This is a genomic window from Paracoccus ravus (genome assembly GCF_004522175.1).
Lineage (GTDB): Bacteria > Pseudomonadota > Alphaproteobacteria > Rhodobacterales > Rhodobacteraceae > Paracoccus > Paracoccus ravus.
This window is the reverse complement of sequence record NZ_SDEB01000025.1, coordinates 1-56,145: the sequence shown is the minus strand read 5'-3', so window position 1 is coordinate 56,145 and position 56,145 is coordinate 1. Positions and strand designations below refer to the sequence as shown.

Annotated in this window: 55 protein-coding genes and 3 pseudogenes; 17 read left to right on the top strand and 41 right to left on the bottom strand. The window is 64.5% G+C overall.

Going from position 1 to position 56,145, the window contains the following annotated elements; translation table 11 throughout:
• Positions 1-256, top strand: a 256-nt coding sequence (locus ESZ60_RS16745) for a metalloregulator ArsR/SmtB family transcription factor (RefSeq protein ID WP_134681863.1), incomplete at its 5' end; no start/stop codon positions are given.
• Positions 257-431: 175 nt separating this feature from the next.
• Positions 432-761, top strand: coding sequence for a hypothetical protein (locus ESZ60_RS16740; protein ID WP_134681862.1), 330 nt, complete (start codon positions 432-434; stop codon positions 759-761).
• A 211-nt stretch (positions 762-972) separates the two neighbouring features.
• On the opposite strand, the gene ESZ60_RS16735 is transcribed toward ESZ60_RS16740, so the two are convergent.
• Complete coding sequence (locus ESZ60_RS16735; RefSeq protein ID WP_209021334.1) at positions 973-1,662, bottom strand: L,D-transpeptidase; 690 nt, start codon at positions 1,660-1,662, stop codon at positions 973-975.
• A 118-nt stretch (positions 1,663-1,780) separates the two neighbouring features.
• Between ESZ60_RS16735 and ESZ60_RS16730 the strand changes: the two genes are divergently transcribed.
• Positions 1,781-2,425 carry a DsbA family protein gene (locus tag ESZ60_RS16730; protein ID WP_134681861.1) on the top strand — a complete coding sequence of 215 codons (645 nt, stop codon included), beginning with the start codon at positions 1,781-1,783 and terminating at the stop codon, positions 2,423-2,425.
• A gap of 497 nt (positions 2,426-2,922) precedes the next feature.
• On the opposite strand, the gene ESZ60_RS16725 is transcribed toward ESZ60_RS16730, so the two are convergent.
• The 6 genes from ESZ60_RS16725 to ESZ60_RS16700 all read right to left on the bottom strand — a co-directional run bounded on the left by ESZ60_RS16725 (position 2,923) and on the right by ESZ60_RS16700 (position 8,893).
• Positions 2,923-3,648 carry a thioredoxin fold domain-containing protein gene (locus ESZ60_RS16725; protein ID WP_134681860.1) on the bottom strand — a complete coding sequence of 242 codons (726 nt, stop codon included), beginning with the start codon at positions 3,646-3,648 and terminating at the stop codon, positions 2,923-2,925.
• A 218-nt stretch (positions 3,649-3,866) separates the two neighbouring features.
• The gene (locus ESZ60_RS16720) at positions 3,867-5,504 is read right to left on the bottom strand and encodes an FAD-dependent oxidoreductase (protein WP_134681859.1); all 1,638 of its coding nucleotides are present in this window, start codon (positions 5,502-5,504) and stop codon (positions 3,867-3,869) included.
• A gap of 399 nt (positions 5,505-5,903) precedes the next feature.
• Positions 5,904-6,782 carry an alpha/beta fold hydrolase gene (locus ESZ60_RS16715; RefSeq protein WP_134681858.1) on the bottom strand — a complete coding sequence of 293 codons (879 nt, stop codon included), beginning with the start codon at positions 6,780-6,782 and terminating at the stop codon, positions 5,904-5,906.
• Between the two features lie 215 nt (positions 6,783-6,997).
• The gene (locus ESZ60_RS16710) at positions 6,998-7,291 is read right to left on the bottom strand and encodes a hypothetical protein (protein WP_134681857.1); all 294 of its coding nucleotides are present in this window, start codon (positions 7,289-7,291) and stop codon (positions 6,998-7,000) included.
• A gap of 39 nt (positions 7,292-7,330) precedes the next feature.
• On the bottom strand, positions 7,331-7,894 hold the full coding sequence (locus tag ESZ60_RS16705; protein ID WP_134681856.1) for a cysteine hydrolase family protein: 564 nt from the start codon (positions 7,892-7,894) through the stop codon (positions 7,331-7,333).
• A 24-nt stretch (positions 7,895-7,918) separates the two neighbouring features.
• The gene (locus ESZ60_RS16700) at positions 7,919-8,893 is read right to left on the bottom strand and encodes an alpha/beta fold hydrolase (RefSeq protein ID WP_134681855.1); all 975 of its coding nucleotides are present in this window, start codon (positions 8,891-8,893) and stop codon (positions 7,919-7,921) included.
• A gap of 244 nt (positions 8,894-9,137) precedes the next feature.
• On the opposite strand from ESZ60_RS16700, the gene ESZ60_RS16695 reads away from it, so the two are divergent.
• On the top strand, positions 9,138-11,924 hold the full coding sequence (locus ESZ60_RS16695; RefSeq protein WP_134681854.1) for an ATP-binding protein: 2,787 nt from the start codon (positions 9,138-9,140) through the stop codon (positions 11,922-11,924).
• Between the two features lie 102 nt (positions 11,925-12,026).
• Here ESZ60_RS16695 and ESZ60_RS21700 read toward each other — a convergent pair whose 3' ends face one another.
• The 11 genes and pseudogenes from ESZ60_RS21700 to ESZ60_RS21395 form a co-directional block, all read right to left on the bottom strand.
• The gene (locus ESZ60_RS21700) at positions 12,027-12,278 is read right to left on the bottom strand and encodes a hypothetical protein (protein ID WP_342365247.1); all 252 of its coding nucleotides are present in this window, start codon (positions 12,276-12,278) and stop codon (positions 12,027-12,029) included.
• A gap of 139 nt (positions 12,279-12,417) precedes the next feature.
• Positions 12,418-12,897 (bottom strand): annotated as a pseudogene (locus tag ESZ60_RS21885) (TonB-dependent receptor domain-containing protein); the annotation flags it as partial.
• 34 nt (positions 12,898-12,931) lie between these two features.
• On the bottom strand, positions 12,932-13,579 hold the full coding sequence (locus tag ESZ60_RS16680) for a TonB-dependent receptor plug domain-containing protein (protein ID WP_134681852.1): 648 nt from the start codon (positions 13,577-13,579) through the stop codon (positions 12,932-12,934).
• Positions 13,507-14,370, bottom strand: coding sequence for an ABC transporter ATP-binding protein (locus ESZ60_RS16675; protein ID WP_134681851.1), 864 nt, complete (start codon positions 14,368-14,370; stop codon positions 13,507-13,509). Before ESZ60_RS16675 ends, ESZ60_RS16680 begins: the two co-directional genes overlap by 73 nt.
• A complete protein-coding gene (locus ESZ60_RS16670; RefSeq protein WP_209021333.1) occupies positions 14,363-15,085 on the bottom strand; it encodes a FecCD family ABC transporter permease in 723 nt (240 codons plus the stop codon). Before ESZ60_RS16670 ends, ESZ60_RS16675 begins: the two co-directional genes overlap by 8 nt.
• Before the next feature lie 11 nt (positions 15,086-15,096).
• The gene (locus ESZ60_RS21110) at positions 15,097-15,240 is read right to left on the bottom strand and encodes a hypothetical protein (RefSeq protein WP_209021332.1); all 144 of its coding nucleotides are present in this window, start codon (positions 15,238-15,240) and stop codon (positions 15,097-15,099) included.
• Positions 15,237-15,533, bottom strand: a complete 297-nt coding sequence (locus tag ESZ60_RS20860; RefSeq protein ID WP_245155743.1) for an iron chelate uptake ABC transporter family permease subunit — start codon at positions 15,531-15,533, stop codon at positions 15,237-15,239. Before ESZ60_RS20860 ends, ESZ60_RS21110 begins: the two co-directional genes overlap by 4 nt.
• Positions 15,503-16,222, bottom strand: a complete 720-nt coding sequence (locus tag ESZ60_RS16660; protein ID WP_167620199.1) for a FecCD family ABC transporter permease — start codon at positions 16,220-16,222, stop codon at positions 15,503-15,505. Before ESZ60_RS16660 ends, ESZ60_RS20860 begins: the two co-directional genes overlap by 31 nt.
• Positions 16,219-16,371, bottom strand: a complete 153-nt coding sequence (locus tag ESZ60_RS21105; protein ID WP_209021331.1) for a hypothetical protein — start codon at positions 16,369-16,371, stop codon at positions 16,219-16,221. The genes ESZ60_RS16660 and ESZ60_RS21105 overlap by 4 nt, the downstream gene beginning before the upstream one ends.
• Positions 16,332-16,826: a TroA family protein gene (locus ESZ60_RS16655; RefSeq protein ID WP_245155742.1), complete on the bottom strand. Its 495-nt coding sequence runs from the start codon at positions 16,824-16,826 to the stop codon at positions 16,332-16,334. The genes ESZ60_RS21105 and ESZ60_RS16655 overlap by 40 nt, the downstream gene beginning before the upstream one ends.
• Positions 16,826-17,155: a hypothetical protein gene (locus ESZ60_RS21395; protein ID WP_245155745.1), complete on the bottom strand. Its 330-nt coding sequence runs from the start codon at positions 17,153-17,155 to the stop codon at positions 16,826-16,828. Before ESZ60_RS21395 ends, ESZ60_RS16655 begins: the two co-directional genes overlap by 1 nt.
• 130 nt (positions 17,156-17,285) lie before the next feature.
• Between ESZ60_RS21395 and ESZ60_RS16650 the strand changes: the two genes are divergently transcribed.
• Positions 17,286-18,353: a siderophore-interacting protein gene (locus ESZ60_RS16650; RefSeq protein WP_134681848.1), complete on the top strand. Its 1,068-nt coding sequence runs from the start codon at positions 17,286-17,288 to the stop codon at positions 18,351-18,353.
• Between the two features lie 31 nt (positions 18,354-18,384).
• On the opposite strand, the gene ESZ60_RS16645 is transcribed toward ESZ60_RS16650, so the two are convergent.
• Positions 18,385-18,651: a CBU_0592 family membrane protein gene (locus ESZ60_RS16645; protein WP_134681847.1), complete on the bottom strand. Its 267-nt coding sequence runs from the start codon at positions 18,649-18,651 to the stop codon at positions 18,385-18,387.
• Between the two features lie 210 nt (positions 18,652-18,861).
• Here ESZ60_RS16645 and ESZ60_RS16640 point away from each other — a divergent pair, with 210 nt between their 5' ends.
• From ESZ60_RS16640 to ESZ60_RS16590, 11 genes are all read left to right on the top strand, one after another.
• The gene (locus ESZ60_RS16640; protein WP_134681846.1) at positions 18,862-19,767 is read left to right on the top strand and encodes a LysR family transcriptional regulator; all 906 of its coding nucleotides are present in this window, start codon (positions 18,862-18,864) and stop codon (positions 19,765-19,767) included.
• A gap of 141 nt (positions 19,768-19,908) precedes the next feature.
• A complete protein-coding gene (locus tag ESZ60_RS16635) occupies positions 19,909-21,459 on the top strand; it encodes an ABC transporter substrate-binding protein (RefSeq protein ID WP_134681845.1) in 1,551 nt (516 codons plus the stop codon).
• Complete coding sequence (locus ESZ60_RS16630; RefSeq protein ID WP_134681844.1) at positions 21,459-22,418, top strand: ABC transporter permease; 960 nt, start codon at positions 21,459-21,461, stop codon at positions 22,416-22,418. Before ESZ60_RS16635 ends, ESZ60_RS16630 begins: the two co-directional genes overlap by 1 nt.
• A 3-nt stretch (positions 22,419-22,421) precedes the next feature.
• Entirely contained in the window at positions 22,422-23,255 is an 834-nt protein-coding gene (locus tag ESZ60_RS16625; RefSeq protein WP_134681843.1) for an ABC transporter permease, read from the top strand.
• Entirely contained in the window at positions 23,252-24,850 is a 1,599-nt protein-coding gene (locus ESZ60_RS16620; protein ID WP_134681842.1) for an ABC transporter ATP-binding protein, read from the top strand. Before ESZ60_RS16625 ends, ESZ60_RS16620 begins: the two co-directional genes overlap by 4 nt.
• A 76-nt stretch (positions 24,851-24,926) precedes the next feature.
• Entirely contained in the window at positions 24,927-26,936 is a 2,010-nt protein-coding gene (locus ESZ60_RS16615) for a CocE/NonD family hydrolase (protein ID WP_134681841.1), read from the top strand.
• Positions 26,937-27,154: 218 nt separating this feature from the next.
• Entirely contained in the window at positions 27,155-28,147 is a 993-nt protein-coding gene (locus tag ESZ60_RS16610; RefSeq protein ID WP_167620198.1) for a TRAP transporter substrate-binding protein, read from the top strand.
• Positions 28,144-28,521 carry a cupin domain-containing protein gene (locus tag ESZ60_RS16605; RefSeq protein ID WP_134681840.1) on the top strand — a complete coding sequence of 126 codons (378 nt, stop codon included), beginning with the start codon at positions 28,144-28,146 and terminating at the stop codon, positions 28,519-28,521. Before ESZ60_RS16610 ends, ESZ60_RS16605 begins: the two co-directional genes overlap by 4 nt.
• Entirely contained in the window at positions 28,518-28,973 is a 456-nt protein-coding gene (locus tag ESZ60_RS16600) for a TRAP transporter small permease (protein WP_134681839.1), read from the top strand. The genes ESZ60_RS16605 and ESZ60_RS16600 overlap by 4 nt, the downstream gene beginning before the upstream one ends.
• Positions 28,970-30,250 carry a TRAP transporter large permease gene (locus ESZ60_RS16595; protein ID WP_134681838.1) on the top strand — a complete coding sequence of 427 codons (1,281 nt, stop codon included), beginning with the start codon at positions 28,970-28,972 and terminating at the stop codon, positions 30,248-30,250. The genes ESZ60_RS16600 and ESZ60_RS16595 overlap by 4 nt, the downstream gene beginning before the upstream one ends.
• A 38-nt stretch (positions 30,251-30,288) precedes the next feature.
• Entirely contained in the window at positions 30,289-31,533 is a 1,245-nt protein-coding gene (locus ESZ60_RS16590; RefSeq protein WP_134681837.1) for a Zn-dependent hydrolase, read from the top strand.
• Positions 31,534-31,572: 39 nt separating this feature from the next.
• On the opposite strand, the gene ESZ60_RS16585 is transcribed toward ESZ60_RS16590, so the two are convergent.
• From ESZ60_RS16585 to ESZ60_RS16490, 20 genes are all read right to left on the bottom strand, one after another.
• Positions 31,573-32,508, bottom strand: coding sequence for a LysR family transcriptional regulator (locus ESZ60_RS16585; RefSeq protein ID WP_134681836.1), 936 nt, complete (start codon positions 32,506-32,508; stop codon positions 31,573-31,575).
• A 95-nt stretch (positions 32,509-32,603) separates the two neighbouring features.
• Positions 32,604-33,836, bottom strand: a complete 1,233-nt coding sequence (locus tag ESZ60_RS16580; protein WP_134681835.1) for a trypsin-like serine peptidase — start codon at positions 33,834-33,836, stop codon at positions 32,604-32,606.
• Positions 33,837-33,850: 14 nt separating this feature from the next.
• A complete protein-coding gene (locus tag ESZ60_RS16575; RefSeq protein ID WP_134681834.1) occupies positions 33,851-35,137 on the bottom strand; it encodes an SGNH/GDSL hydrolase family protein in 1,287 nt (428 codons plus the stop codon).
• 23 nt (positions 35,138-35,160) lie between these two features.
• A complete protein-coding gene (locus ESZ60_RS16570) occupies positions 35,161-35,922 on the bottom strand; it encodes a hypothetical protein (RefSeq protein WP_134681833.1) in 762 nt (253 codons plus the stop codon).
• A 39-nt stretch (positions 35,923-35,961) separates the two neighbouring features.
• Positions 35,962-37,296, bottom strand: a complete 1,335-nt coding sequence (locus tag ESZ60_RS21100; protein ID WP_209021329.1) for a hypothetical protein — start codon at positions 37,294-37,296, stop codon at positions 35,962-35,964.
• Positions 37,297-37,388: 92 nt separating this feature from the next.
• Positions 37,389-40,064 carry a S8 family serine peptidase gene (locus ESZ60_RS16560; protein WP_134681832.1) on the bottom strand — a complete coding sequence of 892 codons (2,676 nt, stop codon included), beginning with the start codon at positions 40,062-40,064 and terminating at the stop codon, positions 37,389-37,391.
• A 184-nt stretch (positions 40,065-40,248) separates the two neighbouring features.
• Complete coding sequence (locus tag ESZ60_RS16555) at positions 40,249-40,797, bottom strand: DUF2076 domain-containing protein (RefSeq protein WP_134681831.1); 549 nt, start codon at positions 40,795-40,797, stop codon at positions 40,249-40,251.
• A 22-nt stretch (positions 40,798-40,819) separates the two neighbouring features.
• A complete protein-coding gene (locus ESZ60_RS16550) occupies positions 40,820-41,536 on the bottom strand; it encodes a Bax inhibitor-1/YccA family protein (protein WP_134681830.1) in 717 nt (238 codons plus the stop codon).
• Between the two features lie 19 nt (positions 41,537-41,555).
• Positions 41,556-42,329 (bottom strand): anti-sigma factor family protein, encoded by a 774-nt coding sequence (locus ESZ60_RS16545; RefSeq protein ID WP_134681829.1) that lies wholly within the window; start codon positions 42,327-42,329, stop codon positions 41,556-41,558.
• On the bottom strand, positions 42,313-42,846 hold the full coding sequence (locus tag ESZ60_RS16540) for a sigma-70 family RNA polymerase sigma factor (RefSeq protein WP_134681828.1): 534 nt from the start codon (positions 42,844-42,846) through the stop codon (positions 42,313-42,315). Before ESZ60_RS16540 ends, ESZ60_RS16545 begins: the two co-directional genes overlap by 17 nt.
• Positions 42,847-42,901: 55 nt before the next feature.
• Positions 42,902-44,482, bottom strand: a complete 1,581-nt coding sequence (locus tag ESZ60_RS16535; RefSeq protein ID WP_134681827.1) for a ribulokinase — start codon at positions 44,480-44,482, stop codon at positions 42,902-42,904.
• A gap of 2 nt (positions 44,483-44,484) precedes the next feature.
• The gene (araD, locus tag ESZ60_RS16530; protein WP_134681826.1) at positions 44,485-45,180 is read right to left on the bottom strand and encodes an L-ribulose-5-phosphate 4-epimerase AraD; all 696 of its coding nucleotides are present in this window, start codon (positions 45,178-45,180) and stop codon (positions 44,485-44,487) included.
• Positions 45,181-45,242: 62 nt separating this feature from the next.
• On the bottom strand, positions 45,243-46,181 hold the full coding sequence (locus ESZ60_RS16525; protein WP_134681825.1) for an ABC transporter substrate-binding protein: 939 nt from the start codon (positions 46,179-46,181) through the stop codon (positions 45,243-45,245).
• Between the two features lie 38 nt (positions 46,182-46,219).
• Positions 46,220-47,203: an ABC transporter permease subunit gene (locus tag ESZ60_RS16520; protein WP_134681824.1), complete on the bottom strand. Its 984-nt coding sequence runs from the start codon at positions 47,201-47,203 to the stop codon at positions 46,220-46,222.
• A complete protein-coding gene (locus tag ESZ60_RS16515; RefSeq protein ID WP_134681823.1) occupies positions 47,200-48,735 on the bottom strand; it encodes a sugar ABC transporter ATP-binding protein in 1,536 nt (511 codons plus the stop codon). Before ESZ60_RS16515 ends, ESZ60_RS16520 begins: the two co-directional genes overlap by 4 nt.
• Complete coding sequence (locus ESZ60_RS16510; protein WP_134681822.1) at positions 48,732-49,505, bottom strand: DeoR/GlpR family DNA-binding transcription regulator; 774 nt, start codon at positions 49,503-49,505, stop codon at positions 48,732-48,734. Before ESZ60_RS16510 ends, ESZ60_RS16515 begins: the two co-directional genes overlap by 4 nt.
• 132 nt (positions 49,506-49,637) lie before the next feature.
• Positions 49,638-50,441 (bottom strand): transporter family protein, encoded by an 804-nt coding sequence (locus ESZ60_RS16505; protein WP_134681821.1) that lies wholly within the window; start codon positions 50,439-50,441, stop codon positions 49,638-49,640.
• 191 nt (positions 50,442-50,632) lie between these two features.
• On the bottom strand, positions 50,633-51,844 hold the full coding sequence (locus tag ESZ60_RS16500) for an AGE family epimerase/isomerase (protein ID WP_134681820.1): 1,212 nt from the start codon (positions 51,842-51,844) through the stop codon (positions 50,633-50,635).
• Between the two features lie 76 nt (positions 51,845-51,920).
• Entirely contained in the window at positions 51,921-53,504 is a 1,584-nt protein-coding gene (locus ESZ60_RS16495; RefSeq protein ID WP_134681819.1) for a DHA2 family efflux MFS transporter permease subunit, read from the bottom strand.
• Positions 53,505-53,506: 2 nt separating this feature from the next.
• Positions 53,507-54,709, bottom strand: a complete 1,203-nt coding sequence (locus ESZ60_RS16490) for an HlyD family secretion protein (protein ID WP_245155741.1) — start codon at positions 54,707-54,709, stop codon at positions 53,507-53,509.
• A 202-nt stretch (positions 54,710-54,911) separates the two neighbouring features.
• On the opposite strand from ESZ60_RS16490, the gene ESZ60_RS16485 reads away from it, so the two are divergent.
• Positions 54,912-55,535, top strand: a complete 624-nt coding sequence (locus ESZ60_RS16485; RefSeq protein WP_134681818.1) for a TetR/AcrR family transcriptional regulator — start codon at positions 54,912-54,914, stop codon at positions 55,533-55,535.
• A gap of 117 nt (positions 55,536-55,652) precedes the next feature.
• Here the strand turns inward: ESZ60_RS16485 and ESZ60_RS21880 are convergent.
• Positions 55,653-55,934, bottom strand: a pseudogene (locus ESZ60_RS21880) (hypothetical protein); the annotation flags it as partial.
• A 59-nt stretch (positions 55,935-55,993) separates the two neighbouring features.
• Positions 55,994-56,145, bottom strand: a pseudogene (locus ESZ60_RS16480) (IS3 family transposase); the annotation flags it as partial.

The following is a 56,145-nucleotide window of genomic DNA, read 5'->3' as shown; positions in this document are numbered from 1 at the left end:
GCGCCTGTCTCTGGTGGCAAACCCCAAGCGGCTTCTGATCCTGTGCGAGTTGGTCAAGGGCGAGATGTCGGTCGGTGCATTGCAGGCCCGGATCGGTCTGAGCCAGTCGGCGCTGAGCCAGCACCTCGCGCGGCTGCGCGACGCCGGCATGGTCGCCACCCGACGCGAGGCGCAGACGGTCCACTACCGCATCGCGGACCCAGATCTCGAAGTGCTGATGGCCGCGCTTTACGCCGCCTTTTGTCAGGAAAAGTGATTGGCCCGCCCTTTCTGCCCGCAAACCACAGAGCCAAGTCGGCTCCGGGGCGCGTTGCAGCCACCCGGCACAGGGTTGTTGCGTCCCTTGCGCCCTCACCGCTTCTCGAACAGTTCATGATGGAAGCACTCTTCTACTGCTACACCCTGCGCGGCGAAATCGGCGCGCAGGGCGGATGCGAAACCGTTCGGACCGCAAGACCGCAGGGCCGCCTCCGCCAAGCTGGCACCACTTCGCGTATATGCGCGCCGTTCAAGCGACCGTCGCGGGTATCGATCAGCAGATGCAGTCGGACATTCGCGGCGCGCGCGTCGGCGGCCAGTCGCTCCAGTTCCGCCTCGTCCACCTCATTCGTGATGTGGAAAAGATCGACCCGCGGCAATTCGGGCCCAAGTTTACCAGCCGCGCGTTCCTTCATGCGCGCGACGAAGGGCGTGATGCCGATGCCTGCGCCGATCCAGATCTGCTGATCCCGCCCGTCATCGAAGGTGAAGCAGCCGTATAAGCAACTGCTCCATCCTGTCCGATTGCGCAAACCTGGAAATTGCAATTCGCCAGGTTGATCGCCAGCATCCTGATTGCCGTCTTCATCGATGTCCCAATCCGTTCGGTTCGGATGTAACCATCGTGGCATACGAGATGCGGTTGGGTGGGAGCATCCATCGCATCGGTTCAGTTGCGCCACCCGTGGCTACATCCGCATCCACCGCCGCATCCTAAAAGATCGTGACCTGCGTGCCGACCTTCGCCACGGCGTAAAGCTGCGCGATATGCTCATTGTAAAGCCCGTAGCAACCGCTCGAGGATTTGCGACCGATCTTGCGCGTGTCGTGGGTACCGTGGATCAAGTATGCTGGCCATGACAGATAGAGCGCATAGATGCCCAAAGGATTGTCCGGGCTACCACCGGCGACGCTTTGCGGCAGGGTTGGATCGCGCTCGCGCATACTCGAGGTTGGCGTCCATGTCGGCGCCTGCGCCTTGCGCACGACCTCGGTCCTGCCGCGCTTGGTCAGTTCTTCCGAAACAGGGATGGAACAAGGAAACAGCAGATAGGTGCTTTCATCGCCCGACCAGAAATGCAGCGCGCGCGACATGATATCGGCCAGGATCACTCCCTTTCCGAGGCTGGGATAGAACTCGCTCCAATGCCGTGTCCGAAAAGAGGAAAGGTTGCGGCGCGTGTCCTGCGTCGGGTCGATCTGATAGCGCCCCAGATCCGGTGCCCGGCCGACGGGGGCCATGCCTTGCACGACCGCTCCCGTCGTCGGATCAACGGTCTGCGCCGCCGCCGACCGGGGCAGCGAAAGCCCCGTCGCCAGCAGGCCGCCCAGAAAGACGCGACGGCTGGCGCCCGTTTGGCAACCACTGGTGAAAAGAGGTGGGCGATGGACAGGTTGCGCCATGGGGAATGCTCCAATCGTTCGAGGCAAAGTGCCGATGGCGCCCTGATGGCTGACCCGGCTTAAGCCCAGCTTAAGGCGCGCAACCTAGCCCCTGCTCCGAACCATCGAAGGAGCAGTCATGGCACATCTTACCTTCCCCTCGCGCAATCGTCGGAATTTCCTGCAACTTGGCCTTGCCTCGGGCGTGGTCGCGCTGGCGGCGTCCCCCCTCTCGGCGCAAGAGAACGAGATGCCTGCCGCGCTGCGGCAGGCGCTCGAGCGCGAGCAGCTGGGCGCGGTTCTGGGCAACCCGGCGGGTGACATCACTCTGACGGAGTTCTTCGACTACAACTGTCCCTATTGCCGCAGCATGGTCGCGGACCTGCACCAGGTGATCGCGGATGACCCCGGCTTGCGTGTGGTTCTGCGGGAATGGCCGGTTTTCGGCGCGGGGTCGCTTTACTGCGCCCGTGCGTCGCTCGCGTCACTTCGGCAGGGGCGTTTTCGGCAATTCCACACGGCGCTTCTGGCCATCAAGGGCCAAGCTGACGACAAAAGCGCCATGCGCGTCGCTGCACAGGTCGGGCTGGATATTACCCGCTTGCGCGCGGACATGGAGGATGTCGCCCTCGCCCGGCAGATCGAGCACTCCTGGATCCTCGCCGAGCAGATGGGGCTGGTCGGCACCCCGAGTCTGATCGTCGGCAATCTGGGCGGCGTCGGCAAGCAGACGGCAGGGGAAATGCGCCGCATGATCCAAGAGGCGCGACGCAGCGGCACCTAGCGCAGATCCGCGATCCCGGAGGGCAGTCGCGCGCGGAAAATCTCTGCGCTTTGACCCGCGCGCAGCCTGTCATCGCGGTTGATAGACAGGGTCGCTGGCGGCCCCATCACCGCGCATGAGACAGAATCTGCATCAAGGGATCCCGCAACTCAGCAATCGTGATGCCTCATTCGCCCTGATCGACGAACTGGCCTGGCACATGAAACCTCTGCCCCGCCACCCCGGCCATCTCCGGCATCTCGCAACGGTCAGGTGGACGCCCGCTCATCTGATGACGGCCGGTGCCGTCTGCCAGTTGGGGGCGGAAACGCGGCTGCTTTCCCGCCGCGTCGGCTCCAGCGCGGAGCACAGCCCCAATACCCGCCCCTTGCCGGTTGATCGCGAAGAATACCCGACGTCCCAGCAATCTGGCCGCCATCAGCCTGACAACAGGCCAAGGGTTCAAATCGGCCGCCGATCGGAGGAAAGGAGCGGCGGCCCGAGCGACGTCCCGCCGATTAGCCGCCGCCCTTGAGGCGGGTCGCGGCGAGGATCAGTTGCGCCGGATCGACGCGGCCGATCAGTCGGCTGCCTTCGATCTCGTGACCATCAGCATCCAGAAAGATCATCGTCGGCGGACCGGCCGCGCCCATCTGGCGCATCAGCGCCTGCCTTTGGTCGTCCAGCGTGGTCACATCGGCCTTGAGCAGTCGCATGTCCTGCAATGCCGCAGCCACGGCGGGATGGGGAAGGACGCTCCGCTCGATCCCCCGGCAGGTCACGCACCAGTCGGCAGTGACATAAATCATGCTGGGTTGCGCCGACGCGCCAAGCGCCTGCTGCAACTGTTCCGGGTCCGTGATGGTGTCAAACGCCAGCGCTGCGGCGTTTTCCCTTGGGCCAGCGGCGACCGCGAGCGAGGCCTTGGCGGAAAACTCCGAGCCCTCGCCAAAGACCGGCCATTCGCGAAAAATCACGCGCAACGACTTGTCCTGCGAGATCAGGGCATGCACGCTTTTGACCGAAGCCCGGCAATGTGGGCAGTTGTAGTCGAAGAATTCGGTCATGGTGATGTTGCCGGAGCCGTTGCCAAGCACCGGCGCATTCGACTCGCGTTCCAGCGCGTTTCGCAACGCCTCAGGCATGGGATTTTCCCGGGCCGCAGCGGGCAAGGCGCCGACTGCCACGCCACCCGCCAGCACCAGCCCGCCCGTGATGAGATTGCGCCTTTCGATCTGCTGCATGTCCGACCCCTTTCGTCATCTGCACCTGCGCGCACCGGAATGTGTCCGGCACGGCGTGGTCCCTGTCGCCCGCCTGCCTTAAGCCAACCTTAAGGTCCGGGGGATACGCCTCGCCTCCCTCAGGATAACGGGAATCTTGGATGCGCGTTTTGATTGTGATGGACACCTGCGCCCCGCCATGCGGCGGGCGCGGCTGCATCAGGTTGCGAGATGCGCGGTCACGACCGCGCCCGCGCAGACGCACCCTCGGCCAGATAGCGCCAGACCTCGGAGATGACGACCGAGCCTTCTCCGACGGCCGAGGCCACGCGCTTGACCGACCCCGCGCGGATGTCTCCCACCGCGAAGATCCCTGGATGCGAAGTCTCGAAGGAGCGGTCCCGACCCACCGCCGCGCCGGTCAGGATGTAGCCCGCCGCGTCCAACTCGACGAGGCCCGACAGCCATTCGCAATTCGGCGCCGCGCCGACCATGACGAAGACGCCGCAGGTGGAAATGCGCCGGGTCTCGCCGGTCGCGGTCGCGATCTCGGCGGCGGCGAGCGCCCCTTCGCCATGCAGCGCGGAAAGGGTCGTGTTGTAATGAATGGTGATGCCGGGATGGGCGGCGAGCCGGCTCGACAGGTAATCCGACATCGAACTGGCAAGCGAGTCGCCGCGCACCAGCAGATGCACATGGCTGGCGCTGCGCGACAGGAACATCGCCGCCTGGCCCGCGGAATTGCCGCCGCCGACCACAATCGCCTCGGAATTGCGGCAGCGGCGGGCCTCGAGTTCGGTCGCGGCGTGATAGAGGCCGTGGCCGAGAAACTCCTCGAAACCGGGGATGGCAAGGCGGCGGTATTGCACCCCGGTCGCCACCACCAGCGCGCGGGCGCAGATCTCGTTCATGCAGTCGAGGGTGACGCAGAACAGCCCGTCCTCGCGCCGGGCAAGCCGGATGACGCGGCGCGGCATGGCAAAGCTGGTGCCGAACTTCATGGCCTGCACCTCGCCGCGCCAGACGAGGTCGGCACCCGAGATGCCGGTCGGGAACCCCATGTAATTCTCGATCCGGCTCGAGGTGCCGGCCTGCCCGCCGATCGCCATATCCTCGACCACCAGCGCGCGCAGCCCCTCGGCCCCGGCATAGACACCGGAGGCGACCCCGGCCGGGCCGCCGCCGACGATGATCACGTCGAAGACCTCGCCGGGTTCGGCCCGCAGGTCGAGGCCCAGCCGCTGCGCCACCTTTTGCGGCGTCGGCGCCTCGATGACATTGCTCTGGCCAAAGATCACCGCAGGCGCGCCGGGCGCAATGCCGCATTCCTCGGCGACGGCATGGGCGCCGGGGCAGTCGAGATCAAAGACCCGCACCGGCACATGGTTGCGTTCGGCGAATTCCTCGATGCGGCGGATACCTGCATCCCGGTCCGGACCGATCAGCGTCAGCCCGGTCGCGCGGCTCTCCAGAAGCAGGCGGCGGCGGGCGGCAAAGACGGTGATCACGATATCCGAAAGCTCGGGGATCTCGGACATCAGCCGCAGCATCTCGCGCCGCTCGACGGTGATGGCGCGCGTGGGCCGCATCGCTCGCAGCGGCAACTGGTGCGCGCCGCCGCCGAGAAAGGCGATCTCGCCCGCGAATTGCGTGGGTCCGATCGTCGCTTCCATCACGCGGTCGCGCGAATAGGGATGCAGGACCTCGATCTCGCCATCCTCGACATAGATGAAACGGTCCATGGGATGGCTGGTCTCGGCGACGATCTCGCCCTGGGCGAAGACCACCTCGCGCCCGATCCTGCGCAGGGCCTCGACATGCTCGGCATGAAGTGGCGTTCGTTGCATCTGCCGCAGGTCGTGGCCGATCGCTTCCATCGCATCCTCCGCGTTTGGGGGCGCAGAAATCCTAGCAGAACCCCCCGCCCCTTGTCCTGCGGCCCGTGCAGACAATGGCGGCCCGTGTTTCCACCCGTTCCCCAAGCTGGCCCTTGGCATCGCGCAGCCCGCGCGACCTCCGCGCCGCCGCGAACCGCTTCGGATGGGCCTCCTCGGCACTGCGCCCGGCTGCCCGCAAAGGATCATGCCGGGATGCATGGGACATGGCGCTGGCAGACATCGGCCAGTTCCGCTCGGGGCCAAGTGCGCAGCTTGGCCCGGCTGGGCAGGTCACCGGGCCAGTCGGGGCAAGCACATCCTGACCCGCCGCCTGATCACTGAGTTGAAATGCGCACGGGGCCGGCACGTTGAGCCCGCACTCGTGGACCTGCATGCGGCTCACTCGGCCAAGGTCTTCACGCGGTTGCGCACGAAGCTTGCGATGATCTCGGCAGCCATTTCGGGGACTTCATGCTGCGGGCCATGTCCCATCTGCGGCAGGACCAGAAGATGCAGACTTTTCCAGCGTCGGCTGAGGGCGAACCAGTTGGGCGCGGGAAAGACGATCTCATGGTCGCCGGTAATGACGAGGATCGGAATGCCGCAACGGGCCAGAAATTCGCCATATCCGGCGCGATCGGGAAAAATCTCCTCGCCCGCGCGTTCCTGCAGCAGGCGTAGATAGGTCTCGGGCGGGATTGGCGGGCTCTTGTCGCCCGCGCGCGCCGCAATCCTGTCATGCGAGCGCGCGGCGGCAGCGCGACTTTCGGGGGCGTCCGGCTCGAAGAACAGGATGGTCTCGTCGGTCAGATCGTTTTCGGGCTTCAGCGCCCTTTCCAGAAAGATCGGTTCGGAGGGTGGATCGAGCGGGCCCGGAGGCGAGGTTCCGATCAGCACGACATGGCTGACCCGCTCGGGATGCTGCGCCGCAAGAACCTGCGCGCCGATCCCGCCGAGCGACCAGCCCCCGATCACGAATGTCCCGAGGCCAAGGCTGTCGGCCAGGTCGATCGCGTCCGCGGCAAGCGCCTCGGCCTGATAGCTCGGGTTGCCGGTCGATTGGCCAAGGCCGGAATAGTCAAAGGTGATGACGCGGAAATCTCGCGCCAGCGCATCCAGAAAATCCGGGTCCCAGCTGTCGAGTATGCCGCGGAATCGCAGGCAGAGCAGCAAGGGCGGACCCGAGCCGATCTCGCGATAGGCCAGCTTTCGGCCCCGGCTCTCGACAAAGCGGGTCGGGACGGTGCGTGCAGAATTGATCTTGGCAGGAGTATTCATGGCATTCTCCTTGGATGGATGGGCGGCAGCATGAACCAAAGGCCCAAGGCGTGACATTCTTCGAACCGGTGCTGGCGCCATACCTTGGGATAGGGTCGCCCTTCGCCCGGAACCTCTGCCAGCAGCGGCGGCGGTTTCGGCGAACCGGCTTGGTTCAGACAAGGCGGGCGCGGATCGCGGGGGCGGTGGGGAGACAGGCGATCCGCGCCCTTCCCTCAGGCCGCGCGCGTCTGCTTCGCGCCGGAAAAATCGACCGGCACGTCGCGCGTGACTTGGAGGCAATCGGGGACCAGACCGAGGCCAATATGGGCGAGGTTCTCGGTCCGTTCCGCATGGTCATATCTCGCAGCGCGCCGCGCCGCCCCATCCGCCTGTCCGATCTGGCCGCGCTGCTTGGCCCGACGGATGGCAAGGCGATGGCACCGTCCGGCCTGCGGCTCGGCCGTTCCTCGGCTGTGCCGGTGTTCGGCAGTTGCTCCCGTCGCACGGGGTGGGTCGACTAGGTTCATGCGGCTCATCCCAGGTCGTTGCGTGCTGCAGGTGGCTGGTCAGACGACCTCGGCCATTAGGGCCAGGTATTCCTCGGTCGAAACCGTCTTGGCATAGGCGAAGGACAGCGCCGACATGAAGGCGGCATGGGCCATCTCGGCCGGGACATGAACGCCATCGAACTGCAGATCGCGCGAGGCGCAGGCATCATGGACCAGCGTCACCCGATAGCCGAAATCGGCCGAGGCCCGCGTCGCCGCATCCACACACATATGGCTCATATTGCCGCAGATCACGAGTTCCGAGACGCCGTTTGTGTCGAGATGCGCCTTCAGATCCGTGCCCAAATAGGAATTGATCCTATGTTTCAGCACGACATGCTCGCCCGGGACAGGCGCGACCGAGGCATGGATCGCGGCGCCCTCGCTGGCCGGGCGGAAGAACGGCGCGTCGCCACTTTCGAATTCATGCCGGATGTGAACGACCACCTCGCCCGCGTCCCTTGCCGCGGCAATCAGCCGAGCGGCATTCCCGGCGGCGCGCTCGACCCCGGCAAGTGGCCAGTCCCCTTGGGGGAAATAATCATTCTGGATGTCGATGACGATCAGGGCTTTCCGGGGCATGGCCTTTTCCTCATTCCGGGGTGATCAGCTTTGGAAAAATGCGAGCAGGTCGGCATTGATCACGTCGGGATGCGTGGTGCACATGCCATGATCGAAGCCGGGATAGGTCTTGAGTGTGCCGTTCTTCAGCAATTTCGCCGAAAGCGGTGCGGAATCGGCATAGGGCACGATCTGGTCATCATCGCCATGCATGACCAGAACCGGCACGTCGATCGCCTTAAGATCCTCGGTGAAATCGGTTTCGGAAAAGGCCTTGATGCAGTCGTAATGCGCCTTGGCCCCGCCCATCATGCCCTGCCGCCACCAGTTCTCGATCACGCCGGGGCTGGGCGTCGCGCCGGGGCGGTTATAGCCGTAGAACGGCCCCGAGGGGACATCCTTGAAAAATTGCGCGCGGTTCGCGAGAAAGGCGGCGCGGAACCCGTCAAAGACCTCGATCGGCAGGCCGCCAGGATTGGCCTCGGTCTTGACCATGATCGGCGGCACCGCGCCGATCAGCACCGCCTTGCCGACCCGGCCGGGCTTGGCGCGGGCGACATAGCGCGCAACCTCTCCGCCGCCGGTCGAGTGGCCTACATGGATCGCGGCCTTCAGGTCGAGATGGTCGGTCAAAGCCGCCACATCGGCCGCATAGGTGTCCATCTCATTGCCCGTGAAGGTCTGGGTCGAACGGCCATGCCCGCGCCGGTCATGCGCGATGACGCGAAAGCCCTTGTCCAGAAAGAACATCATCTGACTGTCCCAATCATCCGCCGAGAGCGGCCAGCCGTGATGAAAGACGATGGCCTGCGCCTCGGCCGGGCCCCAATCCTTGTAGAATATCTCGGTACCGTCGGAAGTCGTGACATAGGACATGGTGAAGTCTTCCTTTTTCAGGGTGGTGTCATCGCCGCGAGCGGAAAGAGTCGGCAGGACCGCCGCGCCGATCGCGGCGCCTCCTGCCACCAGAACATCGCGCCGCGACAGCGTGGGAAGTATCGGTTCGGTTCGCTCGCGCATCCTGTGCTCCATTTGACGCTGCTGGGAAGATGCTGCGGTCTAGCCGGGGCGCTGGCGAGTAAATCGTCGCAAAAAATTGCAAAACCGATCACCCGGCGGCCGGGCCGCGCCTGCGGCTACCGTCCGAAAAGGGCAAAGAAGTTAAGGCCGAACCCGATTCCAGTCAATTCCACAATTCGGAAGGCAGACATGGCCAAGCGCCGAACCTAAAATCACCGCGTCTTTCCATCGGCGGAGAGCGGGCATGGACAAGCAGAACGACGACAGCAACGAGATCCGGTTCGGTCACTACCGCTATTTCCCGGGGCGGGGTGTGCTGCTCCGGCAAAGCGAGACGGTCAGGATCGGCAGCCGGGCGATGGCGCTGCTGGACCGGCTGGCGCAGGAACCGGGCCAGATCGTCGGCTCCGCCGAACTGATCGCCTCGGCCTGGCCCGGCACCCATGTCGACGAGGCCAATCTACGGGTGCAGATGTCGGCACTGCGGCGTCTGCTGGACGCGGGCGCGGCGGGTCCGTCGCATATCACCAACGCGCCGGGCCGGGGCTACGCGCTGACCTGCCTGCCCGCAGCCTGTCCCCGCCCCGAGCCGGTGCCCTCCCACGGCACGGTCGGGCTGGTCTCTCCGGTGACGCCGATGATTGGCCGGGGCGAGGCCGTGGCTCTGGCCCTGGACCGGATGCAGAGACATCGCTGCCTCAGCGTCGTGGGGCCCGGCGGGATCGGCAAGACCCGGCTCGCGATCGAGCTCTGCTGGTGTCTCGCGGAAGAGGAAGCCTTGCGCATCTGCTTTGTCGACATGGCGCCGCTTGCCTCGGCAGAACTCGTGGCCGCCACGGTCGCGGCAACGCTTTGTGCGCCCGGGGTTTCCCCCGACCCGCCCGAAAGCCGCATCCTTGCGGCGGTGCAGATGCCGACGCTGCTGGTGCTCGACAATTGCGAACATGTGCTCGAAGCCACGGCAGCGCTTGCGGCCCGGCTGCTGCGTCAGGCACCGGAACTCCGTATCCTGGCCACCAGCCGCGAGCCCTTTCTCATCGAGGGCGAGGCGATCCTGCGCCTGGGCGGGCTTGCCCTGCCCTCCGAGCAGGCGATGCCCGCCACGATGGGCGCGGCGCTGGATTATCCGGGCGTCGAACTGCTGGTCGAACGAGCGATGGCGGCGCAGGCAATGGCCTTTTGCGACCAAGACGTTCCCGCGCTGGTCCGGATCGCCAGCCGGCTGGACGGCATCCCCCTTGCGATCGAACTGGCCGCCGGACGGATCGAGGCGATCGGTCTTGAACCTCTGGCCCGCGCGCTCGAAGGCCGGATCTCCCTGCTTGACGCAGGCCGCCGCGCGGCCCTGCCGCGCCATCGCACCCTGGCCGCGACCTTGCAATGGAGCTTTGATCTGCTGAGCGAGGAAGAGCGCGACCTGCTGGTCGTGCTGAGCGCCTTTCAGGGCGAATTCCAGCTCGAGGCGGCGCTGCGGGTCTCGGCGCGCGACTTCGAGACCTTGCTGCGTCTGGTCGCCTCGCTCGTCACCAAATCCTTCGTGATCGTCAGCTGCTCGGGGGAAGCTATGCGCTACCGGCTGCTCGAGACGACCCGCGCCTTTTGCACAGCGCTTCTGGCCGCGCGGCGCGATGCGCGGGACATCCAACACCGTCACGCGGCGCATCACGTCAGCGAACTCGCACAGGCCATCGGGGCCGGCGCGGGCGATCTGGGCTTGGACCGCAATGGCGAGCTGCGCCGCATCGCCGCCGACGTGCGCGCGGCGATCTGCTGGGGGCTCGGCAAGGACGGCGATGCGCGGCTTGCAGTGGAACTGATCGTGGAAAGCGGCCCGATGTGGCTGCGGCTTTCGATGCTCAAGGAATATGCGCTGATCATCGAGCGCGCGATGGATATCCTGGCCGCGCATCCCGAACTGGACGAGACGGATCTGGTCTGGCTTGCCCCGAGCATGCATAAGGCATGGTACAATTCGCTTGGCCTCTCGCCCAAGATCCAGCCCATGCTGATCAAGGCGATCGAGGTGGCGCGGCGAACCGGGAACCGAAGCTGCCTTCTCGATTGTCTCTGGACCATGTTCGGAACGCGCCTGACACAGGCAAGATATGGGGACGCGCTGACTTATGCCCGCGAGTTTCAGGCGGTCGCCGAGGCCTCGGGGGACGCGGCGCAGATCGCGATGGCACATCGCATCGTCGCGCTTGGCATGTGGCGGGACGGCAATCTGGGCGATGCCGGGCGGCATGGTCGTGCCGCGCTGCGCTCGACGGCGCAGATGACCGCGCATGTCCAGCTTGACCTGATGTACAAGCAGGGCGTGACCGCGCGCGCGAATATGTCGAACCATCTCTGGCTGACGGGTCAGGCCGACGCGGCGCTGGATCTTGCGCATGAGGCGGTCACCGTCGGGCTATCTGGCGATCTTCTGGGCCTGGCCTATGGCCTGGGCATGATGATCATTCCCCTGACCTTCTGGGTGGGCGATATCGAGCAGGCAGAGGCGCTCTCTGCGCTGCTGATGAAGGTCTCGGTCGAGAATGATTTCAGCTATTGGGCAAAATGGGGCCGGACCTATCAGGGCGCGGTTCACCGCCTGCGCCACGGCGCGCCCGCCGCCGATGATGCGATCGAGCTTTATGGCGACGAACTGGACGGCCTGCATCGTCATATCCTCGCAACCATCCTGCCCGGTCTCGCCATGGACTGGGTGACCCGGCTTGACCCGGACGCGCCGCGCGGAAGGCCGCATTGGTGCAGTGCGGAATTGCAACGCATCGCAGCGCTGCACTTGCTCGCTGACGGCGATGCCGAGGCCGCCCGCGCCCAGCTTGAATTCGCAAGCCGCACGGCACGGGCGCAGGGTGCCGTTGCATGGGAACTTCGCGCCGCGACCAATCTGGCGGAGCTGGACCGTGAGCGCGGCCAGCCGCTTTCCGCACAAAGACGGCTGGGCGATGTGCTTGGGCGCATCCCTCAGGGACAAAGAACCCGTGACGTCACGCAGGCACGGACGCTCATGCAGGCCTTGTAGCGGGACACCCGTCCCGCGCCACCAGCCACGGGCCTTGGCAAGAGCCCGCACACGTCACGCCCGGGCCGCCGCGCCTGCGAAAGCGGGCACGCGGTGGTTTCCCTAGAAACGGTCATCCAGCCGGATCCCGACCTCGCGACGGTCGCCAAGGGTCGCCATGGCGCCCGGACCGTATTCATAGAGGAAATATTCCTTGTCGAAGAGGTTCGTCGCATAGGCCGTGATCCGCGCCTCTTCCCAGGCATAGCCCGCGGCAAGGTCGACAAGGCCGTATCCCGCCAGTTCGACCGGCTGGGGCACATAGGGTTCCAGCCGCGAACTTGTGCTGCTTTGCGCAGAGAAATGGCCGTTCACGAAGCGACCAACCTCGTCGTTCCAGGCAGAGCCGAGCGAGATATTGCGTTCCGGCGCGCCGGGGAATTGCAGCCCGGTGCAGCAGCCCGACCGAGGCGGTCAGGTCCAGCATCACCGTCGCGGCACAGGCCAGTTCAAGCTCGGCCCCGTAGGATTCAGACTCGCCGACATTGGCGATGAAGCTGGTCTCCCAGTCGGCGGGATCGCGGCGCAGTTCGACCTGCTGATCCTGCCATTCCTGATAGAAGACATTGGCGGCAACGCGCAGCCGATCCTCCATGAAGTGGCCACGCCATGCCAGTTCGAGGTTTCGGGTCGTTTCCGGGTCATATTCGTATTGGGTCCCGTCCACGACATAGATCGCCGAACCGCCGGGGCGGTAGCCCTCTTGATAGATCAGCGCGACGCTCTGATCCGTGCCGAAACTGTATTCGATGCCAAGCTTGGTGATGAAGACGCTGTCGCTGAAATCGCTGTCGGCATCGGTCGTGACCGCGCCATCGCTGCGGACCCAAGCGGATTGATCCTGCTCGATATAATCGAGACGTGCGCCAGCGATTACACGCCAGTTCGGAGCGGATTCGTAGCTGGCCTCGCCGAACAGGGCATAGTTCTGGATAGACCGGCAGGGCAGTCAGCACTTGCGTGCGGTATTAATCCGGCAGAAGCGCGCCCCAGCTATCGCCGCGCCGCGCGCCGTAGCCCGGCGAGCCGGTGGACCAGAGCGGCCCGACGATATCATTCTGGGTCGGCCCGTCGAACGAACGCGAATAGCTCAGGATCACGCGGGTGTCGTCATTCTCGGTCGGCAGCCACAGGACATTGCCGCGCAGCACCCAGTAATCGTCGGTGACGTAATCGTCGTAGCGGTCATACTGCTCGTAGGACGGGTAGCTCAGATCGCTGTCCTTCTCGGACCATTCGCCGCTGAAGCGGTAGGCGACGCGGTCGTTGATTGCGTCGCCAAAAGCCAGCCCGACCTGTTTGTGATCATCCGGGCCATAGGTCAGTTGTGCCGCGCCCGAGCTCTCGAATTCCGGGTCCTTGGTGCGCAGATAGATCTCGCCAGCCAGCGCCGCGCGGCCGGTCAGGGTCAATTGCGGGCCGCGATAGACCTCGACCTGCTCGGTATCGAAGACGCCGCGCAAGCCGCGTCGCGTGCCCTCGACGGTCTGCTGCACCCCGTCGATATAGAAGGAAGCCAGCGGCGCGCCCAGCCCGCCGGGCGTCAGCCCCTCGGAATTGATGCCGCGCAGGACAAAGCCGCTTTCAGTCCAACCGCCCGACGAGACGTTCGCCATTTAGCGGAACGTGTCGGTGTAATCCTGAATGATCGGCTGCCGGTGTCGGGGTCGGTCAGGATCGCGACCTCGACGCCAAAGACCTCCGAGATGGCCGGGGCGGTCAGGACCTCGGTGGGCGTGCCCCGGGAATGGACGCGGCGCTTTTTCAGCAGGAGAAGGTGATCTGAATAGCGCGCGGCTTGATTCAGATCATGCAAGACGGCCACGACCGTGGTGCCGCGCGTCTCGATCAGATCGCGGGCCAGGTCCAAGAGTTCGATCGGATGGGCAAGGTCCAGATAGGTCGCCGGCTCATCGAGCAGGATGCCGCCCTGCTGCGCCAGCGTCATGGCGATCCATGCCCGCTGGCGCTGGCCGCCCGACAGCGTGTCCAGCTTCGCATCGCGCATATGATCGGTCGAGGTCAGATCCAGCGCCTCTTCGACCGCTGCGGTATCCGCCATGCTCCAACCGCCAAAGAGCGTGCGATGCGGGTAGCGGCCTTGCCGGACAAGATCCAGAACCGTCATCCCCTCGGGCCTGGTCGAGCTTTGCGCCCGAAAGCCGATGCGGCGGGCGACGGATTTCGTGGGCAGGCTGGCGATCGCCTTGCCGTCGAGCAGCACCGCGCCGGATTGCAGCGGATGCAGGCCCGCAAGGCTGCGCAGCACGGTTGATTTCCCCGACCCGTTCCGCCCCAGAAGCGCGGTGAAAGACCCCTGCGTGATCTCGAGGTCCAGCCCCTCGACCACCAGCTGGCGGGCATAACCGATGCTGGCCTTGCGGGCGATCAGTTCGGGATCAGGCATTGCGCCGTTTCCACAACAAGAATCCAAAGAAGGGCGCGCCCAGCAGCGCCGTGAACAGCCCGACCGGAAGCTGGACAGGAGGCATGATGCGCCGCGCGGCAAGGCCGACAAACCCGATCAGTCCCGCCGCCGCGATCGCCGCCCCCGACAGCGCCGCGCAGATCAGCACGGCCATCCCGCGCAGCAAGTTCACGCGCTGCCCGAGGCGCCGCGCGACGGTGTCTCCGAAGGCGATCAAATCCAGTTCCCGCGCCGCAATCCATGCCGCGACAAAGGGCGGGATGGACCACAGAGCCAAAATCCGGACCCGCTCCCACCGGCTGTCTTGCAGGCTGCCCGAAAGCCAGATCATCGCCCTTTGCACCGCAGGCGGATCGCCGAAGCTCGAGATGAAGCTGGCCCCTGCCCCGGCCAGCGGCCCCAGTCCGATCCCGATCAGGATGATCCGGACCGAGCTTGTCCCCTGCCGCCATGAAAAGGCATAGATCGCCGCCGACATGACCAATGCGCCCGCGAATATCAGCAGCGTCAGCAGGTCCTGCGGGATGGTGCGGAACTCGACGATGATCGCGGTCGCGGCCAAGGCCGCGCCTGAATTGATGCCCAGAAGGCCCGGCCAGGCCAGTGGATTGCGCATGATCGCCTGACGGATGGCGCCCGCGACGCCAAGGCTCGCGCCCACCACCACCGCCTTCTGCGCGCGCGGTAGGCGCAACCTGTTGACGATCATGCGCGTGGCGGGGGTGTCTCCTGCGCGCCGGGCAGTGCGCCCAGCACATGCCCAAGGCCCAGCCTCTGGTCGCCAAAGGCCAGCGCGGCAAGACAGGCAGCGAGCAGAGCTGCCAGAAGCAGGGGCCAGACGGTTCTCATGCATTGGCCTCGCTACGGGCATTGGCGAGCCAGATGAAGAAGGGCGAACCGATCTGCGCCATCGTGATGCCCAAGGAAATATCGGTCACCAGCACCGCGCGCGGCAAGGTGTCGGCCAGCAGCGCGAGACCCACGCCACCAAGCGTGGCAAAATGCAGGATCTGCCGGTCATCCGGGCGGAGAGCCCGCCGCACGACATGCGTCACGACCAGCGCGACAAAGCCCAAAGGTTCCGCGATGGCGACAGCGCCCCCGGCAAGGCCTACGACAGCGGCCCCGAGACCAGCCGCCAGAGCAGCGGGTTCTGGCCCAGACCGCGCGCGGTTTCGGCCCCAAGGCTCAGCGCGGTGAATTGCTCGCGCACGACCATGGCGGCAATCAGCGATGCGCCAAGCCAAGGCAGCACCGGCAGGACCTGCGCCATCTCGCGGTTCTTCAGACTGCCTGCCGACCACATCCGCACGACATCCAGCGTCTGCGCATCCCGCAGCAGAACCGCCGTTCCGACCGCGCCAAGCAAAGTCGAGACTACCACGCCCGCAAGGACCAGCTTCAGCGGCGTCGCGCCTCCGCGTTCTGCCGGACCCAGCAGATAGACCGCGAGCGCCGCCAGCGCCGCCCCTGCGAACGCCGCCCACACCAGCGCCCCGCCCACCGTCACTCCGGCAAGGGAAATCGCCAGAATGACCGCGAAGCCCGCGCCCGGATTGATCCCCAAAAGGCCCGGCTCGGCCAGCGGATTGCCGGTCACCGCCTGCATGATCGCGCCCGCGACCGCCAGCGCCGCCCGTGCGGCCAAGGCCGCGATGACACGCGGCAGGCGCACCGAAAGGATCACGATATCGGCCCGCTCATCCCCCGGCGCGACCACCGCCTGCCAGGCGCGCGGCAGCAAGATGTCCGAGGAACCGACCGTGACCGACCAGATCGACAGCAGCACAAGCGCGAACAGCAGGCCGAGGAACAGGGCGGAAACCCTCACGGCGACCCGTTCACGAAACAATCGATATCGTCCAGCACGCGATGGGCCGAGGCCAGCCCGCTAAATTCCATCCATGTCGCAGGCGAGATGCGATGGACATTGCCGGATTTCACTGCGGGCAGCATCTGCCAGAGCGGGTTGGCCAGCACTTCCTCGTGCCGCCCGTCCTTGTCGGAATCGTTCGTGCCGCCGAGGATGTAAAGCAGCACCTCGCCGTCAAGCTGGGAAAGCTCCTCCAATCGGGGCGCTTCATGGACAGCGAGGGGTCGTCGGTGACCTCATAGGCGCTGCGTTTGACGCCCGCCTGTTTCATGATCTCGAAAGGCGCATAGCTCTGGGGCGCATCCAGATAGACCTGAAAATCCCAAGAGGTGATCCGCAGGACCGAAACCGTGCGGACCGGCACCCGCGCCTTGATCCCGGCCAGCCGTGCATCAAAGGCGAGGAGCTGCTCGGCGATCTCGTCTTGCTTGCCGGTAATCCCGGCCAGCACCCCATAAAAGCCGCGCCAGTCGGTCGAGCCGTAAAGCAGGGTCGGGGCAAGCTGGGCCAATTGCGGATAGATCGCGCCCGCCATCGCATGGTCGCCGGTGTAGCCAAGGATCAGATCCGGTTCAAGCGCGACGATGGTTTCGAGGCTGGGCTCTGCCCAAAGGCGGTGCGGGTCACGCCCCGCTCGGTCGCGCGCGCCTTCAGGGCCGCGTCGCTCATCATATCGAGCGGAGCCCCCACGATCGGCAGGCCCACATCCATCCCGACGCTCAGCCCGAAACTCGCATCCAGCACGACGACGCGCTTTGGCGCCGCGGGCACGCAAAGCGGGCTTGCGTGGATTTCGGGCGCATCAAGCAGCCAACCCTCGCAGGCCAAAGCGGGTCCGGCCAGCCCCAGGGCCGCAAGGGCCATGGCAAGCATTTGCTTGAGTTTCGGCATTTCTCTCCCCTTCCGCCGCTTCGCCATGTGGCGCGGCTCCCTTGCCAAACGTGTGGCGGAATGCCAAGAATCCCGAGTTATTCACTCTGAAATGCCGCCAGTCGCGGCGAAACGGGACAGGCGAGGGTAAATGGCGGTCAGACATGCAGCACGGATCGGTTTGCCGCTGGACCGCGTCGGCCGGATGCTGGGCGAGGAAGCGGCCGAGATGGGGCTGGACCTGCAAACCACGCCCTCCGGCTTTCTGATGGATCTGGGGGATTCGCGTCTGTCGCTGGCCGCCGCGGCGGATGGATGCGCTCTGGTGCTGGAAGCCGAGACCGACGCGCGCCTTGCCGAATTGCGCGAGGCGGTGATGCATTTCGCGACCGAGCATCACCAGCCGCCGCTGCATCTGGATTGGGAGATCCGGCCGCAGCCTGCCAGCCCCGCCAAGCTGACGATTGCCGAGGTGATGTCGAACCGCGTCCTCTCGCCCTCGTTTCGCAGGCTCCGGCTGGCAGGAGATTTCGCGCGCTTCGGCGCGGGCGGGATGCATTTCCGTCTGATCTTTGGCCCCGAGGGCGCGGGGCTGCCTCATGCCGACGAGAATGGCGCGATGGTCTGGCCGGGCGGTGTCGATCGCTGGCACCGCCCGCCCTATACCGTGCGGTCGATCGCAGCGGATTGCCAATGGATCGATGTGGACATCTTTTTGCATGAGGGCGGCCGCGTCACCGATTGGGTCCGCGAGACACAGCCCGGGGACCGCGTCGCCCTGACCGGCCCCGGCGGCAAGACACCCCAAAGCGCCGAATGGATCGCCTATATCGGGGATGAGACGGCCTTGCCGATCATTGCGCGCGCGCTTGAGATCCTGCCTGCCGATACGCAGGGCATCGCGCGCATCGTCGTCGCGGATCTGGCCGACCGCCAGCCGATCCGCCATCCCGAGGGGGTGGATCTGCAATGGCTTCTTCGGTCCGAAACCTCGACCTTGGCCGCGCTTCAGTCCATCGCGCCACCGGAAACCGGGCGCTATGTCTTTTTCGCGGCCGAAAGGCAGGATTCTATGGCGGCGCGCGACTGGCTCGTGGCGCGGGGATTTCAGCGCAGTGAATTCACCAACGCCCATTACTGGACCCAGGGCTGGGAGCCGCCTGCCGATCAGGCCCGTCCGAGGCGGCAAGCCGGGGGCGCTGCCAGCCCGGCCCGGTGAGGCCGCGGGCCGGCAGGCCAGAGGGCCGGTCTCAGGCCATTCCGACCGGATTCGCCCGATACTTGGCGCGATAGTTCCGCACGAAGCCGATCACCGTGAAGAGCAGCCACGCGGTTTGGGAAATGAAGGCGCCGAGGTTCCAGTTCCAGGTCAGAGAGCCGATCAGCGCGGCCGCCCCCAGGATGTTCAGCGCGGCATATTGCCAGTCGCCCAGGCTTAGCTTGCCCGTCTGAAGCAATGCATAGGCACCAAGATAGAATGCTGCGCCGGCAAGGCCGACAAGATCAGGCAAGCTCATGCCCAGAACTCCGAAATGGCACGGCAGAATGGCCGGCCCGCGTTGCGTTTTCGCCCGATAAAGATGGCGGCCGGGCGCTCCGCCCTCTTATGTCAGGCGGAACAAAGCACAAGCAGCGCTTGCGCATGGAGCCATGATGAAATTTCATGCCCTTCCGGGCCGGGATTGACCGCGTCCCTTCGCCCTGACCCTTGAACTCGGAACCGCTCCATGTCCGGCCCCAGAATCCCGCCTTTTCCAGCGCTTGTCGCATTTCAGACCGTCGCGCGATGCGGCTCGATCTCGGCTGCGGCGCAGATCCTCGGCCTGACCCAAAGCGGCGTCAGCCGACAGATCGCCCGGCTCGAAGACCATGTCGGCGCGCTGCTTTTCGACCGCACAGCCTCGGGAGTGACGCTGAATGGCTTTGGGCAGGATTATGCCCTGCGCGTCGGTCAGGCGATCGACGCGCTGTCGGAACTTGGCGAAGGGCTTCAGGGAACCCGGGATCGGGACCGGGTCGTGTTGGCCTGCTCGCAGGGGGTGGCGGATCTCTGGGTGATGCCGCGGCTGGCCCAAATGCGTCTGGACCTGCCCTGGCTGGAACTGAAACTGCGCATTGACGAGAATATCTCGCAGCTTCGGCCCGACGAATATGACCTCGCGATCTATCACCGGCCGGTTCAGATGGCGGATTTCGTCATGCAGCCGCTGGGCCCCGAGGAAATGATCCCCGTCATGGCGCCGGGCCAGCCACCGCTGATCGAGCGTAAAGCCCCCCTGCTGCTGACCATGGAGGAAACCTTCAAGGAATGGACGGATTGGGGAAACTGGCTGTTCAATGCCGAGTTGCAACTGCCCGAAGCCACGACGCGCTGGAAGATGGGCAGCTATCGCCTGGCCATCGAAGCCGCGATGCAGGGGATCGGCATTGCCATGGGCTGGACCTGGGTCGTGCAGGATCTGATCGACCGCGGCGCACTTGTCGAGGCACATCCCTACCGGCTGCTGGGTCAGGGCCGCTACTATCTGATGCGCTCGACGCAAAGACATCAGCGCAGCGCCGCAAAAAGGCTTGAAACCTGGCTGATCGCCAGCAACCGGCATGGCGGGATCCGGCCTGACGCCGCCCGATGATTGCAGTCGCGTCACAGGGGTATGACAGAAAGTCATTTGCCTCCGGACCTGGCTTCTCTAGGTTGTGATGAAAATCAACAAACCGCCCTTCGGGGCATAAAAAACTGGGAGGCGCGGCGCTTGTCCGCGTCGGATATGCACATGACTGACACTCGTCTCTTTCAATTCGGCCGGCGCGGTTTTCTTGCCGGAGCCGCAGGTCTTTCGGCGCTCTCCATGCTGCCCGGCGGCCTGAGGGCCCAGGAACAGCCGCAACGCGGTGGCCTGCTGCGCATGGGGATCGGCGGCGGCTCGACCACCGATGATTTCGACATCCGCAAGCTGAACGATTGGGTGCCGGTCAACCAAGCCTATATGGTGATGAACGGTCTGGTCGAGATCGACGCGAGCAATACCGCCCAGCCCGAGCTTTTCGAGTCGTGGGAAGCTGCCGAAGGTGCCGTGGAATGGGTCTTCAAGGTCCGGCAGGGCGTCACTTTCCATAACGGCAAGTCCCTCACCGCCGATGATGTCGTCTATTCGCTGAACCTGCATCGCGGCGACAGTTCCTCGGCGGCGCGCTCGGTCGCGGCGGGTTTTGCCGACATCCAGAAAATCTCGGATTTCGAGGTCAAGATCACCCTGACCTCGGGCAATGCGGACCTGCCCTATGTGCTGTCGGATTACCACTTCCTTGTCGTGCCCGAGGGTTTCAGCGACTGGGCGAACCCGATCGGCACCGGCCCCTTCATCCCCGAAAGCGTCGAGCCCGGTGTGCGCGCGCGCTTCACCCGCAACGAGAATTACTGGAAGCCGGGCTGCGCCAATGTCGACGCGGTCGAGGTCATCGTCATCAATGACGTGTCGGCGCGCACCAATGCGCTGATGTCGGGTCAGGTCCATGCCATCAACAGCCTCGATTTCAAGACCGTGGACCTGCTGGCGCGCAATCGCAATCTGCAGATCGTACGCTCGGCCGGGGGCCAGCATTACACCTTCCTGATGGACTGCACCCGTGCGCCCTTCAGCGATGTGAATGTCCGTCAGGCGATCAAATACTCGATCGACCGCGAGCAGCTCCTGAAAACCGCGCTGATGGGCTATGGCTCGCTGGGCAATGACCATCCGATCCCGGTGACGGATCGTTTCTTCAACAAGGAGTTGAAGCAGCGGGCTTATGATCCGGAACAGGCGAAATTCCACCTGAAAAAGGCCGGAATGGACAGCCTGTCGGTCACCTTGCAGACCTCGGACGCGGCCTTCACCGGCGCGGTCGATGCGGCGGCGGTCTATCGCACCGCGGCCAGCGGCGCGGGCATCGACGTTTCGATCCAGCGCGAGCCTGCCGATGGCTATTGGGACAATGTCTGGATGAAAGCGCCCTTCTGCATGTCCTATTGGGGCGGGCGTCCGACCGCGGACCAGATGCTGACCATCGCCTACCAGTCGAGCTCGGCCCAGAACGACAGCCATTGGGCGAATGCCGATTTCGACCGCCTGCTGACGGAGGCCCGCGCCCTGCTCGATGACGAGAAGCGCCGCGAGATCTATTGGGAACTCCAGCGCATGATCCATGACGATGGCGGAGTGATGATCCCGATGTTCGGGGATTATCTCGACGGCGTCTCGAACAAGGTGCAAGGCGTCACGCCGCATCCGATGTTCAACCTGATGGGCGCGCGCATGGCCGAAAAAGTCTGGCTCGCGGCTTGATGGGCAAGCTGATCCTGCAACGCTTGGGGCTGGGGGTCGTGACCCTCGCCCTCGTCTCGGTGCTGGTCTTTGCCGGCACCGAGATCCTGCCCGGCGATGTCGCCGCCGCCATTCTGGGCCAGAATGCGACGCCGGAATCGCTGGCCGCCTTGCGCGAGCAGCTGGGCCTCGATGCCGGGGCGGTCAGCCGCTATTTCGCTTGGGCCGGAGGTATCCTGCACGGCGATCTGGGCGTTTCACTGGCAAACCGCCAGCCCGTCGCCGACCTGCTTTGGCCGCGTTTTCTCAATACCATGGCGCTGGCGGGCTATGCCGCGATCATCGCCGTGCCGCTGGCCGTCGGGCTCGGCATCCTTTCGGCGGCATGGCGCGGCTCGCTGTTTGATCGGATCGCCAATGTGGTGGCGCTGGCCACGGTCTCGCTGCCGGAATATTTCCTTGGCCTGCTGCTGATCCTGTTCTTCTCAGTGCAATGGGGCTTGCTGCCGAGCCTTGCCGATACATGGTCGGGTATGGGGCTTGGGGCATGGTTGCAAGCGACCACATTGCCCATGCTGGTGCTGGTTCTGGTGACGGTCGCGCAGATCATGCGGATGACGCGCACCACCGTGCTGGGCGTGATGGACCAACCCTATATCGAGACCGCCTATCTCAAAGGCATCCCGAATGGCCGTGTCGTCCTGCGTCATGCCACGCCCAATGCGCTTGCGCCGATCATCAATGTCGTGGCCTTCAACCTGACCTATCTGATCGCGGGCGTCGTGCTGGTCGAGGCGATCTTCAACTATAACGGCCTTGGCCGCTTCATGGTCGATGCCGTCTCCAAGCGTGACCTGCCCATGGTTCAGGCCGCGGCGATGGTCTTTGCCGCCGTCTACGTGATCCTGAACATGATCGCCGACATCTCCGCCATCGCGCTGAACCCGCGTCTGCGCCATCCGCGCTCGAAGGAGGCATAAGCCATGACCCTCCGTATCTTCGGACGGCCGCTGCCGATCTCGGCAGCGATCGGCCTGATCATCATCGCCGCCACGGTTTTCCTGTTCATCTTTGGCCCCAGCCTCGCCCCCTTTGGGCAAGAGGATGTCGTCGGCGCGCCCTTTGCCGACCCGAGTGCCGAGCATCTGCTGGGCCTCGACCAGAACGGGCGCGACATGCTGTCCCGGCTGCTTTACGGGGCGCGCATGTCGGTCGGCGTCTCGCTGACGGCGGTGCTGATTTCCTTTGCGATCGGCGTGCCGCTCGGCTTTCTGGCCGCGCTGAATGGCGGCTGGCCCGACATGATCGGCGCGCGTTTTGTCGACGTCATCATGTCGATCCCGGTGCTGATCTCGGCGCTGGTGGTGCTGCAATCTCTGGGCTCGAGCCTGCCGGTGCTGATCGGAACCATTGCGCTTTTGGACAGCACGCGGGTGTTCCGCCTGTCCCGCATCGTCGCCCAAGGCATCGTCGTCATGGAATATGCCGAGGTTGCCCGCCTGCGTGGCGAGGGGCTGTGGTGGATGCTGCGTCGGGAAATCCTGCCGAACGCCCTGCCGCCGCTGCTGGCTGAATTCGGCATGCGCTTCTGCTTCACCTTCCTCTTCGTAGCCGGCCTCTCTTATCTGGGTCTGGGCGTGCAGCCCCCCTTCGCGGATTGGGGCGGAATGGTGCGGGACAACCAGCAGGGCATCCTTTACGGGCTTTACGCCCCCCTCTTCCCGGCCGGGGCCATTGCGCTGGTCACCATCGGGGTCAACCTCGTCGTGGATTGGGCGCTGGCCGGTCGCACCATGGTGCAAGGAGAGAACCGTTGAGCGCGAATGTCCTTGAAATCCGCGACCTTCGGGTCGAGGCCCCGAATGGCGCGGTCTTGCTGCATGGCGTTTCGCTGGATCTGAGACCCGGCGAGGTCCTGGGCCTGATCGGCGAATCCGGGGCCGGGAAATCGACCATCGGCCTTGCCTCGATGGGTTACGGTCGCGGCGGTTGCCGCATCACCGGAGGCGAGATCCGTCTCGTTGGGACCGAGATGCGCTCTGCATCCCGGCCGCAACGCGAGGCCCTGCGCGGAGCCCGCATCGCCTATGTTGCGCAAAGTGCGGCGGCGGCCTTCAACCCGGCGATGCGTCTGGACAAGCAGGTCCTTGAGGGGCCCCTGCTGCGCGGGATGCCCGAGGCCGAGGCCCGCGCATGGATGCTGGAACTGTTCCGCGCCCTGCAACTGCCCGACCCCGAGCATTTCGGCGAGCGCTATCCGCATCAGGTCTCGGGCGGGCAATTGCAGCGCGCGATGATCGCGATGGCGATGGCCGGAAAGCCCGACATCCTCGTGCTGGACGAGCCGACCACCGCCTTGGACGTGACGACCCAGATCGAGGTTCTGGCGCTGCTGCGGGACGTGATCCACCGCTATGGCACGGCGGCGCTATACATCACCCATGATCTGGCCGTCATTGCCCAGATCGCCGACCGGCTGATGGTCCTGCGCCATGGCCGCGAGGTCGAAATGGGTCCGACCGCCGAACTGCTGGAAAACCCGCAGCAGGACTATACCCGGCAGCTTGTTTCCGAGCGTCGCGAAAGTCTGGGGGCGACCGCCGACGTGCATCACCGTACCGGCGAGACCCTGCTGAGCGTGAAAAACGTCAATGCGTCTTATGGCTCGACGCCGGTGCTGCACGATGTCTCGCTGGAGTTGAAGCGGGGCGAAACGCTGGCGGTTGTGGGTGAATCCGGCTCGGGGAAATCGACGCTGGCGCGGCTGGTCTCGGGGCTTTTGCCGCCGCGCGCGGGTGCGGTCCGCTTTGGCGGCGCGGACCTGCCGCCGCGCTTCCGCGACCGCTCTGCCGATCAGCTTCGTCGCATCCAGCTGGTCTATCAGCTGCCCGATGTGGCGCTGAACCCGCGCCAGACCGTGGGCGAGGCCATCGGGCGACCGCTTGCGCATTTCCGCGGCCTTACAGGCAAGGCGCAGCGCGACGAGGTGGCGCGGCTTCTGGAACAGATCGGGCTTCCGGCAGATTTCGCGGCGCGTCTGCCCTCGGCTTTGTCGGGCGGCCAGAAGCAGCGGGTCTGCATTGCGCGTGCGCTGGCGGCTGAACCGGATCTGATGATCTGCGACGAGGTGACCTCGGCCCTGGATCCTCTGGTGGCCGAGGATATTCTGCGGCTTCTGCGCAAGTTGCAGGACGATCTGGGCATGACTTATCTTTTCATCACCCATGATCTGTCCGTGGTCCAGCGCCTCGCCGATCGGGTCATGGTGATGAGCAAGGGCCGCGTTGTCGAGACGAACGACACCGCCACGCTCTTTGCTGCGCCGCGCGATCCCTATACCCGCCGCCTGCTCGATGCCGTGCCGCAATTGCGCACCGACTGGCTCGATGAGGTCATGGCCGCTCGCGCCTGACCCTTTCCGAAATCACCCAAAAATTCAGGGGGCGCCTTGGCGCCCTCCGGCCTCACGCATTCTTCTGGAGGGCAAGATGAGCCTTGAAGTCATAGAAAACACGTGGATCACCATGCGGGACGGCACGCGGCTCGCGGCCCGGATCTGGCTTCCCGCTGGCGCGCGTTCGACGCCCGTTCCCGCCGTTCTGGAATATATCCCCTATCGCAAGCGCGACGGGACCCGTGGCCGGGATGAGGCCATGCATGGCTATTTCGCGCAGAACGGCTATGCCGCGATCCGCGTCGATATGCGCGGCAGCGGCGATTCCGAGGGCCACCTGGCCGATGAATATCTGAAGCTGGAACAGGACGACGCGCTGGAGGTGATCGACTGGATCGCGGCGCAGGATTGGTGTTCGGGCAATGTGGGCATGATGGGGAAAAGCTGGTCGGGCTTTAACTGCCTGCAGGTCGCCGCGCGCCGTCCCCCGGCGCTGAAGGCGATCCTGACGGCCTATTCGACCGATGACCGCTTCCGCGACGATATCCATTTCATGGGCGGCTGCCTCTTGAACGACAACCTCTGGTGGGGGTCGATCATGCTGGCCTATCAGTCGCGCCCCCTCGATCCCGAGATCGCGGGCGAGGCCTGGCGCGACCGCTGGCTGGAGCGGATCGAGAACCTGCCCTTTTTCCCCGCGCTCTGGGCCGCACATCAGAGCTATGACGATTATTGGAAGCATGGCTCGGTGCAAGAGGACTGGTCGGCGATCCAATGCCCCGTCATGGTGATCGGCGGCTGGGCGGACAGCTATACCAATTCGGTCCCGCGTATTCTGGAACATCTAAAGGTCCCCTCGCGCGGGATCATCGGGCCTTGGGGCCATGTCTATCCGCATGACGGCGTGCCCGGCCCGGCCATCGGCTTCCTTCAAGAGGCCGTGCGCTGGTGGGATCATTGGCTGAAAGGCATCGATACCGGCATCATGGATGAGCCGCAGATGAAAGCCTTTATCAATGATGCCTGCCCGACCAGCGGCACTCGCACATCTCAACCCGGACGCTGGGTTGGTGAGGCCAACTGGCCCAGCCCCGCAATCAGCCCGGCGCTGTTTCATCTGCGTGCGGATGGTTCACTGTCGGACAAACAGGAAACCTCGGACGCGGCTTTGTCGGTCTGCTCGCCGCAGGATCATGGCCGTGCGGCGGGGGAATGGATGGGAACCGGCTGCGCGGGAGAGATGCCGACCGACCAGCGCCTTGACGACGGCGGCTCGCTGAATTTCGTCACCGCGCCCCTGCAAGCCGATATCGAAATCCTCGGCGCTCCGGAGTTGGTGCTGCGGCTCAGCGCGGATGCCCCGGTCGCGCAAATCGCGGTGCGGCTCTGCGACGTGCTGCCTTCGGGCGAGGTGCTGCGCGTCTCTTATCAGGTGCTGAACCTGACCCATCGCGACGGCCATGAAAACCCCGCGCCGCTTGAACCCGGCAAGGCCTATGATGTCAAAGTGACGCTTTCGGCCTGTGGCCACCGCTTTGCCAAGGGCCATCGCATCCAGGTTTCCGTCGGCACGGCTTACTGGCCGATCATCTGGCCCGCGCCCTATGCGGCCGCGCTCTCGGTCGTCCCTGCCCGCTCGACGCTCAGCCTGCCTTTGCGAAGCCCCGAGGCGGCGCAGGTCCCGGTCGCATTCCAGCCGCCGGCCCATGGCCCGGCCACCCCGATGAGCCAGCTCGATCCCGGACTGATGCTGCGGCAATCCTCCTTTGACCACCTGACGGGCACGGCGACCTATGTCACCGAGGGGCGCGGCGGGTTGTTCGGCGAGGGCATTGTGCGCTTCGACGAGATCGGGACCGAGATTTGCCACAATCTGCGGCGCGAACTGACCGTTCGTCCCGAGGATCCGCTCTCGGCCCGCTACGTTCTGACACAAAGCTACGAGATGGGCCGCGACGGCTGGCGCTCGCGCATCGAGACGGTGACGGAAATGACCTCGGATCTCGACAGTTTCTTTATCTCGGGCCATCTGATCGCCTTCGAGGGCGAAACGGAAATGGCGCAGCGCGACTGGAGCGAAACGATTCCGCGCAGGCTTATTTAAGCGTTCAAAGCCAGGCACATGCATGTCGAGGGCGGCCCCAGCGCCGCCCTTTGACACTTTACCGGGTCAGAGATCCGGCCCAGTATTGCCCAATCGTCAGGCAGTATGGATTTCAATCCATAGCCGGAATGCATCGGAAGCATTGATCGCCCCTATTTGTCATCCGCCCCCGGTGATGGTTCAAGCGAGCGAAATAACCAGACCAACAGGAGAACCCCATGTCGAATTCCAGAGCTTTCCGCGCCGGTCTTGCAGGAATGCTGCTCTCCGCCTCGGCGATCTGCCTCGCCGGACCCGCGGCCGCCCAGACGACCATCCGCATCGGCCATGTGCTGGCCGACAGCCATAGCTGGAACGTCGCCGCGCAGGGCTTTGCCAAGGAGGTTGGCGAGAAAACCGAAGGCCGCGTGAATATCGAGGTCTTCCCCAGTGGCCAGCTGGGCAATGAAAAGGACATGATCGAAGGGCTGCAATTCGGCGCGGTTCAGGGCGGCGTCATCGGCGCGGGATCGTTCCAGACCATCGAGCCCAAGCTTGGCATCATCGAGATGCCCTATGCCTGGGCCTCGCGCGACAAGGCCTTTGCCGCGCTGGATGGCGAGCTTGGGACCGCGCTGTCCGGCCTGCTCGAGGACAAGAACATCAAGGTTCTGGCCTGGTGGGAAAACGGCTATCGCAACGTCACCAACTCGAAGAAACCGGTCGTGACGCCGGACGATCTGGCTGGTCTCAAGATCCGGGTGACGCCTGACAAGGTGCGTCTGGAAACCTTTGAGGTGATGGGCGCACAGCCCGCGCCGCTGGCCTTCGGCGAGCTTTACTCGGCGCTGCAGCAGGGTGTGTTCGACGCGCAGGAAAACCCGCTCTCGATCATCTGGTCCTCGTCCTTCTTCGAGGTGCAGAAATACGTCTCGAACACCCAGCATGTCTGGGGCGCAGCCTCGCTGGTGCTGTCGAAGCCGGTCTGGGACAAGATCTCGCCCGAGGACCAGCAGATCGTCGAGGCAGCCGCACAGGAATGGGGCGAGAAGCAGCGCCAGATGGTCGCGGATTCCGATGCCGATATGATCGCCAAGCTCAAGGAAAAGGGCATGGAGTTCAACGACGTGGACAAGGCGGCCTTTGAAGCGGCGGTCAAGCCGGTATGGGACGCCAATGCCGACCTCTATGGCGAGGAACTGCTCGGCCTCATGGAGAAATATCGTCAATGAGCCCACGCGCGCCCGAACTCCGCCAGCTGGATCAGATCGAGCCGGTCCAGCTCTTCGACTTCAGCCAGAAGGTCCTGTTTTCGCCAAAGGAACGGGGCGAAGGCTTCATCAAGCTTGCGGTGACGACGGGCAAGAAGGGCGCGCGCAGCGTGCCCCATGCCCATCCCCGCGATGAGGTGACGCTGACCCTGAAGGGTGAAGCCGTGCTGCGCGCGGACGGGCGCGAATATTTCATGACCGAGGGGACGGCCCTGCGCCTTCCCCCCGGCGTCGTCCATGAGGTCGAGGTTCTGTCCGAGGAATGGGTCGTGGTCGCCGCCTATTGCGACGAATGCCAGCTTTGCGTCCCTTTGAAAGCACAGGACAAGGCATGAGCAGGATTTCCAACCGGTTGGATTGGCTTGCCCGCAGCCTCGGCGCGATCGGCGTCGCAGCGCTGGCCGCCATCGTCGCCTGGGTCGTGTTTTCCCGCTATGCCCTGGGCGTGACCCCGCGCTGGTCCGAGGAATTGCCCCGCCTGATCCTGGTCTGGGTCAGCTTCATCGGGATCATCTCGGGCTTCGCGCGCGGCTCGCATTTCGAGGCCGGGCTCACTGACCTGATCATCCGCCCCGGTCGGCTGCGCGAAGTCATCCGCCGTCTGGCGACGGGGGCCAGTGTCATCTTCTTGCTGGTGCTGCTGGTGACCGGTTGGCAAATCACCGGGTTCACCTGGCATCATGCGACCACGGCGCTGAACCTGCCCGGAGGGTTGTTCTACCTGTGCCTCCCCATCGGCGCGGCCCTGTCGCTGATCGCAATTTTCGCCGGAAGGATCGGCAAGTGAGCTTTGAACTTGCACTATTGCTGGGAACCTTCGTGTTCCTGGTCCTCATCGACGCGCCGATCGCCGTGGCCCTTGGCCTTGCTTCGGTCCTATATCTCTTTATCGCCGATCTCGCGCCCATGATGGTCGTCGCGCAGCGGATGATCGCCGGGATCGACAGCTTCACCCTGCTGGCCATTCCGCTGTTCCTGATGGCGGGGATGCTGATGGTTCAGGGCGGGCTTGCGCCCCGCATCGTCAATCTCTGCGCGGCGCTTGTCGGGCGCAGCACAGGCGGTCTGGCCATCGTGATGATCGCCGCCTGCATGCTCTTCGGCTCGCTCTCGGGATCGGGCGTGGCGGATGTGGTGGCGATCGGCACGATGATGCTGCCCGCCATGCGCGAGCGGGGCTATCATCCCGGATTTTCATCGGCTGCACTGGGCTGCGCGGGTTCGCTTGGGACGGTCATTCCGCCCTCGATCGTCCTGATCGTCTATGGCACGGCCACCAATACCTCGATCGGCCAGCTGTTCATCGGCGCGATCATTCCCGGCCTGATGCTGGGCCTTGCGCTGATGGTCGTGGCCTGGTGGATCTCGCGCCGCCACGGCTGGCGCGGCGGAGAGCCTGCGACAGGTGCAGTGATCGGACGCGCCTTCATCTCGGCGATCCCGGCGCTCATCGCCCCTCTCATCATCGTGGGCGGCATCCGGGCGGGCATCTTCACCCCGACCGAAGCGGCGGGCGCGGGCGTCGTCTATGCCCTGCTCGTGGGCGGTCTTTTCTATCGCAGCCTTTCCTGGGAAGGCTTCAAGGGCATTCTGCGCGACACGACCGAAATGACCGGCTCGATCCTTTTGGTGATCGCCTCGGCCTCGGTCTTTGGCTGGATCCTTGCCGCCGAACAGGTGCCGCAGCTTGCCGTGAACGGCATCCTCGCGATGACCGATAGCGGGATGGTCGCCCTGCTGCTGATCATGCTGATCGTGCTGCTGCTGGGAACCTTCATGGAATCGCTCGCGATCATCCTGATCCTTGCGCCCATCTTCGTGCCGGTCCTTGCCGCCTATCAGATCGACCCGGTCTATTTCGGCATCCTGCTCTGCATCAACCTGGCGATCGGCGCGAATACGCCTCCGCTCGGGATCGACCTGATGGCCGCCTGCCGCACCGCCGGCATCCCGATGTCGGCATCCTTCCGCTACCTGCTGCCATTCCTTGGCGCCATGGTCGCGGTGCTGGTCCTGCTGGTTCTCTTCCCCCAGATCATCACGGCCGTGACCGGCACGTCCTGATCCGGATCTGACTTAAAAATAAAGAACGAGGTAATGAGATGAGTTTCTCTGCAGAGACTCGCGTGGATCTCGCACGCTTCTGGTCCACCATTGAACGCTCGGCCGAGATCGGACAGGGACGTCCGGGCGGGCTGGCCCGCCTGACCCTGACGGATTCCGATCGCGAGATCCGCGACCAGTTTGTCGCGTGGTGCCGCGAGGCCGGGCTGAGTGTCGAGATCGACGAGATGGGCAATATCTTTGGCCGCCGCGACGGGCTTGAAAACGACCTGCCCCCCATCCTGATCGGCAGCCATCTCGACACCCAGATCAATGGCGGGCGTTTCGACGGAATCGCGGGCGTTCTGGCCGGGCTTGAACTGGTCCGCAGCCTGAACGATGCGGGCCATGTCACTCGCCGCCCCATCGTGATCGTGGACTGGACGAATGAGGAAGGCGCGCGGTTCTCGCCGCCCATGGTCGCCTCGGGCGTCTATGTCGGGAAATATGACACGCAATGGGCGCATGACCTGATCGCCGACGACGGCGCGCGCTTTGGCTCGGAACTCGAGCGCATCGGCTATCGTGGTGAGCAGACCTGCAAGGCGGGCGAGATCGACGCCTATTTCGAACTGCATATTGAGCAAGGCCCGATCCTTGACGCCGAAAGGCGCGAAGTGGGCGTGGTGACGGGCGGCTATCCCAGCCACGGGATGCGCGTGATGTTCAAGGGCCAGACCGCCCATACCGGCCCGACCCCCATGGACCTGCGCCACAATGCCTTGATCGCAGGCGCGCGCTGGCTGACCGCGGTGGACGATATCGGCTGGGAATTCGCGGTCCATGACGGCAAGGCCACCGGCTCGCGTCTGGCGGCTTGGCCGAACAAGCCGGGGATCCTGTCGGAATCGGCGCAATGCGTCGCCGATGTCCGCCATCCCGACCCGATCACCGCACGCGTCATGGCCGAAAAGATGCGCCGCGCCGCGCAATCCGCAGCCGCCATGGCCGGATGCGAGGTCGAGGTCGAGGACGAATGGACATGGGGCGGAGACATCTTCGACGCCGGGCTGATCGGGCTGGTCCGTGAGGAAGCGGTGCGTCAGGGCTGGAACTGGCGCGATATCCAGTCGCAGGCCGGGCATGACGCCTATCACATGGCGACGCATTGCCCGACGGCGATGATCTTCACCCCCTGCAAGGGCGGGATCACCCATAACAGCGAGGAAAACTGCGACCCCGAGGATTTCCGTGCCGGTCTGAACATGCTGCTGCACGCGGTGGTGCGGCGCGCCGACCGCTGATCTGCCTGACGCCGCGGCCCAGTCACCGGGCCGCGGCGTTCACGCCATCCCGGGATAGAGTTTGAGCAGCTCATCGAGCAATTCGACGAATTGCCGCTCGGGAACGGTCAGATCATCCATTGCGCTATAAACCAGAAACACATCCGCCCCCAGCGGTTGTCCGGCCAGACGCAACGGCCAGAGCTGACCCGCCTCGACGGCATCGCCGGCGGTCAGGTCGGGCAGGATCCCGATGCCCAGCCCCGCGATGATCATGCGGCGGATCTCGGCCAGATCATGGCTTGAGCCGCTGATCCGGCGACCTAGTCCAAGCCCGTCGCGCAGCATGACCATGGGTTCCAGCCCCTGCCCCTCGGTCGCGCAACTGAAGGTGACAAAGGGCTCTTGCGCCAATTCGCGCAATTCGACCTGGGCCTGCCCGAACAGCGGATGCTCGGCCCCGCAATAGACGCTGAACTCTTCGCGAAACAGCGGCCGGCATTCCAGATTGATGATCGGCTTGTTGAGCAGGCAGATGCCTATACCGCTGCGGTCCTGCGCGATCTGGCGCACCGTCTCGATCGAGTTCTGCACCTGAATCCGCCAGCTGATCGAGGGGTGGCGCTGGTGATAAAGCCGCAGCGCCTCGTCGATCAGCGGCGAATGCAGACGGCTGATGATATTGAGCCGCAATTCACCGAATTTCTCGTCATTGCTGTCCTCGGCAAGCTGCGAGATCCGGTCCACGCCGCGCAGGATCTCGGCGCATTCCTGATAGATCTTTTCCCCGCGCAGCGTCAGCGCGAAATGCCGGCTGCCGCGAAAGACAAGCTGACAGCCCAGCTGATCCTCGAGCTTTTGCAGCGCGAGACTGACCGAGGGCTGGCTCATGTTCAGACGCTTCGCGGCACGGGTGATGCCCCGCTCTTCCGCGATGGCGTGGAAGCTGCGCAGCAGGTTCCAGTTCAGTTCAGCAAGTGTCGATCGTGTCGGCATCGGCTTGTTCGCGAAAATCTGGGCATGCCCACATCGCACCGATTTCAGCCATAGGCAACCGCTATGGGACCAATGACCGCCCCGCCGAGACGCGGCTAGGCCTGCCAGGTGATGCCCGGAACATCCGCGAAATCCTCCCGCAGCGCGGCAAGCACATGCGCCCAGTTTTCCTTGCGCGCCATTCCGCCGAAATGCAGGCCCAGCACGGTCGCGCCGCTGTTCTGGAACTCGACGACGCAGGAGCCGGAATTGCCCCCCAGCGTGCTGGCGTCATGGCTCATGACCCATTTGCGCGGATCGCCGGCCAATTGCCCCGGCCCCGCCTCGATCATGCCGGGCGCCCATCGCTTGCTGCCAAAGCGGTTTCGGAACAGTTTTTCAAGGATTTCAGCATATTCATGACCGGGTCGGGGCGGCTCCGCATCGGGCGCGCCGGCATCCGTGAAGGGTTGCGCCGGAAAACCCATCACATAGATCTGCGGCTGGCCCGCCCCGACCAGGCTGGCCGCGGGATCGGGTGCGATCGCGAGCGGCTTGGGAAGATCCGGCGCGGCCTCAAGCTCGAGGATGGCGTAATCGGGATTGTTGAAATTGATCATCCGGTTGATCGCGGCTGATCCGGTCTTGAGAACTCGAGCGGGTTTGTGGATTCGCTTGCCGTCGCGCTGATACTCGCCGACGAAATCGATCTCGACATCGAATTTCCAGGCCCAGCCGCCGGGCGAGGCCGTGGCGATCGCTTCGAGCACATGGCGATTGGTCAGCACGAGGCCCTCGCCGATCACAAAGCCGGTTCCGACACGGCGCGGCGACCCGTCTTCGCCGAGAAAGGCGGGCAATTGCACTGCGCCCACGGAAAGGGCGACCTGATTGATCCCCGAGATCAGGCGCGCCGCCGGTTCGCGCCAATGCGCGCCCCGCTCCGAGGTCAGGTCGGGCGAAGACAGATCTATCGTCCCATCCTGAACGAACAGGACCGGACGGCTGCCATCCGCCTCGATCACGGCCTCGGTCGCAAAGGCCTCGGCCGATGTCAGCGCCGCGCCCTGCCCTTCGGAGTCGAGCTTGCGCAGCGCCTCTTCCGCATCATGGATCATCCGGTCCACATCGGCCTCGTCAACCTCGCCATCCGTCTCGGCAAGGCGCTTGAGCAGGGCCGTGGCCTGTTCCAGACGGCCCTTGGCGTCGGACACACCCGTCGGGGCGGGAGGGCTTTCCACCCCTTGCGAGGCCGTCCCGCCGCTGCCCGGCACCTCCATCCGCCGCAAAAGCTCGCCCGGCGACGGCACGACGGACCAGTCGGAATCGACGCGCATAAAATCATTCATGGCTGTTTCCTTGATCAAGGGCCGTCGGCTGCGCCGCGGCGTGACAGGACAATCTGGATCAGAGCCGCTTGCGTCGGGTCGGCGCTGCCGCTTTCGATTTGCCCGCTGCTGGCAAAGCCCGCGACAATGGCGCGGCCCTTTTCCTCAAGCTCGGGGTAAACCCCCGAAATGCTCGAGGGAAAGACCATCGGCTCGGAGGGAGATGACAGGTCGCCGCATTCCGCCAGAGCGGCCCTGCGGCCGATCTCGCGCAGCAGCACCGGCTCGTCGAACGGCGCGGTATCGGGGCGCGGCACCGCTTCCGGAGCCGCCTCGACCACCGCCATCTCGGCCACGCCCCCAAGCGGCGGGACGGCCATGCCGAGCGCTTTGGAAATGGCCTCGACGAACAGCGCGGCGACGCGGCGATAGCCCGCATCGGTCGGGTGCAATTCATCATGCCATTGACCGGCAGCCACCGTGCCGCGCGTGTCGATGACGCGGACCTGAGGGAAGCCTGCGGCGACCTCGGTCAGTGCCTTGTGGAACCGATCGACGATCGCCCGGATGATCGCCCTTTGCAGACCGGCATCGCTAATGCCCAGAGCCTGCATCGGCTGACCCAGCCACCGCCCCCCTGCTGGCAGGGCATAGTCATAGACATGGGTCAGGACCGGCACCTGTGGCGCCACTTGCCGAAGCCGCGCGAAAAGCTGGCGATAGCCGTCCAGCACGACCCCGAGATTCTCGTCAAAGGCCCTGCCGAGATAATCGCCCGCGCCCAGACCCGGCTCGAAGCGGCGCAGCGCGCGGGCAAGGTTCGCGGCACCCAGAAGGTCATTGCCACCGCCGCTGAGAAGGACCGCTTTCGGCCGCTCCTGCACGACGGCGGTGATCAATTCGCCCTGCCGGACGATATCGGACAAAAGATCCCCCGCCGCATCCAGCGACATTATCGCATAGGGCCCGGACAGCCAGTCGATCACATCGGTCAGCAGGAACGGGTATTGAAACCAGCTGTCCCCCTCGGACACGATGCGGAGGACCGAGCCGTCCCGGCTGCGCCTGCGATAGCGCTGCATCCGCCGCCAGCGGTCCAGCCCGTTCAGCGAGGCGAGAGCCACCGCCGCCTCGACCATCCCCTCCACGACCTGCTGCGGCACGGCGCGGATCTCGGGCCGGAAGGCTCCGGAGACGGCCTCATTGGCCATGAGATAGGGCCGGATCTGCTCGTCGGGGACATCCGGATCCAGAAGCCGCCTTTCAAGTTCGGCAGCCTCGATCTGCGGCAGGGGGCCGGCAATTTCGCCGATCTGGTTCATGGCTCGCTCCTGGGTGCAAAGGATTAGAGCTTGGCCTCCTGGATGAAGGCCAGCGCATCGGTTGTCAGTCTTTGCTTCAAGGGTTCCTCAAGCACGGCCAGCAGGCCGTTATTGGCGCTGAAGGTCGTGGTGGCGCTTTCGAACTCGGCGGTCGCATCGGTGATCGACAGGAAAAGCACATTGGTTTCGTCATTCTCGACCATCAGCCGCGCCGCGACATGGCGGATCACGCTTTCGCTTTCATCCGAACTGACCGCGGCGAAATGCATTTCCCGCGATGAGAAATGGCGCGATTCCTGATCGAAGAGCGTGATCCAGGATCGGTCGGCATCCATGTCCTTGATCTGTTCGAGCAGGCTGATGATCACCGGGCCCACGCCGACCCCGCCAAGCGCGGTCATCAGAAAGGGCACCAGCGCCTTGTGGACCATCACGCCGCGCTTGCGAAAGCGGTTGAGCGTGGTCGCCGTCTGCGAGGCCCGGAAGCCAAGCTTTCCGAGGCTCTGCTGATAGGCTGCGAACCAGTCCTGCTCGTCATCGCCCTCTTTCATCGCGGCATCCGCGGCGCGACCGGCAAAGATCAGCGCGAGCGACAAGCCGCCCCTGACCTCCATCCGGGCGGCCGAATAGTCGATCAGCGTATTGCCGCTGACCACCCCGTCGGGCAGCTGGTCCAGGGCAAGGGGCGGCGTTCCCTCGGCTTCGATCATTGCCGCGGTTTCGACCCCGCCGCGCAGGCTCAGCGGGGCGGCTTCGACGAATTCAAGGGCATTCGCATTGGACATCGCGCGATCTCCTGGGGTTGCACGCGGGAAAGCACCGGCTCAGACTTGGGCGATGCCATTGTTGACCAAGGCCTTGAGCATGACCGCCGCGCCGCATTGGCGCGAGACGGCGGTGGGGCTGTAGCGCCCATCCGCGACATATTTCCCCTTGCTGTAGTGGTTCGAGAAGCTCCACAGATAGGGTGAAAAGATCCCCCGCCGGCGATAGCCGAAGCCGTTATAGGCCTCGAACCGGTAGAGCGTGCGCGGGATGCTCCAGTCCGATTGGTTGGCATGGCCCGATTGGGTGATCGCATCCACAGCCGAGGATTGCCAATCATTCGGCGGGCTCCAGGTCACGGGCCTTCCGCGCGGAACCTGAACCGTCCGGGCGGAGAGCGGATCGCCATTGTGAAGATGCCCGGTAAAGCTGAAGCTGGCCTCGAGCGCATGAACGATCCCGATGAACCACCAGGGCGCACGGGTCTTTGCGGCAACGACCTCATAGCGTGGCCGGCCATGCAGCAGCCGATTGACATGCCAGGCCACCTCGCCCCGGCGTTCTTGACGGATCTGGCAGCTTTGCCACAGGCGGTTATACTCGTCGCCCAGTTCGGCCGGACTTGGCGCGGCTTCGACCATCTCGGGATCGTCGGCCCGGGGCTGGCGCGCGTTTCGTGCGAGAAGCTCGGTCAAGGCATCCTGCGCCGCCAGAAGATCGCGCAGCACCGGCCCCTCGGTCGCGCCCGCGCCCAGCGCCGCCAGTGCATTGCGCACCAGCGTTTCCTCGTCGGGAATATCCTCGGCAATCTCGACGGATTCGACCGATCCCAGCGCGCCGATCGCCCAGGGCTTGGCATCGTCGTAATGCGCCTTGGTCGCCTTGACCGAGATATGGCAATGCTTGCTATGCGGGTTTCGCCCGGTATAGGCCCGCCAGGTCCAGGGCGCGGCATTCCCGATGGCCGAGGAATTCGCGATCCGACGGTTCCAGATCAGGTATTTGATGCGCGGATCGCGCGAGGCGTGAAGCGCGGCGATCAGCCGCCCGGCATCGCAGCCATTGCGGGGATCATGGGTGATATCTAGCGCCGAAACCACGCCCATCGCGCCTTCCCTGATATGCGGATTGTGGTCCGAGTTCCGGCTCCGGTGTAAGGCATCTCCGATGGTTCCATCACTCGCCTTGCTCCGTCCCGGCGCGGCCGCGTTGACCTGCTTGCGCAAGCTGTCGAGCGCCCCGCAATTGCGCCAGGGCGGCGGGCCTTCGACCGCGCCCTCCGGACCTTCTTCCGGCATCATGTCCTCGGGCAGCCAGTCCTCGGGCGGCATTGCCGGATCGGCATGGCCATCGGCTTCTTCGAGTTCGGTTTCGATTTCGAGTTCTTCGGACATTTTCGGAAATCCTTGCTATTCGGGTTGAACGGGATTTCGAATTCCAGAGCGGATGCCGAGATTGCTTCTTGTTACGTCAGACGCCCCGCCACTCAGGGTTGCCTGCTGACTTCGCGAAAAAAGGTGACGGCATTGATCGGGCCATAGCCGGATTCGAAATTATGCATCTTTGGAAAATCCTGCGTCGAGCGGTTCAACATCTGACGCAGCTGATTTGCATTGAACTGCCTGCGGCCCTTCTGCTTGTGGCGATAGGACAGGGCCAGGGCAAAGACCCCCGTGACATGCGGGGCGGCCATCGAGGTGCCGCTGGACAATCTTGCGGCGCTCGGGCCCTGATTGCTGCCCGCCGCCACGATCCTGTAGCCCGGTGCGCAGACATCGGGTTTGGCGCCACCATAGCGCGTCGGCCCGCAGGACGAGAAATCCGAGATGCAGGCATTCAGGTCGCAGGACGCGACCGTTACGACCGTTTCCGCCGTTCCGGGGACCGACAGGGTGTAGTTCCGCTCGGGCGTGACGAAACGCAGCGGCGAGTTGATGCGCCGCTCGAACCACAAGTCCAACACCTTGTCGACGCTGGCCAGCTGCACGGCCCTGACTTCGAGGCACCAGAGCCCGCCATGGATCATGGCTGCGCTCTGGGCGATCTCGACCGCGAGCATGTGATCGCCATTATCGGGGTGATATCGCGTCAGCCGCAGCGACACGAGATTGCCGCCCAGATCATCCAGCGCCGTCGGCTGATCCGGGCTGACCGCAACCGAAGCAGCGCCTATCCCCGCCGGCGCATGCAGCCGGAATTCCAACTCGTCGCGGCAGTTGAACCATGCTTCGAGATAGTCGCGGTCGCGGGGCAGCGGATCGGATTGCCATTCGATCCGCTGCCAATCCGTAGTCGGCGCCAGACGGGCATGGCCGGAACTGCCCCGTTCGTTCCCCGCCGATTTGACGATGACCTGACCGGGGCTGCGCCCGATCCCGGTAATCGCGTCGATGGCCGCCTCGAGCGTGGATTTTCCGTCATGCGCCCCGGCATTGCAGCCAAAGCTCATATTGACGACGACAGGAAGCGGCGCGGCCAGAAGCGGATTGCCGCCCTTGGCGACCTCGGTGATGAAGCTCAGCGCATCGACATGGCTGATCGAATAGCCCACGCTTTCCGGATTGTCCGGGGCGACCGAGAGATGCGGGATCACCACCAGAATGCGCGCATCCGGGGCCACGCCGCGCCCCACCGATCCGAAATCCCGTCCCGCCGCGATCGAGGCCACATGAGTGCCATGCCCACCCTCATAGGGGTCGCGTAGGATCGCGGGGATTTGGCCCTGCCCAGACCTGTCCGCAATCAGCGCGGCAATTTCGGCCCCGGTATAGAGTCTGCCGTAATCTTGCGTGAATCCCGGATGGACCGCATGGGGACCCTGCCCCCCGCCATCCGCCTGATGCCAGATGCCGATGATCCGGCTTTCGCCATGCGCGTCCAGAAAGGCCTCGTGCAGAATGTCGATGCCGGTATCGATCACCGCGATCAGGGCGCAATCGCCGCGCTCGGTGGCATTGTCCGGCGGGTGGCTAAAGGCATTTTCCTGCTGCAGCCGGGCGTCGTCCGCCTGGATGAAGTTCAGCGTGTCGACAAGCTCGGCCGCGCCCTCTTCACGCCCGATCGCGGCGAACTTGACCGCCGGATCATGTGTCAGCAGATCAAGCTGTTCGGCGGTGAGCCGGGCGGTGAGGTAATTCTCGACCCGGGACTGGATGCGGATGCCTTCGGGGGGCGTCCAGCCCCATTGATCGACCTCGATCAGCACCGGGATCAGGCTTGGACGCGGTGGCGAGAGGGATTCTGTCGCGGACTCGATGCGTCGCTCCATCACCAGTTTCTGAAAGGCGACCGTCGCCTGCGCCGTCTTGGTCAGGGTCGAGCGCTGTTTGCGAAGCGCGTCCACATTTCCGGCACCAAGCCGGCGCAGGACGCGCAGATAGGCGTCGATCTCATGGGCGCGCAGTTCGGGATAAAGCCCCTGCAAGGTCGCATCCACACCCCGCCCCGCAAACAGATGGGCCGTCTCGGCCGAGGCGGCGGTTCGATCCATCCATTCGACATCGTGACGCAGATCGACCAATTCGTCGCTCTCGACCGGGGCGGCAAGCGCCCGAGGCATCTCGCCCACCTCGCCCCATTCGTTGATCCATATGGTGTGGCCCAAAGCCGAGAAACCCGCGACCAGACGTGCAAAGAGGTCGTTGTCATTGACCACCCGGATCACGTCGAGGAAATCCACCGGGGTGACGGGATTGACGACCCGAGGCGCGCCAAGCGCCACCACTTTTGCGCGCCGTCCGAGTTCAAGCGCACCCAGCGTCGAAAGCCCAGCCCCGATGCCGTGGCCCGTCAGATAGAGGCCGCGCCCGCCCTGATCCGACACCATGGCGGAAAGCGGATCAAGAAAGGGTTTCAGCCTGTCGAAGCATCCCTGATGGGCTTGCCCATAGGGGCGCGAAACCGCGTCATCCCGCGCCAGCGTCGTCCAGTCCAGGCGGCTGCTGCGACTGCCGAACACGGCGATCTGCGCGACATCGTTTTCCGCCAGAAGCAGAACCGTATCATCGCGGAACAGGATCCGAGGCTCGGCAATTCCCCAATATTCGCGCACGCATTCGCGAATATAGTCTTCGTCCCGTTTCAATAACTTCGACGCAAGTGCAAAACCGTAGCATTGCGCAGGATCGAAGCCCTTTTCGGGAAAGGTCAGCTCGATCAACATTTACGCACCAGAATACGAAATAAAACACCAAAATATTATCAAATTTCGAAAGAATTGCAATTGATTCTGCGGCGCGTTCCGCTGTCCGACCCTAGCCAGTCACGCCCGAGAAAATCATCTTCCGGCCCGTAAGATGCAGCGCATTCTGCTAAAAAGACGCCGCCTCAAAGGGCGGCGTCCTGTATCAGATTTCTTCGTCCCAGCCGCCGGCATCCTCGAAGGCACCGGCATCTTCCTCTTCCTCCTCCGGGGCGGGGGCGGCTTCGGCCTCACCGGCAAACATGCCCATCACGGCATTGCCCAGCATCATGCCGCCCGCGACGCCCATCGCGGTCTGGGCCGCGCCGGCCAGGAATCCGCCGCCACCTTGGCCGTGCCCGTGATGCGGGGCCATCGGCATGGAGCCCTGCCCATAGCCCTGCGGACGGGGTGCCGGACGCGGCGCGGGGGCGGCGGCGCCACCGAACATGCGCGACAGAAAGCCCCCCTGCCCTGCGCCCTGACGGGCGGATTGCAGCTGATATTCCAGTTCTTCGAGCCGCGCCTGCGCCGCGTTCAGGGCCTGTTCCTGCACGATCACGGTTTGGGCCATGAAATAGGGCGCGCCCGGCTGACGCATGATCTGCCCCGAGATGAACTGTTCGGCTTCGGCATCGCGCTGCGCGCTTTGGCGCTCGACCTGCGCAAGCTTGTCGAACAGACCCTCGATGGCCTGCCTGTCATTGTAATCCATGCCTCGTTTTCCTTCTGGCGGGTTATTCCTCCTGCTGGCCGGTCAGGCTCAGCAGAAGCTGGAAGATGTTGATGAAGTTCAGATAAAGCGACAATGCGCCCATGACGGCCAGCTTCTGGCGGGTCTCGCCGTCGTGATGCTCGGCATATTGCAGCTTGATCGACTGGGTATCCCATGCGGTCAGGCCGACAAAGACGATGATGCCGATGATCGAGATAGCGAATTGCAGCGCCGAAGAGCCGAGGAAAATGTTGAGAATGCTGGCGATCACGACACCGATCAAGCCCATCATCAGGAAGCTGCCGAACTGGCTCAGGTCACGCTTCGTGGTGTAGCCGTAAAGGCTCATGGCCGTGAACATGGCCGCCGCGCCGAAAAAGGCACGCGCGATCGAGGCTCCGGTATAGACCAGAAAGATCGAGGCCAAGGACAGCCCCATCACGCCGCAGAACGCCCAGAACAGCGTCTGTGCCGTCGCCCCCGAGACGCGTTCGATCCGGAAGGACAGGAACATGATGAAGGCGAGCGGCGCGAGCATCACGACCCATTTCAGCGGCGTGCTGAAGATCGGGACATAGATGGCCGGGACCGACGCCACCAGCATCGCAACGATCCCGGTCAGCGCCAGGCCAAGACCCATGTAATTGTAGATGCGCAGCATATGGGCGCGCAGCCCCTCGTCATAGATGGCAGCAGACTGGCCGAAACCGGCACTGCGCCCGCGGGTGATATGATCCATTCCCGTTCTCCGCTGTTGATCAGTAAAGGGTCGATGACAGGCTTTCCGCTGTCTTCAGGAGTTCGGCCGGAGGGCCGCTTTCGGCGATCAGCACATGTGCCGTCTCGCCCAATTGAAACCAGGCGACATTCTGGCCGCGATGTTCTTCCAGATGTGGCAGGGTGACGTCGAAACCGCCGGTCCGCACCGCGAAATGCGTCACCCGGCCCAGATCGCCCGCATCAAAGACGATCTCGACGCCCGGCCCCTGGGGCGAGGGAAAGATCTGTGCGTCGCGCATCTGCCAGTCCCGGTCAAAGGCGGGCAGCAGGATCCCGGTCGCGGCCCGCAGTTCGGCCGGATCCAGATCCGGCGTCTGGGGCTGCGACCGCATCGGCAGCCGGATCAGGCTGGCTTCGCGCGCCGCAAGCGCCGCGGCGACCACTGGCGCAGGTTGCTGGGCCGCGACGACCCGACCGACCGAAAGCGGGCCAAAACCTTCATGTGCCAGCCAGCCCGTCGCCAGCAGCACGATCACGGGAACGATCCGGACCATGCGGCGCAGGCGCTGGTCGCGCCGCACGGCCCGGTCGAACCGCGCCGCCAGAGCCCGCTGCCTGCCGCTTGGTGCAGAGCCCGTGGCCAGCGCCAGCCGCAATTCGCGCCGGATCCGGATATCTTGCATCACGCGCGCCGCCTCGTTCGGGTGGCGGGCCAGGAATTCCTCGACATTCAGGCGCTGCCATTCGTCAAGCTGATCGTCGACATAGGCGTTCAGATCGAACTCCGATACGCCGTCACTTGCGGGATGCATCGCGTCCTCCCACCAGTTTCAGGGCCGGGGGATGGGCCCTGCCCTCTTCGAAATCGCGCAGGCGGGCGCGGGCGCGCGACACCCGCGACATCAGCGTCCCCAAGGGCACGCCCGCAAGTTCGGCGGCCTCGGCATAGCTCAGCCCGTCCACCGCCACGAGGTACAGCGCCTCGCGCTGGTCGTCCGGCAGGTCCGAAAATGCACGCTGCAGCTGCGCGAGGCGGACCGCCGCATCCTGCGGGGCGTCCATCGCCTCGGGGAGGGCGGCCGCGAATTCCTGTTCACGCCGGCGCTCGGCCTTGCGGCTGCGCAGGCGGTCCAGAAAGGTGTTGCGCAAAATGGCAAAGAGCCAAGCCCGAAGGTTGCCGCCCGGCCGAAAGCCGCGCCGCTTCTCATGGCCGCGCAGCAAGGCCTCCTGCACGAGGTCGTCGGCCTCGGCATGGTCGCGCGACAAAGCCAGCGCATAGCGCCGCAGCGCCGGAAGCTGGTCGGAAATCGGATCGGGCTTCGTATGCATGTCCGAGATATACGAAGCCCGCGCGGTTTCTCATCCCGCAGCAGAGAAAAAATTTCTAGCCGCGGCCCGCCTTGGCCAGCCGATTGGCGCGAAGCTGCGGCAGAACCGCCGCCAGATCGACCGGCCTGCCCTCGCCAAATCCGAAATAAAGCGCGCGGAAAAGCGCGAAGAGCGTGTCATAAGCTGCCCGCGTCTCGGGTCGCGGGACAAAGACCCGGCTCGGAGGGCAAAGCACCTTCTGGGCGGCATCGAAGCTTTCGAAAGCCCCGGCGGCGACGGCGGCAAAGATGCAAGCCCCCGTTCCCACGGGCGAGACCGCGGGCACATGCACCTCGCGGTTCAACACATCGGCATAGACCTGGTTCAGGACATCGTTCTTTTGTGGAATGCCCCCGGCATTGACGATGCGCGCGGTCGGCGCGCCGCCGCTTTCGATGCGTTCGGTGATGATGCGGACATGCATGGCCATGCCCTCGATGGCCGCATGCATCTCGTCGGCCGCGCTATGGTTCAGGTCCCAGCCCAGCGTCACCGCACCCAGATCCGAGCGCACCAGAACCGTCCGGTCGCCATTGTCCCAATTGATCCGCATCAACCCGCTGCCGCCCGGCGGCATGGTTTCAAGCCCCGCACAAAGCGTCGCGACATCGCTGCCCGCGCGTTTCGCGATGGCCTCGAAGACGTCGCCGGTGGCGGATTGCCCGGCCTCGATCCCTGCCCAACCCGGCAAAACGCTGCCCGGCACGACGCCGCAAAGTCCCGGAACAGGCGGGAATTCCGCCGGCCCCATGGCGATGATGCAGGTCGAGGTCCCGACGACGTTGACGATATCGCCCGGCCGCGCGCCTGCCCCGATTGCGTCCCAATGCGCATCGAAGGCCCCGACCGGGACCGGAATGCCCGCTTTCAGGCCCAGTTTCTCGGCCCATTCCGGCGAAAGATACCCTGCGATCGCGTCCGAGGTGACGAAGCGCCCGGCGAGCTTTTCATTGATCCCGTCGAACAGCGGATCGACCCGGCTCAGAAAATCCTGCGGCGGCAAGCCGCCCCAGCGGGCGCCATACATCCATTTATGACCGGCAGCGCAGATGCTGCGCGGCAGGGCCTCAGGTTCGGTGATCCCGCACAGCGTCGCTGCGACCATGTCGCAATGCTCAAGCGCGGTGGCGAAGCGGCCTCGCAATTCCGGGTTGCTGCGCAGGAAATGCAGAACCTTGGCATAGCCCCATTCATGCGAATAGGTCCCGCCGCACCAGTCGAGCGCCTCGAGCCCCTCGGCGCGGCCCAGCGCGGTGATCTCGGCGGCCTCTCGATGGGCGCGATGGTCGCACCAAAGGTAGTAATCTGCGAGCGGCTGCAGGTCCTTGTCCACCATGACCACGCTGGAGCCGGTGGTGTCGCAGGCCAGGGCCGCGACCTGATCGCCACGAATCCCGGCCTTGGCCACCGCCTCGCGCATGGCGCGGGCAAGGCCCTCCATGTGATCGGCATGGGCCTGCCCGCCCAGATGCGGATCGGCGGCGCTGCGCTTGAGCGGATAGCCCGCGGTCGCGCCGGCCAGCGTCGCGCCGGTCTCGGTTTCCATCAGGGTCACGCGCACGCTGAGCGTGCCGAAATCGACACCGGCGACGATCATGTTCAGTTCCCCTGCCCGTAGGTCGCCTGCGCGCCATGCTTGCGCAGATAGTGGCGGTCCAGCAGCGCCTGCGAGATCGGTTGCGGATCGGGATTCAGCGCCATGACATGCCAGGCCATGCGTGCGACTTCTTCGAGGATGACCGCATTATGCACCGCCTCGTCGGGCGTGCGGCCCCAGACAAAGGGGCCATGGCCCGCGACCAGCACGGCGGGAATGCTCAAGGGATCGGTGCCCGCGAAGGTCTCGACAATGACCTCGCCGGTCTTCAGGACGTAATCTTCGGCGATCTCTTCGGGGGTCAGGTCGCGGGTGACCGGGATCGTGCCGTAAAAGTAATCGGCATGGGTCGTGCCCAAGGCCGGGATCGGGCGGCGGGCCTGCGCCATGATCGTGGCATAGGTCGAATGGGTATGAATGACCGCGCCGATGCCTCCGAACGCGCGATAAAGCGCGGCATGGGTCGCAAGATCCGACGAAGGCCGCAGCCGATTGTCCAGCGCCCGCCCGTCTAGGCCGCAGGGCACCATGTCTTCGGCGGTCAGGCTGTCGTAAGGCACGCCGCTCGGCTTGATCAGGATGCGCCCCGCATCGCGGTCGATGCCGCTGGCATTGCCGAAGGTCGAGAGCACCAGCCCGTACCGGACCGTGTCCAGATTGGCCTGCAAAACGGCATTGCGGAGGGATTGGTCAGTCATGGGGAAGTGCCTTGCAGATAACGGAACGGGCCGCGCGGGGTCAGTCGCGCGGCCCAGGGGCCTTAGCGGGCGGCGGTCCAGCCCTGATAGCCTTCGATGTTGTCCTTGGTGATCAGCTCGGGCTCGAGCAGGACGGTGTCTTCGGCGGGCTTTTCGCCCTGCAGCACCTTGTAGCCAAGGTCGAGCGCCTGGCCCGCCATGGTATAGGGATCCTGCGAGGCCGAGGCCTTGATCAGCCCGTCGCCCGATTTCAGTTCGCCCTCGATATCCGGCGCGCCATCGACCGCGGTAATGATGAATTCGCTGCGGTTCGCCTGCTTGGCGGCAAGCGCAAAGCCGATCCCGGTCGGATCGTTGATCGCGAAGACGCCGTCGATCTTGTCAAAGCGGGTCAACAGGGTCTGGCCGACATTCATGCCTCCATCGCGCGAGCCCTGGGCGTTCTGGTCGTCCGACAGGATCTTGATCTCGGGATGCTTGGCGAACTCGTCCTTGCAGCCCTTGACCCGGTCGAGGATCGAGGACGAGGCCGGGCCATTCACGATGACCACGTCTCCCTTGCCGCCCAGATGTTCGGCGATATAGGCGCAGGCCTTTTCGCCGGCCTGGACGTTGTTGGTCATGACCGTGACATCCGCGCCGGGGGCCGAGACGTCAAAGGCCGCGACGACGACGCCCGCGTCCCGCGCACGCTTGACCGCGGGTGCGATGGCGGCGGCATCGACCGCGTTCAGCATGATGATATCAACGCCCGCGGCGATGAAGCTGTCGATCTGGCCGACCTGCTTGTTCAGGTCGTAATCGGCCGAAACCGAGGTGACCTTGACGTCGGGATTGATTTTCTTGGCCGCGTCCTCGATGCCCTTGATGGTGGCGACGAAGAAGGGGTTGCCCAAGAGACCGACCGAAATGCCGATGCTGTTGAGTTCTTTTGCCGCGACAGGCACTGCCGAGACAGCAGCCAGCGCGATGGCCGAAGCCAGGGTTTTCGCGAAACGCATGAGGTTCCCTCCCATTATATGCGTTGTTGGAAATTCGATCAGGTGCGCGCGCCGGTCTGGCGGTAGCGATCCAGCGCCACGGCGGCGATGATGACGAGGCCCTTGACGATATATTGCCAGATATCCGACACGCCGATCAGGATCAGCCCGTTCGACAGGACGGCGATGATCAGCGCGCCGATCAGTGTGCCCCAGATCGAGCCGACGCCGCCGACAAAGCTCGTGCCGCCAAGGATCACCGCGGCGATCGCGTCAAGCTCATAGGCTTGGCCCAGTTGCAGCCCGTTCGCGGCGTAAAGCCGGGCAGCCGCCATGGCCCCACCCAGCCCGGCGAAAAGCCCCGAGACGCCATAGACGAAGAGCAGCACCAGCGGGACCTTGATCCCGGTCAGGCGCGCCGCCTCGGGGTTGCCGCCGGTGGCGTAGATCCAGGTGCCCAGCACGGTGCGTTTGAGGATGAACCAGGACAAGAGCACCACGGCCACGGCGATGATCGCGAGCCAGGGGATCCCGAACAGGCTGCCATTTCCGATCACGTCAAAGGGCAGATCCGCATTGAACACCGTCGTGTCATTGCCGAGAAGTCGTGCAATCCCCCGCACCGCGGTCAATGAGCCCAGCGTCACGATAAAGGGTGGCAATCGCAATGCCGAGATCAGGATGCCATTGGCGAGGCCGCAGGCCAGGCCCACGCCCATCGCGGCAGGAACGCCGAGCCAGCCGATTCCGGGAAGCAGCGAGACGATCACCGCGACCATGGCCGAGGTCGCTAGGATCGAGCCGACCGACAGGTCAATCCCCCCGGTCAGGATGACGAAGGTCATGCCCGAGGCCAGAACGATATTGATCGAGGCCTGCTGCATCACGTTCGAGATATTGTTCACGCTCATGAAGCGCCCGCTCATCATCTCGAAGACGATGGCCAGCAGGATCAGCACCGGCAACATGCCGACCACGCTCATCATGCTGCGGAGGCGCTGCTTGGCGGCGGCCGAGGTTGGGGCGGTATTCGTATCTGTCATTGCATTGCTCCTTCCTGGGCCGGGGCGGGTTCGGAAACCGAGCCGGTCGAAAGCTCCATGATGGCCTCTTGACTGATCGCCTCTCCGGGCTGGGCGGGAACCTGCCCGGCGATATGGCCTTCGCGCATGACCAGCACGCGGTCCGAGACGCCGATGATCTCGGGCAGTTCGCTCGAGATCATGATGACGCCGACGCCCTTGCGGGCCAGCCCGTCGATCAGCTTGTAGATTTCGGATTTGGCGCCGACATCGACGCCGCGGGTGGGCTCGTCAAGGATCACGACCTTGGGCCCGGTTTCCAGAAGCCGCGCGATCAGCACCTTCTGCTGGTTGCCACCCGACAGCCCGCCGACGGGCATGCGGGCATGGGGGGCCTTGACCGCAAGCGATTTGATCGCGTCATTCGCACGCCGCGCGGCGGCGCGGAAATCCAGCCGCCCGCCGGATTTCGCGTCCTTCTCGATCACGCCGATATTGACGTTTTCAAGGATTGACATGTCGAGGAACAGGCCGAGCTTTTTGCGATCTTCGGTCAGATAGGCAATGCCCGATGCGAGTGCGGCGCGCGGGCTCGACGTATCGACCGGCTGGCCGTCGATCGCGACCGTGCCGCTGATGCGGGCATCCGCGCCATAGATCAGCCGGGCCAGTTCCGTCCGGCCCGAGCCGACAAGACCGGCGATGCCCAGAACCTCGCCGCGGAAAAGATCGAAGGAACAGCCCTTGACCAGCCCGCCATCGGACATGTCGCGCACCGAGAAAAGCGGCGTGCCGCTGTGATCGGGCGAGGCGAGATGTTCCTTCTTGTAGAAGCTGTCCAGATCGCGCCCGACCATCATCGACACGAGCCGCTGCGCCGACAGGTCCGAGCGATCCAGCGTGCCGATATAGACGCCGTCGCGCAGCACCGAGCAGCGGTCGGCCAGGGCATAGACCTCTTCCATGCGGTGGCTGATATAGATGATCGCGATGCCGTGGGATTTCAGACGGGCGATGACTTCGAAAAGTCGCTCGGTCTCTCGCGCGGAAAGCGAGGTCGTGGGCTCGTCCATGACGATCAGCCGGGCATCGGTGGTCAGGGCGCGGGCGATCTCGACCATTTGTCTTTCGCCAAGCGACAGGTCGCTCACCATCGTCTGTGCGCTGAAATGGACGCCCAGCCGATCAAGGATGGGCTGGGCCCGTTCCAGCGCGGCGCGGCGGTTCAGCACGCCGCGGCTGGCGATCTCGCGGCCAAGGAACATGTTTTGGGCGACCGTGAGATTGGGCGCGAGCGACAGTTCCTGATAGATCACCGCAACGCTGCCCGCGGCTTCTTCGCGGGACTTGCCCTCGATGATGACCGTGCCGCCCGGGTCGGCGATATAGGCGCCCGAGAGGATCTTCATCAGCGTCGACTTGCCCGCGCCATTCTCGCCCATCAGGGCGTGCAGCTCGCCCGGCAGGACGGTCAGGCTGACATCCTTGAGCGCGCGAACTGCGCCGAAGGTCTTGGAGATGTTGCGCATCTCGAGGATCGGGCTTTGGCTCATTGTTCCCTCTCGATCTGGGCGATGGTGATTTCGACGCCCGCGCGTTCGAGCATCCTTGCATGGGCGTCCGACAGGCCGTCATCGGTCACGACGCGGGCGATCCGCGAGAATGGCAGGGCGACGGTCGGCGGATGAACCGAGAACTTGCGGCTGTCGGCCAGGAGGATCACCTCGGAAGCCGTCCGGCTCATCTCGTCGCAGAGCCGCACAAGCAGCGGATGCTGTTCCAGGATACCCTGCTCGCTGATCCCCAGCGCGCCCACAAAGAATTGCGCCGCATAGAAACGGTGGCTGGTCGTCGCGACATCGTAAAGCAGCCCCGGCTCGCGATGCAGGTCGCCGCCGCCGACGGTCAATTGGCAGGTGCCGTGCTCACCCAGATACGAGGCCAGCGGCAGCGAGTTCGTATAGACGCGCAGGTTGCGATGGGCGATGCGACAGCCGAAATGGAAGCAGGTCGACCCGGCATGGACGATGATGGAACTGCCGTCCTGCACCAGCTTTTCGGCCTCGCGGGCGATGGCGCGCTTGGCGGCGACGGCAATGTCGCGATTTTCGACGAAAGGCAGAGAGGCGGCGCGGACGCCCCGTTCGACTGCGGCGACCCCGCCATAGACCTTGCGGGCCCGACCCGCCTCGTTGAGCTTTTCGATATCGCGCCGGATCGTCGCGCCCGAGACACCGATCAGGTGCTGAAGGTCACGCACCGATGCAAAAGGTCGCTCATCGAGCAGCATGACGATTTTTTCCTGGCGCTCGAAATCGGTCACATCGGTCTCAGAATCGCTTCAATCCTGAGCAAAGGCTATCTTGAAGGGCTCGGTATGTAAATACTTTGTCACAGATTGCTCATACTGCGTCGCAGCATGAGCAATCCTGTTTCATTGCGTCGGTTCCGGCGGTCAGCCTTTGGGATAGAGGAAGACCACTGCGGCGCGCATGCCCCAATCGTCGGCGGCATTTTCGGGTGCATCCGCCCAGTAGCGCGCACCAAGCTGAAACTGCACCGGGCGGCCATTCAACTTGGTCAACTTCGAGACCGCCATGTTGATCGGCACACTCCATTCCTCGGCTTTCCAGTCATAGGTGCTCTCGGTATTCAGCGAGAAGGTCCAGGAGGTCGGCGTGGTATAGGTGACGAAGGGCTGCAGGAAGGTCGAGCTGACATCCGAGCGATCGTCTTCGCCGGCGACGGACCAGATATGGTTGGCAAGCCCGCCCAGCGTCCAGGGACCGCTTTGCTTCAGCACGACCGCGGTCGGGCCGATGCCCCATTTCTCGCCACCCAGCAATTCATCCGTCGCGGTAGGCAGCAGGAAGACCGGGCCCACGCCCCAGATCAAGCCGCCCGGGCCGGGCTCTTTGGGCGAAAAGAAGAAGCTCGCGACGGTATCGCCAAGCCCCGATTGGCTGCCCGAATCCCCGGCGATGTCGTCTTGCCAGACGAAGGGGACGATCGTCCGCGAGATCACGTTCCAATCCGCATTGAGCGAGATCGGGATGACCGGTTGGAAGTTCAGGACCGTGCGGTCGCCATCGTTCGGCCCGTATCCACTATCATGGTTCAGCTGGAACGGGACGCTGATGAGCGAGGCGACAGGGTTCGAGAGCTGCTTGGCAAGATCCTCGGAATCCTGCGCCGAGGCCGCCGTCGCGGCCAGCGCAAGCCCCGTCAAAAGGCCGAATGCGTTCGCGAATGAAGTCATGGCAGTCAACCTTTCCACTTGGTTTCAGTGAGGCGGTCTTCCGACGAATGCCCGGCGCGCCGGCCGGGTCAGGCCAACGATTCGTCGGCAATTGCAATGGATGCTAGCAATTGGCCGGGAAGTCACCTAGCCCCCGGCCACAATCGGCACTTGCACTGTTGCAGCCGCGCCGCTGAAGCGCGATCCGGGCCTCAGCCCGGAACCGGCCACATCATGCCCGCCGGGATCAGGCAGGCTTGAAGCGCGTGATAGATGTCGGGTTTGCCGGCAAAGACACCTGTGGCAGGGCGGCCCTGCGCGTCGATCTGATGGAACCAGCCGCCATGCTTGTGGTCGATCAGGAAGCGATCGGTGAAGTCCCAGACCTCGGCACAACGCGCGCGGAACCAGGGATCAGGGCGACATTCATCCAGCGTCGCCGCGGCCGCGATTGCCTCGGCGCAGGGCCACCACAGGCGCCAATCCCGCGAGACCGCACCCGAATTGTCGAGCGTATAGGCAAAGCCTCCATCGGGCAGCCAGCCCAGTTCGAAGGCGCGTCGGAACAGGCCCTCGGCCGCTTCGGGCATCCAGTCATCCCGCCGCCCGTTGCGCTGCCACAATTCCAGAACGAGACGGCTCCATTCCAGAGCATGGCCCGGCGTGGTCCCCGAGGGACGGAACATGGCGTCACCGTCGAAATCGGGATCCTCGCGCCAGTCGCGGGTGAAATGCTCGGGCACGACCCAGCCGGCATCTCGGGCGTGGCGGTTGATGAGTCGCTCGGCAATCCCGAGCGCCGCGGCCAGATGATCCGGATCCCCCCAGGCGGCATGGGCGGCCAGCAGCGCCTCGGTCAGGTGCATATTGGCATTCTGCCCGCGATAATCCAGCCCGTCGGACCAATCCGCCTCGAACGTGTCGCTGACCGCGCCATGATCTTTGTCCCAGAACCGTCCCATCAGCGCATCCAGCGCAAGGTCGCGCAGTTCCGTCGCGCGGGGATGGCCCGCGCGATGCGCCGAGGCCGCCGCAAGCAGCACGAAGGCATGCCCGTAAGCCTGCTTGCGCGAATCCACCGGGCCGGCATCGTCCACCGACCACCAGAAGCCGTCATGCACCGGATCATACTGACGGTCGAACAGCCAGTTCATGCCGTGATCGACGATGGCGCGGCCCTGCGGATGACCGGCGTGAACGGCCAGCGCATAGGAATGGATCATACGGCAGACATCATGCAGGGCACGCTCGGCCCCCTGCCCGCGCGGTGTATCGGCAAGTGGCTGGCCGGTCAGGTCCAGCGTGCGGAAACCGCCGCTGGGATCCAGGCCCGCCGCATGGAAATCCCATAGCCGGTGGGCCTGCGCGATCAGCCAGTCCCGATCCGGCGCCTTGGCGCTGCCCCATGAATGTTGGTTCGACATCTGGCTGTCCTCATCTGCCCGCATCGCCCGAGTAATGCGATGATCCGGTAGCAAGGAGCAAGCCCGCGGTGACGGCTCAGTGCCCCCCGCCGCCTCCGCCTGCCGCTGCCGGCTTCTCGACGAATAGCAAGAGCGCCCCGAGGCCAAGGAAGATCCCGGTCAGAAGGACAAAGATATCGGCCAGCGACATGACCACGGCCTGAAGGCGGACCATGCCATTGATCGTCGCGAGCGCCGCGCCCTCGGCGGCCTGGCCCAGCTCGGAATAGATCCGGGACAATGTGCCGATGCTTTCCATCGCACTCGCATTGCCCGCGGTCACCCCCTCGGCCAGTCGGGAAAAGTGGAAATCCTCGCGATTGGACAGGATCGTGTTGATCAGCGCCAGTCCGACCGCGCCCCCCAGATTGCGCGTCAGGTTGAACAGGCCCGAGGCGTTCTTGACCTTGTCCGGCGGCAGCATTCCCAGCGCAATGTTCGACACCGGAACCATGCAGAGCATCAGAGACACACCGCGCAGGATCTGCGGCAGAAAGATCTCCCAATAATCCCAATCCTCGGTCAGCCCGGTCATCATCCAGCAGCTTGCGGCAAACATCACCAGCCCGATCCCCATCATGATCCGCGGATCGGCACTGCGCGAGAAACGTCCCGCAATCGGCGCGGTCAGGAACATCGAGATCCCCGAGATCATCATGGTCTCGCCGATCTGCAGCGAATTGTAGCCCCGGACCCCGGACAGATAGACCGGAAAGATATAGATCAGCCCGTAAAGTCCGATCCCCAGCCCAAAGGAAAAAAGCGATCCCATCACGAAATTCTTGTCGGCAAAGGCATCGAGCCGGACCACCGGCTCTTCGGCCGTGAAGGCGCGCCAAAAGAACAGAAAACCGCCCAGCACCATCATTGCGGTCATCAGGACGATGAACTCGTCGGCGAACCAGTCCTCTTTGGCGCCTTCTTCCAGGACATATTCCATCGAGCCCAGGAAAAGCGCGAGACCGATGAATCCCAGCCAGTCGAAGCGGTTGAAAAGGCTCAGGTCGGGCTTGTCGAAATCGATCAGGGTAAAGGCGGCAACCGTGACAATGATGCCGGGAATGACATTGATCAGGAACAGCCAGTGCCAGCTCATGAATTCGGTCAGATAGCCGCCGAGCGTCGGTCCGACGGTCGGGGCCAGCGTCGCGACAAGCCCGATCATGGGCGAGACGATATGCATCTTCGAGCGCGGAAAGATCGTATAGGCGCAGGCAAAGACCGTCGGGATCATCGCGCCGCCAAGGAAGCCCTGCAGCGTGCGCCACAGGATCATCTCGCCGATCGAGCTGGACATGGCGCACATCAGGCTCATCAGCGTGAAACCCGCCGAGGAAATGGTAAAGAGCCAGCGCGTCGAGAGCATGCGCGACAGATAGCCCGAAAGCGGGATCATGATGACCTCGGCAATCAGATACGAGGTCTGGATCCACGGGATCTCGTCGCCCGAAGCTGCCAGCCCGGACTGAATTTCGGGCAACGAGGCCGAGACGATCTGGATATCCAGGATCGCCATGAACATGCCCAGCACCATCAGTAGGAAGGTGACAAGGCGGCGCGGGTCGATCCGGTCCTGATCCTCCGCTGCCGGGCCCGAGATGGCCCCTGCCTGGGCCGCCATGGTCAGCCTCCGCTACGGGCGAGGGTCTTCAGCGCCCCGCCCTCGCGCTGGCTGACGGCCGGAGCTTCGGGCGTTTCGGCGGGGGGGCTCTGCGGCGACACCGCCGGCTCCTCGTCCAGGCCGGTGCGGATATCGACCGAGACGATAACGGACATGCCGGGGCGCAAGGGCAGCAAAGCGCGGTCCTTGTCATCGATCGAGATCCGAACCGGAACGCGCTGCACGATCTTGGTAAAATTGCCTGTGGCATTCGAAGATGGCAGCAGGCTGAAGACCTGCCCCGTCCCTGCCGTCAAGCTTTCGACCCTGCCCCGCAAGGGATGATCCGGCCAGGCATCCACGGTGACCAAGACCTCGGCTCCGGGCTTGACCTCTGCGATCTGGGTTTCCTTGAAATTCGCCTCGACATAGATGTCGGCCACCGGGACCAGCGTGCCGATCCGGGTTCCGGATGTCACGAAAGAGCCCGGTTCGATCTGCCTTTCGGTCAGGATGCCGGCAAAGGGCGCGCGGATCTCGGTGAATTCCAGGTCACGCTCGGCCTGACGGATGGCGGTCTGCGCCGCACGGATCTCCAGCCGGGCGCTTTCGCCGCGGGCTTGCAGCACGCTCAACTCGGCCTGGCTTTGGGCGATGGCGGATTGCGCCATGCGGACCTGGGCAGCGGCCGATTTCGCGGTCGCTTCAGCGGCGTCCAGCGCGGCCTGCGTTCCCGCCGACGAGGATTTCAGTTCTTTCGCCCGGTGATAGGCTTTCTGCGCGCCGTCATTCGTGGCCTCGGCCGCGGCAAGAGAGGCATCGGCCTGCGCGATCGCGGCGCGGTTCGAGACGATCTGCGCCTCGATCTGGCTGACCGCCGAATTCGCGCTGGCAAGCGTATTGCGCGCGCGTTCCAGGGCCAGAAGTTGATCCTCGGGATCGATCCGGGCGATGAGCTGGCCCTTGGCGACGGGAGCATTCGGGGCAATCAGCAGTTCCGAGACATAGCCCGTCGCCCGCGCCTGCAAGGTGATCAGATCGGCCTGAAGATAGGCGTCATCGGTTTCCTCGTGAAAGCGGCCGTGACTGTACCAGCCCCAGCCCGCATAGCCCGAAAAGGCAAGCACAGCGGCGCCGATCAGCAATAGCACCCGCTTGGCCTTGCCTGCCTTTGGGGTCTCTGCCCCAGCCTGCGCTTGCGCGCCCATATCGTCCTTGGCTGCCATGATCCGGCCTTTCTGCAGCGCGCCGCTCGTTGTGGGGTTCCCTTCCGGGAAACGCCCGATGCGCGAATGCGCGAATCCGCCTCTCGAGGCAGAAGCACCATACCATTGACCGAACCGTTCGGTCAATGGTATGGTCGCTTGCCGCAGCGGGTGTTTTTGCATTGAATGCGGATCAGGATCACAGAGTTTGGAAAACCGCGACATGAGCGATGAACGGCCGGTCGTACCGGGCGAGGAAAACCCCAAGCGCCAGCAAATTCTGGACGGCGCACGGCAGATGTTCCTGTCAAAGGGCTTCGAGGGCGCTTCGATGCAGGATATCGCCAGCGCGGCAAAGGTCTCGAAGGGAACGCTTTATGTCTATTTCGACAATAAGGAGACCATGTTCGAGGCCCTAGTGACCGAGGAATGTAGCCGGTTGCAGGAAACCGTCCGCCGCATCGGAACCGGAACCGGAAGCGTCGAGCAGGAATTGCGTGAAATCGCGCGCCAGATGCTTGAGACTTTGCTGCGCCCCCAAATTCTCGCGGCAATCCGCGTGATGATCGGCGCGGGCGAGAAATTTCCCGAGCTTGCGCGCAAGATTTACGAGGCCGGCCCCGCCAGATCGGCGACCACCATCGGTGATTACCTGCAATTGCGCGCCGCCCGCGGAGATCTGCATGTCGAGAACTGCGCTGCCGCGGGCAGCCTTTTCGTGGATATGGTCCTGACGGGGCTGCAACGCCGCGCGCTTCTGATGATGCCCCCGCTCGCTCCCGCGGCGTTGGAGGATTACCTCGCGACTCGCGTGGCGCTCTTCGTCGCCGGCCATGCGCCTCGGTGACCTTGCCCCGTGATCCCGGACCGGGAGTTGTTTTAGTCTCATGGCAAGGTGGCGAAGTTTGAGAAGCAATCGGCCGCAGGTCAGGCCAGGTGCGCAGGAGCCAGGCATAACCGGTGCCGGGCAATAGCGGGAATGCGTGTCGACGATGGTCAGGATCCGCAGCTTTTTGAGACCTTCATGCAAATCCGTTCCAACGTTCGGACCACATCTTCGCCACGATATTGCAACCGCTGCCTGGGCGATGGACTTTGTCCATGACCAGCTGGCTTTGGGACCCGACGGCTTCCGCACGGTCGTCACGCAGTTTAGCCTTCACTCGCTTAGGGGTTTTGTTCCGCAGCTGCAACCTAACGCTCTATAGACATTGTAGACCATCTTGATGCTGACCTCCCAGCCTTTGACCTGCCCCCGCGAAGTCCCTCACCTAATGTATGACCTGCCCCCCGGTCGTCGCTCGTTCATAACGAGAGTCCTTGGGGTTGATAGCGGTCGGTTTCCGGTGTGGCAAGCGCGCCGGGCGCGTTGCCATCAAGTAGCTCAAGCGTCCGGGGCGCTTCTGCTGGTGTTCTGTTCCCCAGCGAGGAATGCGGCCTGACGTTGTTGTAGTCGT

What these genes read in the sequence shown, in the direction of transcription:
- ESZ60_RS16740 (WP_134681862.1), top strand. Translation starts at nt 432, where the DNA reads ATGCGAAACCGTTCGGACCGCAAGACCGCAGGGCCGCCTCCGCCAAGC.
- ESZ60_RS16735 (WP_209021334.1), bottom strand. Translation starts at nt 1,662, where the DNA reads ATGGCGCAACCTGTCCATCGCCCACCTCTTTTCACCAGTGGTTGCCAA.
- ESZ60_RS16730 (WP_134681861.1), top strand. Translation starts at nt 1,781, where the DNA reads ATGGCACATCTTACCTTCCCCTCGCGCAATCGTCGGAATTTCCTGCAA.
- ESZ60_RS16725 (WP_134681860.1), bottom strand. Translation starts at nt 3,648, where the DNA reads ATGCAGCAGATCGAAAGGCGCAATCTCATCACGGGCGGGCTGGTGCTG.
- ESZ60_RS16720 (WP_134681859.1), bottom strand. Translation starts at nt 5,504, where the DNA reads ATGGAAGCGATCGGCCACGACCTGCGGCAGATGCAACGAACGCCACTT.
- ESZ60_RS16715 (WP_134681858.1), bottom strand. Translation starts at nt 6,782, where the DNA reads ATGAATACTCCTGCCAAGATCAATTCTGCACGCACCGTCCCGACCCGC.
- ESZ60_RS16710 (WP_134681857.1), bottom strand. Translation starts at nt 7,291, where the DNA reads ATGAACCTAGTCGACCCACCCCGTGCGACGGGAGCAACTGCCGAACAC.
- ESZ60_RS16705 (WP_134681856.1), bottom strand. Translation starts at nt 7,894, where the DNA reads ATGCCCCGGAAAGCCCTGATCGTCATCGACATCCAGAATGATTATTTC.
- ESZ60_RS16700 (WP_134681855.1), bottom strand. Translation starts at nt 8,893, where the DNA reads ATGCGCGAGCGAACCGAACCGATACTTCCCACGCTGTCGCGGCGCGAT.
- ESZ60_RS16695 (WP_134681854.1), top strand. Translation starts at nt 9,138, where the DNA reads ATGGACAAGCAGAACGACGACAGCAACGAGATCCGGTTCGGTCACTAC.
- ESZ60_RS16680 (WP_134681852.1), bottom strand. Translation starts at nt 13,579, where the DNA reads ATGGCGAACGTCTCGTCGGGCGGTTGGACTGAAAGCGGCTTTGTCCTG.
- ESZ60_RS16675 (WP_134681851.1), bottom strand. Translation starts at nt 14,370, where the DNA reads ATGCCTGATCCCGAACTGATCGCCCGCAAGGCCAGCATCGGTTATGCC.
- ESZ60_RS21110 (WP_209021332.1), bottom strand. Translation starts at nt 15,240, where the DNA reads ATGAGAACCGTCTGGCCCCTGCTTCTGGCAGCTCTGCTCGCTGCCTGT.
- ESZ60_RS21395 (WP_245155745.1), bottom strand. Translation starts at nt 17,155, where the DNA reads ATGCCGAAACTCAAGCAAATGCTTGCCATGGCCCTTGCGGCCCTGGGG.
- ESZ60_RS16650 (WP_134681848.1), top strand. Translation starts at nt 17,286, where the DNA reads ATGGCGGTCAGACATGCAGCACGGATCGGTTTGCCGCTGGACCGCGTC.
- ESZ60_RS16645 (WP_134681847.1), bottom strand. Translation starts at nt 18,651, where the DNA reads ATGAGCTTGCCTGATCTTGTCGGCCTTGCCGGCGCAGCATTCTATCTT.
- ESZ60_RS16640 (WP_134681846.1), top strand. Translation starts at nt 18,862, where the DNA reads ATGTCCGGCCCCAGAATCCCGCCTTTTCCAGCGCTTGTCGCATTTCAG.
- ESZ60_RS16635 (WP_134681845.1), top strand. Translation starts at nt 19,909, where the DNA reads ATGACTGACACTCGTCTCTTTCAATTCGGCCGGCGCGGTTTTCTTGCC.
- ESZ60_RS16630 (WP_134681844.1), top strand. Translation starts at nt 21,459, where the DNA reads ATGGGCAAGCTGATCCTGCAACGCTTGGGGCTGGGGGTCGTGACCCTC.
- ESZ60_RS16625 (WP_134681843.1), top strand. Translation starts at nt 22,422, where the DNA reads ATGACCCTCCGTATCTTCGGACGGCCGCTGCCGATCTCGGCAGCGATC.
- ESZ60_RS16615 (WP_134681841.1), top strand. Translation starts at nt 24,927, where the DNA reads ATGAGCCTTGAAGTCATAGAAAACACGTGGATCACCATGCGGGACGGC.
- ESZ60_RS16610 (WP_167620198.1), top strand. Translation starts at nt 27,155, where the DNA reads ATGTCGAATTCCAGAGCTTTCCGCGCCGGTCTTGCAGGAATGCTGCTC.
- ESZ60_RS16605 (WP_134681840.1), top strand. Translation starts at nt 28,144, where the DNA reads ATGAGCCCACGCGCGCCCGAACTCCGCCAGCTGGATCAGATCGAGCCG.
- ESZ60_RS16600 (WP_134681839.1), top strand. Translation starts at nt 28,518, where the DNA reads ATGAGCAGGATTTCCAACCGGTTGGATTGGCTTGCCCGCAGCCTCGGC.
- ESZ60_RS16590 (WP_134681837.1), top strand. Translation starts at nt 30,289, where the DNA reads ATGAGTTTCTCTGCAGAGACTCGCGTGGATCTCGCACGCTTCTGGTCC.
- ESZ60_RS16585 (WP_134681836.1), bottom strand. Translation starts at nt 32,508, where the DNA reads ATGCCGACACGATCGACACTTGCTGAACTGAACTGGAACCTGCTGCGC.
- ESZ60_RS16580 (WP_134681835.1), bottom strand. Translation starts at nt 33,836, where the DNA reads ATGAATGATTTTATGCGCGTCGATTCCGACTGGTCCGTCGTGCCGTCG.
- ESZ60_RS16575 (WP_134681834.1), bottom strand. Translation starts at nt 35,137, where the DNA reads ATGAACCAGATCGGCGAAATTGCCGGCCCCCTGCCGCAGATCGAGGCT.
- ESZ60_RS16570 (WP_134681833.1), bottom strand. Translation starts at nt 35,922, where the DNA reads ATGTCCAATGCGAATGCCCTTGAATTCGTCGAAGCCGCCCCGCTGAGC.
- ESZ60_RS21100 (WP_209021329.1), bottom strand. Translation starts at nt 37,296, where the DNA reads ATGTCCGAAGAACTCGAAATCGAAACCGAACTCGAAGAAGCCGATGGC.
- ESZ60_RS16560 (WP_134681832.1), bottom strand. Translation starts at nt 40,064, where the DNA reads ATGTTGATCGAGCTGACCTTTCCCGAAAAGGGCTTCGATCCTGCGCAA.
- ESZ60_RS16555 (WP_134681831.1), bottom strand. Translation starts at nt 40,797, where the DNA reads ATGGATTACAATGACAGGCAGGCCATCGAGGGTCTGTTCGACAAGCTT.
- ESZ60_RS16550 (WP_134681830.1), bottom strand. Translation starts at nt 41,536, where the DNA reads ATGGATCATATCACCCGCGGGCGCAGTGCCGGTTTCGGCCAGTCTGCT.
- ESZ60_RS16545 (WP_134681829.1), bottom strand. Translation starts at nt 42,329, where the DNA reads ATGCATCCCGCAAGTGACGGCGTATCGGAGTTCGATCTGAACGCCTAT.
- ESZ60_RS16540 (WP_134681828.1), bottom strand. Translation starts at nt 42,846, where the DNA reads ATGCATACGAAGCCCGATCCGATTTCCGACCAGCTTCCGGCGCTGCGG.
- ESZ60_RS16535 (WP_134681827.1), bottom strand. Translation starts at nt 44,482, where the DNA reads ATGATCGTCGCCGGTGTCGATTTCGGCACGCTCAGCGTGCGCGTGACC.
- araD (WP_134681826.1), bottom strand. Translation starts at nt 45,180, where the DNA reads ATGACTGACCAATCCCTCCGCAATGCCGTTTTGCAGGCCAATCTGGAC.
- ESZ60_RS16525 (WP_134681825.1), bottom strand. Translation starts at nt 46,181, where the DNA reads ATGCGTTTCGCGAAAACCCTGGCTTCGGCCATCGCGCTGGCTGCTGTC.
- ESZ60_RS16520 (WP_134681824.1), bottom strand. Translation starts at nt 47,203, where the DNA reads ATGACAGATACGAATACCGCCCCAACCTCGGCCGCCGCCAAGCAGCGC.
- ESZ60_RS16515 (WP_134681823.1), bottom strand. Translation starts at nt 48,735, where the DNA reads ATGAGCCAAAGCCCGATCCTCGAGATGCGCAACATCTCCAAGACCTTC.
- ESZ60_RS16505 (WP_134681821.1), bottom strand. Translation starts at nt 50,441, where the DNA reads ATGACTTCATTCGCGAACGCATTCGGCCTTTTGACGGGGCTTGCGCTG.
- ESZ60_RS16500 (WP_134681820.1), bottom strand. Translation starts at nt 51,844, where the DNA reads ATGTCGAACCAACATTCATGGGGCAGCGCCAAGGCGCCGGATCGGGAC.
- ESZ60_RS16495 (WP_134681819.1), bottom strand. Translation starts at nt 53,504, where the DNA reads ATGGCGGCCCAGGCAGGGGCCATCTCGGGCCCGGCAGCGGAGGATCAG.
- ESZ60_RS16490 (WP_245155741.1), bottom strand. Translation starts at nt 54,709, where the DNA reads ATGGCAGCCAAGGACGATATGGGCGCGCAAGCGCAGGCTGGGGCAGAG.
- ESZ60_RS16485 (WP_134681818.1), top strand. Translation starts at nt 54,912, where the DNA reads ATGAGCGATGAACGGCCGGTCGTACCGGGCGAGGAAAACCCCAAGCGC.